Here is a 57,671-nt window from a genome sequence, read left to right as displayed (position 1 = left end):
GTAAGAAGCGAACTCTTGAAGTTTCTTTTCCAGATCTTGTTTCATCTCAACACTAATCTGATTCGCCCGTTTTGAAATGATAGCGACTGTCTCATATACGTTACCCGTTTCTTCACTTAACTTCATCATGTCACGGGTTACCGTATTGGTAGGAGCGTTTGATTTTCTGTAATCCATTTTCGTTTTATTGATTAAATTCGCTTAATATGCATCTGTAATTCGCTTGCTGGCATAGTCGTAGAACTTCGTTACCTGCTTTACGTAGTTACCTTCCGGATACTCGTTCATGTAGTTGTAATACTCGTCAACCACATCCCGGTAACGGCCCTGCAACTTCTCCTCTACGGATACTAGCGCCAACTCGTACTTCGCACGGATGATAAGGAACATGAATTCCTCACGATACTTGGAATACGGGTAATTCTTCAAGGCGTTCTGCGCCGTGATCACGCAAGACTGGAAGTTATTCCCCATATAGGTACCTAGATTGAAATACAAGCGGGTGGCCATCAATTCCTTGTAAGCCAACTTCTCCTGAAGCTCGAACATGATGTTCTGCGCTTCCTCGGCCCGTTCACTTTGCGGATAATACTCCAAATAAAGTTGCAACTGCTCGATCGCCTTATACGTCTGCGACTGGTCTAACCGGGGATCCGGAGAGTCCAGATACAAACCATAACCGGAATAGAAACGGGATAATTCCGTAAACTCCCCTTTCGGATAGGTCGTATAATAGGTCTCGAAGTATTGCGAAGCCGTCTGATAATCTTTCTGACCGTAATAGCTTTGCGCCAACAAGTACAAGGACTCCTCGGCATAAGCTGTTCCTTTAAAGATTGTAACCAGTTCATCCAGCAGAGTAGCGGATTTCGAGTATTGCTTCGCGTTGAAGTATTTCTTCGCGTACGAATATTTCAATTCGTAATCCGTGCTCTTCAGTATCTTATTATACTCTCCACAAGAGGATAATAGTACTGTCATCATCATCAGTAAAAATACAACCTTTTTCATTCACATACTTTTAGCGTGCAAAATTAGTGCTTTTAGGCGAATAAATGAAACCCAAAACGTTAATATTTACAACTTATATAAATCGCTAGCAGCGATCAATTCCAATTTATTCGCTTTCAAAACCTCCGCGCACTTATTGACATCGTCCGGACGGATGATCACGTTAGCAGCGTCGCCTTGAGAAAAAGCGTACATATATTCAATGAAGATCCCGGCCGAGGTAATGATATCCATCGCCTTTGCCAAGGCTCCCGGCTGGTTGGGACAATGCAAGCATACCACGTCGGCCACGCTTACAGCGTATAACTTTTCACGAAGCACGGATATCGCTTTCTCCGTATCGGATACGATTAGGCGAAGGATACCGAAATCGGAATTCTCGGCTACCGTGAAAGCGGACATATTGACCCCTGCCTCCCCTAATATCTTGGCGACTTCCGTAAAACGGCCTTTCTTGTTTTCCAGAAAGATTGATAATTGTTTTATTAACATAGTACTTAATCTTTTAGAGGTTATACTAACTTACGTTTATCGATCACGTGTTTTGCCTTACCCATACTACGTTCGATACTACGCGGCTCCACGATCTTGATGTCCGGTTGCAAACCGATCACGCTCTGCATGCGGGCGGCGATCTTCTTTTTCAAGGCGATCATCTTGTTCATCTCGTCCGAGTAGTATTCTTGGCGAACCTCCACCTGTATCTGGAAGGTATCGGTATTGTTCATACGATCCACCACGATCAGGTAATGCGCCTCGAACTCCGGCAGCTCCAAAATTACGGATTCTACCTGAGACGGGAAAACATTTACGCCACGAATAATCAACATATCGTCACTTCTACCTAAAATACGTCCCATACGAACTGCCGTACGTCCACAGGCGCACTTCTCGTAAGTCAGCGAGGTCAAATCACGTGTACGGTAACGAAGCATCGGCATACCCTCCTTCGTAAGCGTGGTGAAGACCAACTCTCCTACTTGTCCCGGTTCCACCGGTTGTAAGGTATTCGGGTCCACGATCTCCGGGAAGAAATGGTCTTCCCACAGGTGGGTACCGTTCTGGCACTCACACTCGCCACCGACGCCCGGCCCGCAGATTTCCGTCAAGCCATAGATATCGTAAGCTTTGATATTTAGTTTCGTCTCTAATTCCTTACGCATATTCTCCGTCCAAGGCTCGGCACCGAACGCTCCGACACGTAGCTGGAATTCCTCCAAGGGAATACCGGACTGGTGGATAGTCTCCGCCAGATACAAAGCGTAAGAAGGCGTACAAGCCAAACCCTTCGCCCCGAAGTCGTGCATCAACTGGATTTGTTTCTGGGTATTACCGCTACTCATCGGGATCACCGTACCACCGATATTCTCCACTCCGGCATGGGCACCCAAGCCTCCGGTAAACATTCCGTAACCATAGGATACTTGCACGGAATCGTTCTTTGTCAAACCATAGGCGGTCAGGCAACGAGCCACCACCTCGGCCCAAATACCCAAGTCCTTACGGGTATATCCCACGACGATAGGCTTACCTGTCGTACCGGAAGAGGCATGCAGACGGACGATCTCGGACATCGGCACGGCCATCAAGCCGAAAGGATAGTTATCACGCAAGTCTTGTTTTACCGTGAACGGTAATTTCGTTATATCATCTATTGTCTGTATATCGTCGGGAGCAATGCCCATCTCCTGCATTTTCTTGCGATAAAACGGGGAGTTATGGTAAGCATGTTCAACAACTCTTTTCAACCGTAGGCTCTGTAGTTTCCGCATTTCCTCACGGTCCATACATTCAATAGTTTCGTTCCAAATCATGGTATTTGTCTGTTATCTTTTAAAGTTAGTAGTCTAAATCCGCCGCAAAGTAACAACTTTTTTTAAATCGGCACCCTTTTGTTACGAAAAATTAGTCACGAGGCGATCATTTCAACTCCTTCACCTTGATATTGCGGAACGCTACCTCATCCCCATGATCCTGCAAAAGGATGTGTCCTTTCGGAGCCTCGCCGAAAGCACCACCCGCATTATAAGATGGATCAGCGTATTTACTGCCCTTCACCAAATCACGGAACTCCTTGCTGCCACGCTCGTACTCCAATACCTTCACACCATTCAGCCAGTGCTCTACGTGGTTGTTCGGGAATACCTTCACCACGGCCGTATTCCACTCTCCTACGCCGTTGAAATGGATGTTCTCGCTTTTCTTCAGATCATACAAGCTTCCAAGGGTACGACTACCGGGGAAAGTCGTGTAAAGCTTGGCATCCGGGTGCTTAGCGTCATCCAATAGCTGGAACTCCAAGCCGTAAGCGGAGCCTTTTTGCTTCTCTTGCTCGGTCACGAAGTATTTAATACCGCTGTTGGCCCCTTCGGTGATCTTAAAATCCACGCTGAACTCAAAAGCGGAATATTCACCCTCCGTAACGATATCGCCTCCGTTCGTAGACTCGCTACCGTCGGATTTCTGCACGATCAATTCGCCATCTTTCACCATCCATCCGTGATCCGGGAAAGCGTCTTTGTGCGCTCCACGCCAGCCTTTCGTTGTCTTACCATCAAAAAGGAGCGCCCAACCCTCGGCTTTCTCTTGGTCGGTCAATTGATTGATCGCCGGTGTAATTACGGCCATCGGTACTACCTTAGCTGTCTCTTCCGTGCTTTGCGTGTTTTTTCCACCGCAGGCGCAAAGGATCATAGCGCTCATGGCGGTACAAATTACTAGTGTCTTCATGTCTTATTTATTTTAATATATATAATCAAGCTATGTGTGCGTCCACAAAGATAATCGATTTCATAAAAAATAGACGTATCTTCGCGATATAAATATTAAATGATTATTTATATGAAACAACTAAAGACCGCCTTGTTCGATTTTGACGGCGTAGTAGTAGATACGGAACCTATTTACGATTTATTCTGGAACGATGCCGCTAAACGTTATGGCTTAGGTATCGATAATTTCGCTGATATTATAAAGGGTACGACCCTACCGTATATTCTGGAGAAGTATTTTTCCGGATATACGGAGGAGTTCCGCCAAATGGTGACCAAAGAATCTACAGAGTATGAGAAGACGATGCCCTTGCCTCCCATGCCCGGCTCCATCGAGTTCATCCGTATGCTGAAGGAGCACGGCGTACAGATAGGCTTGGTTACCAGCTCGGATAACGCGAAGGTGAAACGGGCTTTCGGGCTTCTACATCTGGACAATCTATTCGATACCCTAGTGACCGCCGACCGCATCACGCAAGGTAAGCCCGATCCGATGTGTTATCTATTGGCGGCGAAAGACTTGAACGTATCTCCCGAGGATTGTATCGTATTCGAGGATTCTTTCAACGGCATACAGTCCGGGAAGGACGCAGGGATGCGTGTCATCGGGTTAAGTACGACGAATCCGGCGGAATCTTTAAGAGATAAAGTATATGAGGTAATCCCCAATTTCGAGAAAGTCACGTTCGAGGATTATTTGAGATGGTAAGCAATCGAGAAAAAGGAAATGATTATTTCCTTCATTCCTTCACCTACCCCTTTACACACACCCACACACATGTATGCGTACATTAATAATTCGCGTATGCGTATACGTGCGTGTGTGTGTAGGAGCCGGTGAAGGAATGAAGGAATAAAGGAAACGCCTGTACTGGCAATGGGCTACACCAGTATCGGCGAGAGCCGGAAGCAATACTGGTGTAACCCCACGGCAGTACTGCCGTGGGGCTGTGACTATATTGGGATCAGAAACTATATCCTACGCGAACGCCCAGCATGGCCTGATCGAAATCCTTGATGATATTATACTTCACCTCCAATCCTATCGAAAGATTGTCGGTAGCATAAACCTCACCGCCTAAACCGATATTGGCTCCCAGACGAGTCTCGTTATGAGAAAGGCCATGGCCCGCATCCCAATTCCAAAAGGACAGACTAAGCCCCGCTAATGGATAAAAACCGAACATCTCACTTAACTTCACTACATAATGAGCATTCAAGTCGATCGCCCAAGTGCTGTGATTGTCATTCTTTACGAAATAAGTAAGAGACGGGCTCAAACGTACCGCATCCGTGATACAATAGCGGTAATCAACTCCTAACGTGGCATTCTTCGAATCGAATCCATAACCGATGTTAAATCCCACGGCAGATTGTCCTTGCTGCGTCTGCGCATAAGCTCCCAGACTAAAGACTGCTAACATCAGCATCATTACAAACTTTTTCATACGCTTTCTTTCGTTTAGTTCAACATTAGATTATTATTGGTATTTATTTTACTTTCAGTCGATCGCCGGCACTCTTCACGATGCTACGGTAATAGTCCTCGTCATATCCGGGAAAATCGGGAGATGCGGGCTGGCCGTACGGATTACGCTTGAACTGTCCGTTCACCTCTTTCTTCACGTTTCCATCGATGTATTTTACCAGTAAATACTCACCCAATTGCTTCCAGCGGGCGGTAGCGGAGTCTGAATTAGTCGTGCTATACCACGTCAAGAACTTGACAGCCTCCGCCGGGTCCTTGGCATACAACTCCTGAGCCGCCTTATCGATAGCCGGTACGGTCTCTTGATAACCATTCTCCAACTCCTGCTGTACCTTACGGATATCCTGAATCATGAAGCTATATTTGTGGTAAGCCATATTAGCCACCCAGTTATGAATCCAGAAAGCGGAAGTCCAAGAGAAGTTCAGCAAATCGCCGTTTCCCACCCGATAGCACTCCGGAACATCCGTTACCGACGCATATACAGGAGTGAAGACCGCCATATCAGCGTCGTCCACGGCAAACCACAAGATACCACCGATAGCGTCCGGCAACCAGTTACGCATTTGTGGAACAATCACGAAGCCCGTTTGTTGCGTCGCTATGGCACGTTCATTCGTATATTCCTGCCCGTCTACCTCGAACGTCATCGGCCGCCAACGGTAAGGAACCTTATACGAGCCGGCACCGGCATCTTTCGTCATATCCAGATCCGTTCCCTCGTAATGGTCGCGCATGCCATTCTGTACATCTTGAACGGAAAGCTTACGATTCGGCTTGACATACAGAGGCATCGGCTCCTTGGAAGGATCACCCTTGATAAAATCCGTATACTGATCCATCGTGGTATCATATTTACGGAAGAAAGACCATACACGAGCCTCGCATCCACGCAAGGCGCTGAAATCATACGGGCAATAAGCCTTGGCGAAACTGAAATCAGCGTCCTTTCCCTTGAAATATCCTTTCTCACGGGCGAAAGAAACCACATCCGGCGAGTATATGCAATTCTCCTTATCGTCAAACGGTATCTGCTGGATACGGGACTGGTTGGCATGCGCCGAGATACAATCGTCCGGGATGCGGATCGCTACCCAAACGGCACCTTTGTTACCCGGTCCCTTACCGATCATCTCCATCACCCAAGCCTCGTTCTTATCGGCGATAGAGAACGTCTCGCCACTGCTGTAATAGCCATATTCCTTTACTAAGTCCGTCATGACCTTGATCGCCTCACGGGCCGACTTGGAACGTTGCAAAGCGATGTAGATCAAGCTACCGTAATCCATGATACCCGTCGTATCCACCAATTCATGGCGTCCGCCGAACGTACTCTCCGTGATAGCCACCTGATGCTCGTTCATGTTACCCACTACGGAATAGGTATTCTCCACTTGGGCGATCTTGCCCAGCGGTTTTCCCGTATCCCATTCCTTCACTTCCAACATGGCGCCCTTCGGCCATGTAGCGGCGGGCCAACGATACATCTCCCCATACAGGGAATGCGAGTCCGCCGCATAACTAATCATTACCGAACCGTCTGTCGAAGCCTTCTTGCCCACCAGCAAACCGGTACAGGCGATAGCCTCCACCCCAGATAACAGGGCGGCGCAAGCGGTTAATAAAATCCAACTCTTCTTCATATAAATAAAGTTTTAAGCAAATAAAAGCATATATACACCGGCGCCGCAACAATAGCCGATCAACGCCAAGATAGAGAACCGTTTCGTATAATACATAAAATCGATCTTCTCCAATCCCATTACCGTAACGCCCGTGGCCGAACCAATGATCAAGATGCTACCCCCCGTCACGGCACAATAAGCCAAGAAGGTCCAGAAACCACCGTCCGATACAAAGAACTGTGCGTAAGGCGATAAGTCGGCCACCTGCTCCACGATCGGGTACATACCCATCGTAGCAGCTACCAAGGCTACGTTATCCACGCAGGAGGACAAGGCACCGATCACGAAGCTGATCAGATACGGCTCATGTACATGCTTATCCAAGAAAGCGGACATGATACCCAACTGCCCGGAGGTCTCCAGCGCTCCCACGGCCATCAAGATACCCAAGAAAAAGAAAATCGTAGCCAAATCGATATTCGGCAACAATTGGGAAATACGGAGTTTCTGGGACTCATGCATGTGCAGCTTGCTATACATCAAATCCGTATAGAACCAAAGGATCACCAATCCCAGCAAGACGCCCAAGAACGGCGGCAAGTTCGTCACCATCTGGAAGACAGGCACCAACGCCAAGGAAAGCACGCCGATCACAAAGATCATCCGACGTGAGCGGTTCGGTATCTCTGGTATGTACTCGTCGCCTTGCTCCTCCTCGCTCAACACACGCAAGGTAGATCCTTTCTTGAACAACCAGAAATGGGCGATCGTCAACGGCACCAACATATTAACCAAAGCGGGGATAAATACGTGAGAGATCTGGTGCATCGCCGAGATATTCTTTCCGACCCAAAGCAAGATGGTCGTCACATCACCAATCGGCGACCATGAGCCACCGGCGTTCGCCGCTATAATCACCATACAGGCATATTTCAAACGATCCGTACGATCCGGTACCAGCTTACGCAACACCGCCATGATCACGATAGCGGCCGCCAAGTTATCCAACAAGGCAGAGAAGAAAAAAGTAGCGAAACTTATATACCACAACAGCTTACGTTTATTCGGCGTACGGATATACCCGGTCACGGCCCTAAAACCACCATGCTTATCCACGATATCCACGATCAACATGGAACACATCACGAAGAAAAGCGTCTCGGAGACGTTTCCTAAATGATAAACAATCGCACGGTTCGATATAAAATTAATAAATTGCTCATGCGGGGGCAAGCTGGCCATCTCCGGATTCTGGGTCAAGAACTCTTGAAAGATCGTACTGGAGCGTTCGACGAAAATATTGTAGGCATCGAACATCAATATCATCCACATAGAGATAGCCATGAACAACGCTATGGCCGCTTTATTTATTTTGATCTTATCCTCCAAGGCAATAGCGAGGATTCCTAAGACAAAAATGACAGGCATTAAAATGAACATATAATCAAGATTTTAATTGTTTATATAGAAGCTGTATCTCCTCCGGCCAAAGCGCCTCGTCCGGGGTCTCTAGGATTAAGGGCATATTGTCGAAACGGGGGTCCGCCATGATCATGCGGAAGGTATCAAGGCCCATCAAGCCTTTACCGATACTCTCGTGCCGGTCCACACGCGATCCCAAATCTTTTTTGGAATCGTTCAGATGCATACCTCTTAAATAAGAAAAGCCGATCACCTCGTCGAAATGACGGAATGTCTCGGCAAACCCCTCCGGTGTCTTTATATCGTAACCGGCGGCAAGCGTGTGCGCCGTATCGAGGCATACTCCTACCCGGCTCTTATCCTCTACCTCATTTATAATATAGGCGATCTGCTCGAAGGTATATCCCAAGTTCGAGCCTTGCCCCGCCGTATTCTCTATCACGGCACATACGCCACTCGTCTGAGCCAACGTGATATTGATCGACTCGGCGATGCGAGACAGGCAGGTATCCACCTCCATCTTCCCCAAATGGCTTCCGGGATGGAAATTCAGCATTTTCAGTCCCAGTTGCTCGCAGCGTGTCATCTCGTCCAGAAAAGCGTCACGGGATTTCTGCAATCCCTCGGCGTCTGGGTTCCCCAGATTGATCAAATAGCTATCGTGCGGCAAGATACATCCCGGATCGTAACCGTACGCTTCACACCGCTCCTTAAATAAATGGATACTGTCCGCCTTCAACGGCTGCGACTTCCATTGCCTCTGATTCCGGGTGAAAAGGGCAAAAGCCTTCGCACCGATCTCATGGGCATTAACGGGGGCATTCTCAACCCCACCGACCGCACTCACGTGAGCCCCAACATACTTCATAATAACCTAACTTTTCTTTTTATTTATACTAATGTTCATCCTCAGTCTTACACCCGCAAAAACCAAACTCCTCCATCGCACGTTCTTGCGGGGTGATGAAATAAACCATCTCGGCACGGGTACACAACTCATTCGCCGAGTTATAGATCTCGGTCTCTATGAAGATGGCGTTCCGTTTCCGGTCTGTCATCCGTCCCCGTATCGTCAGTTGGGGCTCGTCCGTAGAGATACTCTTCATAAACTTGGCGTCGAGGCGTGAGGTCACCCCGGAGGTCTGCAACTTCCTCAAGACCACCCAGCCGGCCAACTCATCCATCAGCGTAGTCTGTATACCTCCGTGCAACGTACGTAGCCATCCTTGGTAAGTACCTTGCGGCTTCCAGAACGCCACGATATCGTCACCATCCTCAAAAAACTCCATATGCAGCCCCAGCGGATTGTTCGGAGCGCAACCGAAACACATATAACCGTCCAGCCCTTCCCACGGATTAATTATCTTTTTCATATCACGAAAACAATATTTATATGTTTTTTGTTGCTCAAAGTTAACAAAAAAGCCGGCTCTTGAAAGGAACCGGCTCTATAAATATCACAAAAAATACTCAACACGACTTATTCCTCGATCTCCGGTTGAAGGAAATCCACGAAGCAAAGGGCGGCCAACGCCGTTCCATAGCGTTTCTCGATCGTAATTCCCTCGGTGATAAAGTTAAGCTCTCCAAGATAATACTTCCCATACGTCTTCTGATGAAGATCGTTAATAACACGGATCAGACGAGACTCAAGCTCCTCGATGCGGTAACGTCCGCTGACCTCACACACAAGGCCACCAACCTTCTCATCAAAGTTCTCATCCTTATACATCCATGCGTAAACCACACCAGCAGACACGAACTCATCCTGATATCCATGGGATACAGCCATGATCGTTTTCATTTCCGAACCAAATGGAGGAAGGTCTAGTTCATCCATGGTTGCCAGATGTGCCGTAGCGGGTATCACCGACGAATACGTCATGATATTAAAATCAGAGATACCGGCGTCATAAAGAGCCATGTGGTAAGAACCAGCGTGTTTCTCCAAGTCTGATTCGCCACTTCCTTTTGTAATAAAAAAGGTGTTTGGAATTAAATTCCCAACTTTCTTTACCATCTACAAATATGTTTTACTTATTAATAAAAGCTTAAGAGCGCACAAAAATAGAAACTTTTGCGATATATAACACATAGTTTTCCCTATAAAACTTTAGCCGCAAACATATTTTCACTAAAAAATCATCACCGAACCCAGAACTTTCATCCCCTCGGCTCTGTTTATATAGTAAATCAACATAAAAAACTAGAAGACAATGCTTACATTATGTTTAAGTTTATTATTAATGATCACAAATAGTCAAATAACAGATAAAAAAGAAGAAGTTATGAAATTCGAGTTAATCCAGTTACCGTACGCAAACGACGGTTTAGAACCAGTTATCAGCAAACAAACAATTGATTTCCATTACGGAAAACATTTATTGAACTATGTAAATACCCTTAATAAGCTGATTGAGGGCACGAAATTCGAGAACGCTCCGCTGGAGCAGATCGTTCGTGAGTCTGACGGAGCCATTTTCAACAATGCCGGCCAAGTATTGAATCACAATCTATATTTTACCCAATTCTCCCCGAACGGAGGTGGCGAACCTACGGGTAAGCTAGCCGAGGCTATCAAGTCTACGTGGGGATCGTTCGAGAACTTCCAGAAAGAGTTCGTGGCCGCCGGTACAGGCTTGTTCGGCTCAGGATGGGTATGGTTGGCTAAAGATAAAGACGGCAAACTTTCAATTACCAAAGAACCCAACGGTAGTAACCCGGTCGTTAAGGGATTGACTCCGATCATGGGATTCGATGTATGGGAGCATTCTTACTATCTGGATTACCAGAACCGCCGTGCGGATCATTTGAACGCATTGTGGAGGATTATCGACTGGGAAACCGTTGGTAAGAGATATTGATTTAATTTGATGTAAGTTACGTGTAGAGAAGAGCCGCCCGAGAGTTTTCCCGGACGGTTTTTTTCGTTCCCTTTTGAAAAAAAATGCCTCCAGCTATTGCATCGTAAGATATTATTACTACCTTTGCACCCGCAAACGAATAACAGATGCCTCTTTAGCTCAGTTGGCCAGAGCACGTGATTTGTAATCTCGGGGTCGTTGGTTCGAATCCGACAAGAGGCTCAAGAAAACATATTGGAATGGGCAGTTACCAGAGTGGCCAAATGGGGCTGACTGTAACTCAGCTGGCTTTCGCCTTCGGTGGTTCGAATCCATCACTGCCCACGAATAAAAAGGACTCTTCTTAGAGTCCTTTTTTGTTTCTATCCATAAAAAAAGTCCTTCCCTATCACTAGGAAAGAACTTTCAAAAAGCAAGGGAGATTCACTCCCTGCCAAATCCCCATCTATTTAAACGATCAAACCGACCTATTTCAAATTTAAGGCGCTTCTCTCGGCAGCTATAGATGCTTTTGCCGGAGTAGACTTGCGGGAACAATAATTGAATTCCACAGACTTATCGCCATCGAATGACTTCCATTTTAATTTCAACTTAACCGTCTTACCATTCGTATCCGGAAGGCTATCCAATTTAAAAGCGACCAGTCCATCCGCATATGCGCCATATACATCGCCATAAGCGTTATGGCGGAACTCTACCTCATAAGGATTCTCCGGGTCCTTGCCTGTCAGTAGGTTTACAAAATGAGCCTTATTGCGGTCTCCCCAGATCGTCCTGAAACGGAGTGTCAGATATCCGTCCTCGGCGATGGTAACCCAATCGTTCACGATCTCCACAGGGTCGGAGCCATAGATCGAATCGTTGCTAGTCACCCCCAAATCCGGAGCGATTGGTTTTGTAAGGATACTGTCGATCCAATTAATATTTACGGCCTTGCTGTAAATTCCGCTAGACTCGTTCGTCTCGTCAAAATTCACCAACGCTCTCACCTCCTTCTGCCCGAAGGGAGAAGAGGTCATATTGACAGGCAACAAGGTCGTGCTATCATCCAATTGAAGAAAATATGAACCATCATCGACCGGCTTAACCGTCACCAACGCATTCGGCAACACTTTACTGTAAGGATAATCATCATCATCGTCCAAGCAAGATTGAAACCCCATAAAACAAGTAGCCGCCATTACACCTACAACTAATTTCCTAAAATTAAAGAATCCGTTCATAATACTTCCTTTCTAAGTTTATCAATTAAACTAATCAACCTTTTAATTCTATAAAATTAGAAATGCGTTTTAGGGCGGAAATGCTGCATATGTGTATGTTAATTAAACCAAACAAGGCATGTCTCCTTACTTCACGGCGAAATTATACTCGAAAGTATACTTATAAGAGCTTGCGGTTCCTCCGTCATTCTCATCGATAGTCATACCCGTTATATAATCTCCCACGGTGGTATAGGTGTATTTGTACTCAGCTTTCACCTCGCTCTGGTTAGGGATCGTATAGGTGTAGGCACGGATCGGAAGATTCCGGTTTTGGATACCATATAACAAGTTCAGAGGTGTTACAGACTCAAAGCCAACCGGCGAGAAAGAACCGATCACTCGCAGAGGGAAGTTCTTAGGAGCCTCCGCCACGCTATACTCGTACCTCATCTCCCGGCTATCCAATGACTGGGCATATAGAACCACGTTGCCGTTCTCCCATGTATATTTCTCGTACTCCGGATAACTTCTCTCCTCGTATCCCGTCCCAAACTCTTTCGGCCAACGGGCATTCCAAGAAGTCAACACCCAATTCGAGCCTGAATAACGATAGGAATATTCATCGCTTACATAGATCTCGTTGCTGGCGTATGGATTCTCTTGAGAGATCTTCTTACTTGTAATTACATTTCCGCTTAACGTATATTCCTCTATAACCTCACCGGAATGAATGCCTGTGACAGAGAATTTACCATCCGAATAAATGAACAATAACTTATCCACTCCCAAATTTATATTTGAGATCTTGCCATCGCTCGTATAATTGATATCAGCGGTAAAAAGCGGGCTTGAAGCTCCGTCTTTATAACAAGAAACTTTCGTTAGCTTATTCAATTCCGGAACAACGGGATCGTCATCGTCTCCGCAGGCCGTCAGGCTAGCGGCCCCTATTAGTAACAAAAATAGATACTTCTTCATCATTCTTTCGTGTTTTAATCTGTTACGGCAAAAATAGGGCTTTTAAATGAATAACCACTAAAGTAACCTATTTTAAGTGTTCCTGTTTGAAAAAATGCTTCTAAAATCGTAGTTTTGCTCCATCAATATCAAAGATAACGATCTATCTTAAAATAGTTTACAATAAGTAATAATGTAAGATAAACAATATCTAAAATTTAATAACATGAAAATGAAACAACTGACAGTAGCGATGATCACCCTCCTACTCACCGCCTCTTGTAGTGAAAAACAACAAGATTACCCTTTCCGGAATCCGGATCTTCCCTTGGAAGAACGTATCGACGACTTACTATCCCGACTGACACCGGAGGAGAAAATCGGCCAAATGATGAACGTAACCCCCGCCATCGAGCGTTTGGGAATCCCGACTTACGACTGGTGGAACGAGGCTCTTCACGGCGTGGCTCGTGCCGGACGTGCGACCGTATTCCCGCAAGCGATCGCCATGGCGGCTACCTTCGATGATAACGCCGTTCACGAGACCTTCACGATGGTCAGCGATGAGGCCCGTGCCAAATACCATCAATACCAAAAGGACAAGGAGTACGACCGTTACAAAGGTCTTACTTTCTGGACCCCGAATATCAATATCTTTCGTGACCCTCGCTGGGGACGGGGTATGGAAACTTATGGAGAGGACCCTTACTTGACCGAGAAGATGGGTGTAGCCGTAACCCGTGGATTGCAAGGTGATGATCCGAATTATTACAAGACACACGCTTGCGCCAAGCATTACGCCGTACACAGCGGTCCGGAATGGAACCGTCATGAGTTTGACGTAGAGGCTACTCCTCGTGATCTGTACGAGACGTATCTTCCAGCTTTCGAGGCATTGGTTAAGGAGGGCGATGTACAAGAGGTAATGTGCGCCTATAACCGTTTTGAGGGCAAACCTTGCTGTAGCAGCGACAAATTATTGATCGATATCTTGCGTAATAGCTGGGGATACGACAATATCATCCTCTCCGACTGCGGTGCTATCGATGATTTCTGGAGAAAAGACAAAAATACGCCTCGCCATGAGACGCACCCGGACGCTGAGAGCGCATCCGCCGACGCCGTATTGAACGGTACCGACCTAGAATGTGGCGGTAGCTACCGTGCGCTAAACAAAGCCTTGGCCGACGGTAAGATCTCGGAGAAAGATCTGGACGTATCCTTACGCCGCCTGCTGAAAGGTCGCTTCGAGCTAGGTATGTTCGATCCGGACGAGCGGGTTCCTTATTCTAAAATACCTTACAGCGTAGTCGAGAGCCCGGAGCATATCGCCAAGGCACTGGATATGGCACGTAAAAGTATCGTTTTGTTGAAGAACAAGAATAATATGCTTCCTCTGGACAAGAATATCAAGAAGATCGCCGTAGTCGGACCGAACGCAGCGGACTCGACCATGCTATGGGCCAACTACAACGGCTTCCCGACCAAGACCGTCACGATCGTGGAAGGTATCCGCAATAAAGTCCCGAACGCAGAGGTTATCTACGAGCTGGGTTGCAACCATACCGCCGATTTTGTCGTGACAGACCTAGGTAGCCACGTATCTTCCACGGCGGGACAAGGCTTCGCCTCCGAATTCTTCAACAATACCGAGTTCGAGGGTACCCCCGCCTACAAGGGATTAGCGAAAGAGCTTCATTATACCACCGGAGGTAACACCCAATTCGCCCCGAACGTAAACTTGACAAACTTCACGGCTCGCTTTACGGGCGAGTTCGAGTCTCCGATAGATGGTCCGGTCGAGTTCAAACTATCCGGAAACGACGCATTCCGCCTGTATATCGATACGGCTAAAGTCGCCGAAGTATGGGAAAACGAATATGGAGCGGAAAAACTCTATACGCTAAACGCTAAGAAAGGTGAGAAATATCCCATAAAGATCGAATATATGCAACGCACGGGTAGCGCTGACCTGAACTTTACGGTAGGCGTACGCACACCCGTAGATTTCCAAGCTACGGCCAGCAAGGTTAAAGACGCTGATGTCATCGTATTCGTAGGTGGTATATCTCCACGTCTGGAAGGTGAGGAAATGCCGGTAGACGCTGAAGGTTTCCGGAAAGGCGACCGCACGAATATCGAGATCCCGGCCGTACAGAAGGAGATGGTCAAAGCCTTGGTAGCCACCGGAAAGCCTGTAGTATACGTAGTATGTACGGGTAGCGCATTGGCATTGAACTGGGAGAACGATCATGTAAACGCTATCTTGAACGCTTGGTATGGCGGACAAGAAGGTGGAACAGCCGTGGCCGACGTTTTATTCGGAGACTATAACCCGGCCGGACGCTTGCCAATCACGTTCTATAAATCCGTAGACCAGCTTCCGGACTTCCAAGATTACAGCATGAAAGGCCGTACCTATCGTTACATGACGCAGACTCCGCTTTATCCGTTCGGTTATGGCTTGAGCTATACAACATTCGATTATAAGAACGCTAAGTTGTCAAAGGATAAGATCGCTTCCAACGAATCGGTTACCCTCTCCTTCGATATCGCCAATACAGGCAAGATGGATGGTGACGAGGTCGCTCAGATCTACATCAAGAACCCGAACGATCCCGCCGGACCGCTAAAAGCGATGAAAGCATTCAAACGTGTGAACGTGAAGGCTGGCAGCGCACAACCGGTTAGCATCCAATTGGAACCGAAAGCTTTCCAATCCTTCAATGACAATACACAGACCATGGAGGTTCGCCCGGGTAAATACCAAATCCTATATGGAGGTTCCTCGGACGATAAGACACTGAAAAAGATTGATTTAGTAATTGAATAAAAACACTATTGTATTCACGGCTGAACACAATAGTATTCATAGAAAAACACAGTAGTATTCACAATCGAATACTACTGTGTTTATGTATGAAGGTAATGATCAGAATTTTTTAATCAAGAAAGACGGATTGATACGCATGTAAACCCCTGCCGTAAAACTCGTGGCGCTTCCCATCGGTTGTTTTACTCCATCCGCATCATTCATATCTCCGGAGAGATGATGAAAAACGTCCACATCTACCCCTATCGAGAAACCCTTCGCTAGTTGCCGGGAATATTCCACCCCCAGATAGATCATTTGCGGACGGTCGAACGTAACCCCCTCATCAATCATCGAGGCCGCCCCGAAAAACGGGCTACCAAACATAGAGATGAAATCCTCGCAGGTCCAATACAACGTTTTCACCCGGAAATCATAGATATCGGCGGAAGCACGGGCATACAAGCCATATCCGCTGTCAAAAGGCCATATCTCTCCCGCTTGCTGATAATAACCGGTAGCATCCAGTTCCACGTTCAAGTTCTTGAAAATACGATGTCCGGTATTCCATACACCTCCGACACCGATCGCACCATTCATCAAGGTTTGCACGGAATTGTTGAAGATCGTGTCGATCTCGCCTCCCCTATGCTGCACCAATCCTTGCACCGGCGTATAGAAATGGAAACGGGAAGCCGGGTCGTTGTACTTTACCCGTGAAGAGATCCCGACGGTAAACGCCTCTTGATGCACATCCTCCCGGAAAATAAAGCTCTGCCAGTTCACCCACACATCCAAGTCGAAAGCCTTCGAGTCATACAACAACTGCAAGCCCGCCTCGGGATCGCAGGTCAAATTCAACTCCGGATTATAAAGAGGCTCTATCAAATTATGGTTGGAAGCGCCGTAAATATTTCCCAGCACGATGTTCACATGATCCGAGAGAGCCATCTGCGCCCGGAAATAGGGCAACACATGTACCCCTTTTTGGTATTGGTCTCCCTTCCAATAAGCGATATCCTGATAAGCCATGCTCGGATATTTATTCGCCCCATGATAGATCAACATATGGACACCCGCCTCCAACTTGATATTCCGCAAGGGATAATAAACCGCTTTGCCTTGTACCCAAAGCCCCGGCAACGAATACCCTTTGGTAAATTTACCCGTATACTCGTTATCCTTGAAGAAGCTAATATTATCCAACTCTACGGACAACTCCCGGGCCTTCTCCGGGTCGATATGATAATCCGTCTTATAGACACGATCCGCGATCTGCGCCTTCAGCGAGGGAGACCAACTCCCCAATCCCATCAAGCAAAGACCCACAATGAAACTCCTAACACCTATATTCTTCATCACTCTTAAAATTTCTCGCGAACATAAACAAAATACACTGAAAAAAGAAAGCGGGGAAACGGAAGTTTTCACCTCGTTTCCCCGCTTTTTCGTCTTATTTTAAAAATCTCTTTCTTCTAAAATTTAACGTCTAGGGATAGCTTCTTTAACAACCATCTGACGACCTTCGTACTCAGCTTGGTTCAACTCCTCGATAGCTTTTTGAGCCTCTGCAGCGTTAGGCATCTCAGCGAAAGCGAAGCCCTTAGAACGTTTTGTGTCACGGTCAACAATGATTTTAACTGAGTCTACAACACCATACTCTTCCAGAATCTGTTGTAAGTCTGATTCTCTTACCCGATAATTCAGGTTTCCAATGTAAATATTCATACGAAAATGATATAAAAAAATAAAAATTAATAATAAAACAAGGATGGTTGGTGAAGTCAATCTCTAAAAGAAAGTATTATCATCGCTGATGAATAAATGCTAAAAGATAAAAGAGCTATACAAACTATCTTTTGTTCATGGCACAAAGGAAAGCATTCTATTTGAATTAGCAACTATAAAACGATAATTATTTTCAAAAAAACATTCAAGCTCTTTATAACGTCTTTGTTGTTCTAGTCAAATAGTCCTAATTTATAGAAATTTTGACCAATTATATCAACGATATAGCCTAAAACTATCTCAGAAATCTCGTAACTTTGCAAAATTATTATTTGAACTAATAAAAGTTATGGATTACGCGATCATTGCCGCCGGCGAAGGCTCCCGCTTGGCGCAAGAAGGTGTTAAGTGGCCAAAGCCTCTGGTTAGACTCAACGGTGTCGCTCTGATAGACCGGTTGATAGACGTTTTTTTGAAAAATAACGCAACCTCTATCAGTATCATCGTAAACGAGGAGATGACCGAGGTACAGGATTACCTGAAGGCCCTGCGACTACCTATACCCTTTTACCTATTGGTAAAATCCACCCCCAGCTCTATGCACAGCTTCTACGAGCTGAGTCATTATCTGGACGGTGATAAGATTTGTTTAACTACTGTAGACACGATCTTCAAGGAAGAAGAGTTCAGCGGCTATATCCAACAGTTCATCCAAGAGGATAAACTGGACGGATTGATGGCCGTCACTGATTTTATTGATGACGAGAAACCCTTATATGTAGAAACAGACAACGAACTTTACATCCGGAATTTCCTAGATCAGGCAGACGGTGATTGCCGTTACATATCGGGAGGTATCTATTGCTTGAGGCGTCCGGCTCTGGGTGTATTGAACAACGCCATCTCGCAGGGAATGTCGAGAATGCGCAATTATCAACGGCAGCTCATCGCCGAGGGGTTGAGGCTAAAGGCCTATCCTTTCAGCAAGATCATCGACGTGGATCACGCCGATGACATTTTGAAAGCCGAATCATTTTTAAAGTCATAAAGAATACTGTCTAACAATGAGTAAATTAACTTTAGCAGGTATCCGCAGAGGAAATCAATTCTCCCCCAATCATATCGGCAACGACGCGGCGATCTTCGCCTTGACAGCCCAGCATTTACGAAAATTGGGATGCGATGTAAACGAATATATCGAATCGGATCTGCTGCTACAAGACCCGAAGGAAAAGGGTATCTTTAATATGGTAAGAGACTGGAAGTCCATCCATAAGCTGCAAGAACTAGAGGATAAAAATTATTTCGTGGTGAACTCGGGTTACGGGATCGAGAATTGTACTCGTGAGAAAATGACCCGCCTCCTATTATCCAACCATATCTCCCATCCGGCAAGCTTAATCTTACGGACAGATGAGGATCCGACAGAAGCCCTTGAGAAAGCCGGTTTCTTTAATTGCTGGATCAAACGGGGAGATTTCCACGCCATTCATAGGGAAGACGTCACCTACGTAAGAAATCCGGAAGAGGCGAGAAGCATACTGAAGGAATACGCCATCCGTGGTATCCCGTCGGCGGTAATCAATGAGCATCTGGTAGGCGACTTGGTGAAATTTTATGGGGTAGCGGGGACTGATTTCTTTTATTGGTTCTATCCATCGAACATGCATCATAGTAAATTTGGTTTAGAAGTTATCAATGGTACAGCGAAGGGGATCCCCTTCGACGAAGCGCAGCTTCGTCTACTTTGCCACAAGGCTGCGGAGGTATTGAACATACATATTTACGGGGGAGATTGCATCGTCTCCGAGGATGGTGTCATGCGGATTATCGATTTCAATGATTGGCCTAGTTTCGCCCCTTGCCGGGAAGAAGCGGCTCCAAACATCGCACGTCGTATCTGGGATCTTATGCGAGAACACATCTAAATCGTTTTAACAAAATCAATCATGAGTGAGACTAAGTCTACTCCCAGTCTGGAGTCAACCTTAAAATCTTTGGACACCGAGGAGTTTATCGATATTCATTTCTATCGTCCTATTGGCTACCAATGGGCTTTGTTCTTTAATAAATTGGGGGTATCGCCCAATAGTATCACGATCGCCAGCATCTTTATCGGCATAACGGCAGGTATCTGTTTCTATTTCCAGAGCCTCGCTATCAACGTGATCGGCATGTTACTGTTAATCTGGGCAAACTCATATGATAGCGCAGACGGACAATTGGCCCGTATGACCGGACAGAAAAGTGCCTTGGGACGTATCTTGGACGGTGCCGCCGGCGATTTCTGGTTTATCGCTATCTACGCGGCAATCTGCTTACGCCTCACGCCGGAATGGGGAATATGGATCTGGCTATTGGCGGCTACGACGGGATTCTTCCATAGCAAGCAAGCGGCCATGGCGGATTATTATCGCAATATTCACTTGTTGTTCTTGAAAGGTAAATCGGGTAGCGAGCTCTCCCACTCTCCCCAATTGAAGGAGAATTATAAGAAGATGAGTTGGAAACATGACTTTATCTATAAATTGTTCGAGACCTTCTACATTAATTATACGGTAGGTCAAGAAGCATGGACACCTAAATTCCAACACATGATGAACATCATCCGTGAGAAATACAACGGACAAGCGCCGGAATGGTTCCGTAAGGCTTTTCGAACAAAGAGTCTGCCGTTGATGAAATATACAAATATGCTATCATTCAATACCCGGGTGATCGCTTTGTTTGTCAGCCTTTTCATCGACATGCCTTGGCTGTATTTCGTATTCGAGCTGACCGTATTAAACTCGATGTTGCTCTATATGATCAAAAAGCATGAGCATATTTGTGAAGATTTCAGCAAACAATTATAACGTTTTTATCCCATTCGATTATGTTCAAATTAGACAAAGTAAAAGGAATCCTCTTTGATTACGGCGGAACGATAGACAGTAACGGCATGCACTGGGCTGAGGTGATCTGGATGGCGTATGAGGCCTTGAAGGTTCCCGTATCCAAAGCGGTCTTCCGTGATGCTTATGTACATGGAGAAAGAACGCTTGGAAAGAATCCGATCGTGAAGCCTCATCATACGTTTCTGGATATGCTGCGCTTGAAAAGCGATTTACAAATCCAATGGCTGAAAGAGAATGGGCATTTATCCGCCGAGGCGGTTACCCCGGAGTTACCGGAACAATTAGCGGATTGGTGTTACGAATACGCCCGGAAGGCAATCGATAGCGCCCGCCCCATTCTGGAGCAATTAGCGGAACGTTACCCATTGGTATTGGTATCGAACTTTTATGGGAACATAGAATCCGTGTTGAAAGATTTCGGTTTGGATCATTTATTCGGCGCTATCGTGGAATCGGCGGTCGTAGGTATCCGTAAGCCGGACCCGGCGATCTTCCGATTAGGAGTGGATAAACTGGGATTTCCCGCCGACGAGATTGTTGTCGTAGGTGATTCCTATGATAAGGATATCGTCCCCGCCACCCGGATCGGATGCCAGACAATCTGGCTAAAAAGTATTGGTTGGAGCGCTTATAAAGGAAATGAGACTGCCGATATCGTATTATCCGACTTCACGGAAATAAAGCAAGTATTCGCTTTATAGAATATACATTTTAGACCAGTATAAGCTCAGAAATGACCTTTTTTGGTACTGATAGCATCCTAACTTTGCATATAAAAAAGTTAGGATGCTATGTTTTTAAAGAAATACATATGGCTTTCTGCCGCTACACTCCTCACGGCTTGCGACTTAATCGACTATCATCCGTATGACGGTCGTCTGGATTCCGATACTTCCCGGGAGATCAACCCGACCAATATCGAGCGTATCGAGAAAGTCTGCGAAGGGAAGGACACGATCCGTTTTATTTTTATGGGCGATACCCAGCGGAGTTATAATGAGACGGAAGATTTCGTCAAGTACGTTAATCAATTAGATAGCATCGATTTCATTATCCATGGAGGAGATTATACGGAGTTCGGCTTAAAGAAGGAATTCGAGTGGAACGATGATATCTTGTCCAAACTAAAAGTGCCTTACGTAGGGTTGATCGGTAATCACGACGTGATCGGTAATGGCGACCAAGTATTTCGTAAAATCTTTGGGAATGAGAACTTCTCGTTTGTCGTGAGCGACGTGAAATTCGTATGCCTCAATACGAACGCTATCGAGTATGATTATTCCCATCCGGTACCCGATTTTAATTTCCTAAAGAATGAGATAGCGGATAGTACCCGTAATAAACGCACGATCGTAGTCATGCACGCCCCTCCCGGGAACGAACAGTTCGACAATAACGTGAAAGACGTGTTCCAACTTTATATCAAGACATTACCATCTTTAATGTTCTGCTTGCATGCACATAATCATTGCGTATCGGCAGCTGATTTGTTTGAGGATGGCATTATCTACTACGGTTGCGCCAATATCGCCAAACGAAGTTATCTTCTTTTTACCTTAACCCCTGACGATTATATGTATGAAGTGGTCAATTTTTAAGCTTCTCCTCTTAACTTGTGTCTTTTCCCTTACACTCCATGCGCAAGAGGATAAATACACGAAACGAGTGCAACGGTACGAGAACGCATGGCAACGGGTCATCCCCCGCTATACAAAAGTACAATTCGCAGGTTCCATGGCGATGCTATCCGTGGGTACCGGTTGGAATTATTACCGGAATCATTGGGAAACGGATATGTTGCTGGGTATCGTCCCCCGCAACGCAAATGATCACGCAAACGTGACTTTCACCTTGAAACAAAACTATTTTCCTTGGAATATCGATCTGGGAGAAAAAGTATCTTTCGAGCCTCTTTGTTGCGGTATCTACGTAAATTTCCTATTTGACCGGGATTTCTGGGCCAAGCAACCGAATAAGTATCCCCCGGGATATTATTGGTTCTCCACCCGCATCCGTAACCATATCTTTATCGGGGAGCGGATCACACTCAAACTGAATCCAAATAGTAGCTGGCATAAATCCATCAGCTTCTTCTATGAGTTAAGCACTTGCGATTTGTATATAATAAACGCTATCGGCAACAGCTACTTGAAGCCAAAAGATTATTTAAGCCTTTCATTCGGGGTGAAACTACAGATCTTATAAAAGCAAGAAACGGAAGACATTCACTGCCCTCCGTTTCCCTAAACTACATAAAACACTTAAAAGAACAAACGTTGTCTATCAGAACGCTAGACCTAAGCGGATACCCCAGTTATTCAAACCATCGATATGATAGCTGAGGACATCACCCTTGTTGGTAGCGTAGTTATAATAAGCGGCCATATGTACGCCGATCTGTTTCTGAGGTGTGAAGTACACGGTCATACCGATCTCGGGAGCTACATAGAATCCCCAGTTACGATCGTAAACCTTCAACACGTTCATGTAGGTAGACATCTCACTATAGCTAGCACCTAACTGAGCGCCAACATACGGTTGGAATTGTCCTTCCGGAGCGAAGTTATAACGGAAAGCCGCACCAAAAGGCAACTGGAAGATAGAATGCTGTTGATCGGAAGTGATTACGGATGTTGAGTTTACCGGAATCGTCTGGCGGTCCACATACTCATTATTTGTATGATAAGAGATGAACGCACCTATAGCGAAATTAGGAATCACATAGTAACCACCCTCAGCGTGAGCACCCCAACCGCTGGTCTTCTTAGAAAAGTCTTGACCGAACGGAGAGTTGATTTGCCAGTCTACATTGAAATACGCGTTTTTCAAAACCTGGGCGCCAGCCAGAGTAGGCATCGCCATACAAACTACGAGTAAAGCGATTAACTTGATTGATTTATTTATCTTTTTCATAGAATCTCAAACTTTTAATCATTCGAATTATTATTTCTTTACGTACGGAGATTGTACAAATGCTTGCTCGATAGCACGAACAGCCAGCTGAGTATCGAATTTATCGGAACCAGACAACAAGCCACTCATGTAAGCAGTCCAAAGAACCGGAAGTTTAGCGTCTGCCTTAGAAGCGGCAGGAGTATCCAAATCCACTAACTCTGTCAACAAGGAACCTACACTATAGCTATACACTACAGGATACGGGTAATACCAATTTCCCCAACCCGGTCCCCAGTAACCCGGACTCCAATATCCCGGATAGTTCCACCACCAGTACGGGTAGTTGTAGCCATCGTTGTAGTCAGCGAAATATTGAGTACTTTGTACGTAAGAAACTTGCAGACCTAAGTCGGCGTTATCTTTGTCTAGCGTGCGTTTGAAACCGCGGCTTTCCATATTATTCACCAACGTAGTGATAATATCGTCTGCTTCATTGGCTGTCCAGAACTGAGGTTTCTCGCTTGTGCCGATAACCAATACACTATCCGGAATGTAGAACGTAGTGAACGATTCGAATTTCGCGTCCTTATCATGATTCGTGAACACCAGAAAATCATTGTCCAATTTCGACATGTCCGGGTCCTTTTGGCAAGAAGCCAGCAGAAGAACTAACAGAAAAAAAGGAAAAATCTTTTTCATCTCATTTTAACGTTTAAAACAGTTTATACTATTATTTGTGCTTATATATAAGTCACTATTAAAACAGCATGAGTTGAAAAAGGTTCTAAAACTATCCTTTTGGGTGTGTTAATTAACATATCCTAACCATACGACGGGCTTATGGTCACTGTAGTCTAAATTAGGAGAATCATAAGTTACACCCTTAAAATCAGGAGAATAAATTATGTAATCAATTCGAAATATACGCTTTAATTGACGAAAGGTGTACCCGAAACCGGAGCCACAGTCACGAAACCCATCCGTTAAATCACCTTTCACGGTACGGTACGTATAAGAGGCCGGTGTATCATTAAAATCACCGCAAAGAATCACGGGCCCCTCCCCGGCATCCAACATCTGACGGATATAATCCGCCTGAGTAGCCCGTTTCACGAAATTCTTCTTCATCTGAAAAGCCATATGGAAGGCGGCCTCGGTTTCCTCCAATTGTTTACCCTCGGCATGGGCTTGGTAAAGACGAGGCTTTACGGCATTCACGCTAGTCGTTTGGAAATGGTTATTAAATACACGAACACTATCCCCTTGGATATCCATGACGGCAAACAAGGATTTATTGCTAGACTCCGGGTATAGGATAGACTCAAAACGAAGGATCGGATATTTACTGAAAATAGCGTTGCCCGCCGCTTTCGTAGCCGAACGGGTAGAGCAATAATACGGTAGGAACGATAAGGTCTTGGCGACAGAATCCATCCGCAGGGCCGATTCAACAGGGCATTCTTGGAGGCAAACGATATCCGGGTCCTCCTTTCTCAGCCAATCCGCTATATTAGGAAGCTGTTTCTTTCCGTCCGTATTGAAATTATTCACGTTATAGGTAATCACCTTAACCGCTTCTTTCCCTATCGGAATCTCTTTAGGGAAGACCCGTATCTGGAACATCGATATCAAAAACTCCCAGTTCAACAATAACGCCGCCAAAGGTACCCAGCACCAATGGCTCCTAAAGACACACCACATCAAGAAAAGACATAGATTGACCGCCAATACCGGTAATAACACCAATCCGGGAAACGAGATCCACTCCTTCCCTTCCGGATTCATACGTCCGGTAGCGAATCCGGCTATGGCTGCCACGGCAAAAGCGATCGTAATCAACACAAATAAAATATATATCAACTTCTTCATCCTTCCTATCCTGCGATTTAAACAAAAAAGGGACTATCCGGAAAAGACAGTCCCCCAATTCATACACTATAACCTGTCCGCTTCCGGCAGGGATAGCTTTAAAAAACTTATCGAAGCGTTCCTTGTTGAGCCTCTTGGATCATCTTCTGATTAGCCAAGATCACGATCTCAACACGACGGTTCAACGAACGACCCTCGGGAGTGTCATTGCTAGCCACAGGATCATGTATACCTTTGCCTTCATAAACCATACGATCCGTACTTACCCCCTGCATCATCAGGTAATCGTAAACGCTCTTCGCACGTTTCTCGGACAAGGTCTGGTTATAATCCACCTTACCGGTGTTATCCGTAAAGCCGATGATTCGGATATCCGTATCCGGATTGGCCTTCAAACTGGTAGCGAAGTTACGCAAGGCACTCTTGGAAGCGTCGCTCAACGTACTCGAGTTCGTGGCAAACAAGATACCGGAGTCAAAAGTAACCTTCAAGGCCTCACCATTGTTCACGCTCTCGATCTTCGTGTCCTCAGGCAGGGTAGCTTCCAGCTCCTTCTTCTGCTTATCCATTTTCTTACCGATTAACGCACCGGCTGTACCACCTACGGCCGCACCAATCACGGCACCCAATGCGGTATTTCCGGCCAAGGCACCAACACCAGCTCCGACAGCGGCACCACCGCCTACACCGATCGCCGTACCCTTCGCCGTGTTATTCCACGTTCCGCAACTCGTAAACACCACTGCCATACATAGCAGTAAAACAGATAATAATTTAATGTTCCTCATCATCTTCTACAATTTCACTTAAACAACTTTATATATATAACAAATATCAATCAAACATGTTGATCGAATCGCAATATTCAAGTTCTCCTTGTACTATAAAAGTGATTTCCTCCGGTTCGAATTTGCCTACGCCGTCTTTCTGGGCGTTCTTAATTACATAATTTACAACCTCTTCCTCATCGATCTCGATCTCATCGTCACCATCATCATCTAGCATGCCATTAGATTCATAGAAGTCGTAGATCAAGTCTACGATATAGTTGATATCGTCATTACTGAACTTTCCTTTCAGTTCTTGGGGAAGATAATTCTGGATAAATTTTACGGAATCATCCTCGTCATAAAGTAGCTCGTCATTGTTCGTGCTCATAATTAATCTTGTTTAATTGGTTTGAATAGCGGCAAATGTACGGAAATATTTTGATTTACACAGGAAAAATAGGCTACCGCATCAATTTTCACAAATAGATATCCTAAAATAGAGGCGTCTTCCTCTCATTAAAAAGGATATATATCATATGTCTTTCTAAAAATGGGCCTAACAGTAATCAGGATTGCTAATGGTAAAAAACACGATTATATCAATAGCAATTCAAGAGTTTATTAAATTAACATCCTTGTCCTCCCCTATTTCATTCCAGAATCGCTAATATAAAGATAAATTAATAAATAAGAATAACATTTCAACATAACACATATGTTATATGAAACAAATCAATTATATTTGTCATATAAAACAAAAAAACACCAGCCATGAATGATAAATATAATTATAAAACTATTTATACTACAGTAAAAGAAGATATTCGAAAAGGAGTATATCCAACAGGTACACTTCTTCCTACAGAACTTACGCTGGCTGATAAATATTCCGTTTCTCGCCCAACAGTCTCTAAAGTATATAACCAACTCCAAAAAGAAGGATATGTAAATAAAAAGAAAGGACTTGGGACTCTAGTCCTTTTCAAAGGAGATACAAAAAAAACATATACATTTGGACTATTGCTTCCTGGTGCCGGAGAATCCGAAATCTTTTCTATAATCAATGATCAAATATTAAAACAATCCGAGCTTATGCAATTTAGCTGCCTTTGGGAAGGGGCAACAGCCAGTAATGCAGACATTCGACGCAATCTTATTGAAACCTGTTGCGACAGTTACATTAAAAAAAATGTTGACGGGATATTTTTCTCCCCCTTGGAACGAGTGCCTGACGCAGATCGCATTAATGAAACTATATGCAATAAAATACAACAAGAAGGAATCCCCCTTATTCTTATCGATCGGGATATTGTACCCATACCACAGAAAAGTCCTTTCGATGTCGTATGTCTTGATAATTACAGCGCAGGTGCCATAATGGCCCAGCACTTAATTCAAGCGGGTTGTAAGCATATTTATTTCTTTCATCGCCCAGATTCAGCCTATTCCGTCCGTATTCGTTTTCTCGCAGTTAAAGATACGATACAGGAACAAGGACTGACATTCAACGTACAAAATGACTTTTGTGGTAATCCTGAAGACTTAGATTTTGTTAAAACAATTCCTGTAATAAAAGGAGAAACCGGTATTATCTGCGCCAACGACTCAACAGCGGCTGTCCTTATGTCGTCATTAGAAGCTATCGGACATAAAATAGCCTCCGACCTTCTAATTTGTGGATTCGATGACATGAAATATTCACGTCACTTGAAATGTTCACTTACATCGTTTATACAACCATGTAAAGAAATAGCCAACACCAGCATCGATTTAATGATAAGAAGAATCAAGTGTAATGATAGATTACCTATGAACGTCTATCTAAATGGCCAAATTATCAAAAGAGATTCTACCCGTTTCATTTAAAAAGATGCAGTTCTTTTTAACAACAAAAGCACATGCACGGTAATATGATAACCGTTATGTGCTTTTTCTACATCCCCCCAATCAATCTACAAGAAAAAAACTATTTATCAAACTCATAAACTCTTATATTGTATTCAAAGATTATATTAATTCAGTTTATCAACAAATTCTCATTAAAAAAATCTGTAAAATTATTGATATAACCATTCCCTACCATACCACAAATACAAGCACCCAAAGCAGCCTCTTCTCGGCAAGCAGAAACCTGCAAATGACACTTGAAACGTTCCTCCAAAATTTGGCATAGCAGAGGATTTCTCTTAATTCCATTTCCCGAACCAACCAATATAGTTTTTCGCTCTCTAATAGAGTTCGGCAATAACTGGTAGAAATCATATAGTTCTTGGCTCATACCTTCTAAAAAACCTCGAATTAAATTTTCAGGATGCCAGTTCAGACAAGATATATTCATTATTTTTCCTCGTTTTTCGGGATGCGATCTCGTACCACCAAACAATGTCTCCACCCGTATATCATCCTCCTGAACTTCTTTATATGGAACTGAAACCATAATCTTATACAAATCTGTATCATCCATTTCTTCACCAGTATAAAGCTTGATCGTCTCTGAAAAAAATTTCTTTAATAATGAGAATGAACAACCACCACATAACGCAGCACCAACCAAAATATATCCTCCACCTGGTAAAGGACGCGTATCCAAAAGTGGGACATTTACGTAATCATCCGAATAAACAGAAATTTGGCTACTAGTTCCAACAGTTATATGGATAGAGTGCCTTATATCACGGATAGATCCAAGGAAACTGGCTTGATTGTCTCCGATAGCAGTGTAAACCGAGATATTTTCATAATGTCCAACTCGGGAAAAAGCTTTACCAATTTCCGGCAAAATAGAGTTATCAATTCCCACATTCCACAGAGCTTCTTTATCAAAAGCCAATTTTTCTTTATCAAAAAAACCGAGACTAGCAGCGTTAGAACAATCAACCAAAGGTTCACATTTACCTGTTAATCGCATTGCGGTATAGTCCATAATAGTACATAATTTCACCGCATTTTGTGGAACCAAACTATTTACTTTATTGTAATAATGCGTGACTAAACCAAAACCTGTTGATAATGGAAATCCGGTCTGCTTAGAAAGATAGGCCGCATAACTCATACCATCTTTATAAAGAAGACTTCCACGCATATCTTGCCATGTATATAACGGACTAACAGCCTCCCCCTCAGCATTAACATACAATATACCATGCATTTGCCCAGATAATCCAATTCCTTTTATATCCGGATATTGGATTCGAAGTTCTTGGATCAGATCTAACACAATATCAACTATAGCATTCGCATCCTGAACCTTCTCCCATACATTACAAGATAGCATATCTGTATTGTTAATTTTTGCTATCGATACGATATCTTTAGAAACAGTATTATAAACTATTCCACATATCGAACTTGTTCCTATATCAATTCCTAAAAAATTCATAATTTATATCAATAGTTTTATACCAAAGAGATTATTCCAATTCTATATTTTTTATTCTAATCATTAGGAATAGTAGATAAATGACACAGACTGTCAAAACAACTACAGCCCCAATCTGCCCTCCAAAAATATCAGACATGAATCCCATAAATACAGGGAAAATAGCTCCACCAAAAATCCCCATGATCATCAAACCTGAAATTTCATTATTCCGTGACGGCATGTATAACAATGCTTTAGAAAAAATAATAGAGAATATATTTGAATTTCCAACTCCAATCAAAGCTACACAAATATAGATACTCATGCTATCCATACTTATATAGAGGCACGAGATACCAATAAATATCATAGCAACACTCACGACAAAAAACTTTAAGGGAGAAAACTTCGCCATAATAAATGTCCCGGATAAACAACCGAAAGTTCGAAACAAGAAATAAAGGCTAGTCGCATATCCTGCCTCAGCCAATGACATTCCTACTTTCTCCTGCAATAGCTTTGGCGCAGTTATATTCACACCAACATCAATACCAACATGCACCAAGATTCCAACGAAAAGCAGAAAAATGGTCGTGTTTCCCAATAGCTTAATACACTCTTTAAAAGATGACGATTCATTTTTCTCTTCCGCTTCCACAATATCCATCATAAACAAATAAACGATAGCTATGATATCTATCGCCGCAAAAATATAAAATAGCAACTTCCAATCACCATAACACAACGCAGCATGTACGGCAATCAACGGAGCGATAAACGAAGCGATAGCCTTTATAAATTGTCCCAATGTTAAATAACTCGGTAGTCGGTCTTTGCACACCATATTAGCCAACAGAGGATTCAAAGAAACCTGCATAAGTGTATTTCCGATTCCCAAACACGAGAAGACAAAAAACATAGCCACATCATTATAAACAAAGATAGGAATCAACAATCCAATAAACGTAATGACCATACTTAACAATACAGTTTTTTTCCGTCCGATCTTGTTCATTAACATCCCAGTCGGAACCGAGAAAACCAGAAACCAGAAAAATACCATTACGGAAAAAGAATTGGCAGCCGTATCAGACAATCCAAAATCTTGTTTTACATAATTAGTCGCAATGCCAACCAAATCTACAAATCCCATCGTAAAAAAAGTTAACATTACCGGGATAATATGACTTATCCTATTTTCACTACCCATAATCACAATTTTAAATTTAAAACAATCACAAAAGCGGAGACACTTTTATATTTCTAAACTTAACAGTTCCTTGTTTTGCATAAAACCATAAATAATTTCCTTTCTTTTCCGGTAACCGATTTACGATACAACGGCGATCGCCTATACAAACATCAATAATGTCATTTTTCATAATTATATCTACTTTAACCGGTTCGTCCAACCCAGGCACAACCTCGATAAAAGCATCCTCACCCAAACGAACCGTACGTTTATTAGGATTTAAACTAAGCTTATAACCATCATTTGCTTTATCTTTCGCTCGTAAAAACAAACCATACTCATCACTATTACTTACCGGCTCAATCTCCAAAGTAACCCGACAATTATAAGGTATATCTTTAATATAAGCACCACCAATAGCTCCCTGGGCATCAAGCAATACTTCCCGGTCTGATACCTTCTTGGCGTTTTCAGCCTCCGTCAAATTCACATGCAAAGGAGATCGAGTAGCCCAAATAGCTTCTGTCGGGAACTTAGTTGCCAAATCGCCATTCGGCAACTGATAGGCTTCACGCAAAATAATACTACCACCAAAACGTTCCGGACCATAATCTTTATTTTCTCTCTTACTCGGAACCCATCCCGCAACAATCCGCCGATTATCTTTGAATTCCGCTGTTTTAGCAACATTAACCCATTGTTCCAGTAATGCCTGTGATTCCGGATATTCCCACGGACCATACGGATTCCGGGATTTCACATAATATGTATCTCCTCCCTGTCCATAAACCAGATAATACCAACCGTTCCATTGAAAATAATCAGGGCATTCGGGAACATCTCGCATTCCGGAAATAAGGGGTTCCTGCACTTGCCAGTTTTTTAAATCTTTCGAAGTCAAATGCACCAAACATCCACGCCCCTCACTGATGACATAATTATCAGTCTCGCTGGAAACAAACAAATGAAATACACCCTCTTTATCAATTATCACTTTCGGATCACGAAAATGCCGCTTACTATATCCGGGAGCAGAAGTATAAAAAGGATTCGGTTTCTGCTTCTTGAAAGTTAAACCATCCTTACTGACAGCATAACTCAACTGCTCATTAATCTGATCATCTTGGGTAATCAAGCGAGTCGCATAAAATGCATAATATTGCTTACCATCAAAAGTAACCGAACCGGTACATATAGACTTTTCCCAGTTCTCGTCTATCCCTATAGCAATCGGATGATGCCTCCAACTCTTTAAATCCGAACTAGTACTCACGCACCATTGGTGACCACCTAAGCCATTCAAGGCCGAATGATGTCCTTCATCAAGCAACCAATACAAATAAAAAACCCCATCCTTATAAAAAGGGATACAATCACCAACAAACAGATTATTTCCCGCTGGTGTAAAATATTGGATATTATCTTTAGGTTGAACTTCCGAATCATATTTTACCGAAAACTGGGCCTGTCCTATCGCACAACCAGCTATCATCAATGCTATTGAAATAAAAATCTTTTTCATGCCATTAAATTTGTATTATTTAATTAATTCGTTTTTTAACTGTATAATCGATGCCTTCAATAAGTTCACAGCTCCTGATTCGGCATACAATTCAAATGTTGTGAATTCATCATCCGGATAACATAGAGAGGTCATGGCCACACGTCCACCCGAGGCAAATAATTCTATCGAATTTTGATCGAATAAAATAAGCCAATCCGATACCGGCGTCTCCGAGCGGTAACCTGCGCCCATTAATTGTTCGAAACCTTCGACTGACGGTTCAATCTCTAATCCACTGCGGTCTATATAATAATAACTCAACTCATTTTGGTAACCGATGGTCAGAACTTTTCCAGATCTCGTTTTTAAGCGGATTCCATAATTATCAGCTTTCCAGATAGCTCTATTATCGCTATTATCAAAATTCAACCGCATAACAAAAGATTCTCCCGGATAAGGGAACTCTTTTCTCAAACCGTTTTCATCCGAAAGTTTCACAGGCCCGACCAAACAAGAATCCGCATAAAAAGCAGATAATCCGGAAGGAATAACAGAGGCCAACATATAATGTCGCCCTTCCTCTACCAAACCTAACCGACGAGGAATTATCATATTTCCACGGCCAACCGAGGTTGGTAATAAATTAGCATATTCCCAGCAACTCATCCAACCTAGAAATATACGATCATCCCCATTAAGCCCGCTAAATGTAGATCCCGCATAATTATCTTTTCCATAATCCAACCACAATTCCTTCGTTTGTGTTATTTGAAATGAAGTCCCATCAAAATCACCTATATAATAACAGGTTGACGGTGTACCATTTCCCAACCCGTTCTCCATATTTACCAATAGTACCCATTTCTTTATCTCTTTACCTTGTACCTTCATCGGGAAGAAATCTGTCCCTTCCCAATTAGCACCTTGGCTTGTCGCATCTTTAAACTCACTTAAAAAATGCCATTCTTTACAATCCGAAGACGCATAGAATAAGACAGAAGAACCCGAGGAAACGGTCATGATCCATCGCCCGTATTCTTCGTACCAAGAGACATGAGGATTTCGGAGATCACATTCAACAGGATTAGGCAGATCTATTTCCCCCTGTTTTATCCAAGTCCGGCCCTTGTCCAAACTATACGCACTGAATAAAGTTTTAGATAAATCTGGATTAGCATAGGTATAGAATGCCAGAAAAGGACGCTCCATCTCGGATCCAAAGCCGGAGGTATTCTCCTTGTCTACAACAACACTTCCGGATTTAAGATACCCCAAACTATCAGGAAACAATGCGATGGAATCTCGCTGCCATCGAAACAAATCCCGGCTTACAGCATGTCCCCAATGTATATTCCCAAATACATTTCCAGAAGGATTATATTGATAGAAAAGATGATACAATTCATCATCATATACCAAACCCGCCGGTTCTCCCGTCCAATTCATAACTGTCGTAAAATGAAACAGAGGGATATGATTTGTCTCTACGTTAACCGCTTTTCGACAACCACTTAATAAGCACACCAATCCTACAATACCAGATAAAATCCTTTTACTCATTGCATATCATTTAATCGATACATATTTGTATGCCTAATCACGATTACAGCTTTTACCACCCGTAATTTTGTTTATATAACCCCTTCACATAACTAATCTGTTTTTGAGGTATGGGAAAGTACTCATCCCTGTTTTTCGTAAATCTAGCGTCTTTCAAATAAGAACGTCTCGTTTTTTCGATCGTAAAATAATTATTCATGTACGTATCGGCAATACCCCAACGAACCAAATCAAAAAACCATTTTCCCTCTGTCGCAAATTCCAGATGGCGTTCCCAACGTAATGCCTTTAACGCAAATTCTTGTGTCCATGCCGGGCAATTCTTTCCAGGGACATAAGGCTGTACATCAAAATTACCAGTCGGAGTTCCATCCGCAAACTTCAAACGCCCTATACTCGTAGCCGCCCTCATTCTAAGCTGGTTTATTAAATCCAAGGCTTCGTTCAAATTCGTATTCAACTGAATCAAAGCTTCCGCACGCCAAAGCATTACCTCGTCCAAACGAAGCACATCCCAGTTCAACCCACTCCCCATAAACGGATTGGTCTTCCGAAAGCAATCGCAGGTCGGCAATACGATCAGTTTCTGACTCATCGTATATCCATACACCTCTGGCGTACGTGCCCAACTATTTTCCATAATGTAATTCGGATCATACTTCCAAGGCATCTCCGGCACACAAGCCGTATGCATCAAACGAGGATCCATTGGGATTCTGGCGAAAGCATCTTTATTATCCAACGTCTCACCTTCATCAAAATGATCGAAATCTGGGACTCCGTCTACCGTCTTGAAATGATTCAACATATGTATGGAGGGTTGAAACGCCCCACAACAACCATAGTCACTATTCATCGGATAAACCAGCCATGAATTAAGACGCCCTATAGTAGACCCGTCATTATTAGCCGAATATTGGATAGCCCAAATAGACTCTGAATTATTCTCATATTCACACAAGAAATTCTCTGCGAAATCAACCACTAAGCTTTTTCCTGAATTATCAATAATATCCTTACACAAACTGGCGACCTCTGTCAGTTTCTCTTTGTTGATATTGATAACATTATGTTTCTCATCCTGCTCATAAGCGGCAAACAACAATGCCTTTGCTAAATAGGCTTTTGCCGCAAACTTAGTAGGACGGCCTACTTCTTCTTGCGTTTCCGGAAGGACTTCGACCGCATAACGGAAATCATCGATCAACTTACCCCAAAGTTCTTGATCCGTAAGTTCATTATTACTTACCTTATCGTACTCATCAGTTAGCGTATTCTCATCGATCCAAGGAAAAAACTTAAAGCACAGCTTCATATACATATAAATATGGGATCTCAAAAAACGCAACTCCCCGATACGCTGTTCCCGCAAGGGATATTCTTCCTTAGTCAAAGCCTGTGCTCTTCGTAAAGCGTCGTGAACACGACCGACACCAACATAATGTACCCACCACAGATTATCCAAGTCATCCGACGTGGTAGGTTGCATATACACAAAGGTTTCCCAAAGATGTCTTTCTGCGTTGTCACTAGTTCCCGCCGCACCTTTATAAGCCTCACCTCCTCGCAAAGAGCCTTCCTCATACGGCATCCCAAACTGTTTGTTGAAGTGGTTCTGCCCACAGAAAGAATATGCGGCAGTTATCATTTGTTCCACTTTGTCGACTGTGTTCAAATCTTCGTCCGAAATAATACCCTGTGGGTTTTCATCCAATATGGAAGAACAAGAAGCGCTTCCCAAAAGTAAAAAAAGACTATAACTTATAATATTTATCGTTTTCATAGATTCCTCGCTTATTTAGAATGTTACATTTAAAGACATTGTCATAGAAAATGGCATCGGATAACCACTTCCCGGAGTTTCCGGATCCAAGCCTGTATACGCATTATCACCCCATGTTTTCATCAAAGTCACAATATTATCCGCTCTTAGTGCAACTCTGGCACGTTGTAATTTCAATTTGTTCGCAAATGATTTCGGGATAGTGTATCCTACTTCCGCATTACGGATTTTCAAGTACGAGCCACTTTCCACATAATAAGTAGACATCCTTCCTTCATCATTATAATTATTGACAGACAGGGCAGGTATTGATGTATTCGTATTAGTTGGAGTCCACGCATCCAATAAACGAGTACCATAATTCTCACCAGCCGTACTTAACGCATAAATATCGGTCCAGCTCTTCCATCCACTTACATTCAGATCCTTGCCAAACACTCCGTTGAAGAACACGCTAAAGTCAAAGTTCTTATATGTCACACCTACAGAGATACCATATTCCAAATCGGGATCCTCACATCCGATCCAAGTACGATCTTGATCGTCTATCTTCCCATCATCGTTCAAATCCTTATAACGAATACGGCCTGGCGCAGCTCCCGTCTGTGTCGGGGCATTATCCACCTCCTCTTGCGTTTGAAACAAACCATCCGCCACATAACCATACAACGAGTTCAAGGAACGACCTATCACGTTATCCTCTTCACCATTTCCCGCAAAATTATTGATTACGTCATCTGGTACTTTTATCACTGTTTGTTTATTATGAGAAAAGACACCGCTAATATTCAACCCAACATCACCAAACTGATTGTTGTAGTTCAACGTTAGCTCAAAACCTTTATTATCTATGTCTGCTCCATTCAACCATCTTTGAGCTCCTTCGCCCAAAGTGGCCACTGTACCAGGTTTCATCAAGATATCTCTCGTATATTTCAAGTAGTAATCAAAAGAACCGCTCAACTTTGAATCCAGCACGGCGAAATCCAAGCCAAAGTTGTGCTGCGATGTCGTTTCCCACTTCAAGTCCGGATTCGCCATTTGCGTACGCCTATAGCCAGAAGGTAAAGTTCCACCCTGTCCGGTGAAATCATAGGCTGTTCCCCAATTCCAGTCATCAATAGCCCCCTTGTCGTATAATGTTTCATAGAACTGATAAGACGAATAAGCGTCAATGCTTGAGTTACCATTCTGTCCCCACCCATAGCGAAGCTTCAATTGGGGAATTACAGGTCTAAGACTTTCAAAAAAGCTCTCATTATTAACCGACCACCCCAATGAAAAAGCAGGAAATGTCGCCCACCTATTATTCGCACCAAACACAGAAGAGGCATCCCGCCGAAGAGTAACAGAAGCTAAGTAGCGATTATCATAATTGTAGTTAATCTTTCCAAACCAAGAAATCATAGTATTACTGTATTGCTCACTAGCATTATCTTTTTCTGATTCTCCGGAACTTAGCCACATATAGTCATCATTTTCCAAAGCATAATCACGACGGCTACCCCAATGTTGTCGATATGTGTGTGTTATCGTCTCTTGACCCACCATAATATCAAAATTATTTTTGTCGATATCGAATACATACTGTAAAACATTGCTATTCGTACAACTCAAATCAAAATAGGATTCTTGCCTCACCTTGTTTCTTGTCTCACTCAAAAATCCAGACTCATAAGTATAATCCATCGTACGCTTCCAAGAACCAATACCATCCACACCAAAAGATGTTCGAAAGCTCAACCCTTTGATAATATTAATATTCGCATATATATTACCAAATAGACGGAGATTGTCATGGTGATTCTGCTTATTGTCTTCTATCAAGCGAACTGGATTTTGTCGATCACTCATACCTCCTATAGGTCCCCCCCAGCCTTCACCATCGACCGTATGAACTGGAACAATAGACATCAGGGATTTACAGGCATCTATATTCCCTGTACCAATATTATCGCTTTCCCGCCATTTGGAGACCGTGAAGTTCTCTCCAACCGTCACATGCTCATTCAGAAAAGTATAGTCTGAATTGATACGTCCATTAAACCTTCTAAAAAAACTTCCATCAATCGTTCCTTTATTATCATAATAATCTACCGCAAACACCGTGCGTCCAGCATCTGTTCCTGTAGATAATGTCAAGTTATATTGCTGAATTTGCCCCGTTCTCAATATTTCTTTCTGCCAGTCAGTATCTGCTGCTCGCATCGTATGAGCATCATCTAACCATTCTTTCCAAGTTACTTTATCCAGAACATAATTGCCATTCGCATCCTCATGATCCTCATATTGATATAAGCCACCTATTCCTACGAGATTTGGATCAGCATTCGGATCATCATTTTTGATGGCCCAATATTGAGCGATACCACGTTGTTCCGTGTTCATTAACTCATAAGGTTTTTTCTTGCTCACAATCGTATAAGACGCATTAAAATCAACTGTTATCCCCTTTCTTCCCTTACGGGTTGTAATGATAATCACACCATTAGCGGCACGAGACCCATAAATAGAGGCAGAGGAAGCATCTTTTAATACTTGTATGGACTCAATATCTAACGATGCCAGTTCAGACATGGAACGTGTTGTCGGTACACCATCAATAATATATAACGGATCATTATTATTCAGCGTACCTTCACCACGTATCCGGATCGTAGCATTCGCATTAGGAGCGCCATCCGTCATGACAGACATACCCGCAACTTTCCCTTGGGCTGCTTTCATTGCGCTACCATACGAACCTGTTTTCAACTGATCTACCTTAACAATAGATACAGACCCCGTTAAGTCCGCCTTTCTCTGAGAAGTATAACCTGTTACTACAACCTCGTCCAGATTCAAGGCATCTTCTTCTAATACAATATTTTTCCCCTCTACCTCATTCGCAGGATATTCCGCACTTTTATATCCTATATAACTAAAAACCAAAATACTGTTATCCTTGACATTTATAGAGAAATTACCATCCATATCCGTTATAGTCCCATTGTTTGTATTACGTTTATCCACAATTGTAGCTCCTAAAACAGGCTCTCCTTTTTTATCCAACACACGTCCTTTAACAGGCCGCTCTTGTTGTTGAGGCATTTGCCATGCTACATCCGGCATAGCTGCATATGCATCAAGCACTCGCATACCACCCAAGCAAGCAATCAATGCACACCGGTACAATGTTTTTTTAGTATTCATACAATCCATAGATTTGAAAGATTAATTAAACATTAGATTCAAGTTGAACTTATATATAATAACCAAACTTAGATATCCCACTATATAGCACCACAAAATTATCATATATTTTACAATAAACAAACAAATAAGCTATATATTTAATCGCAAATTAAAATTTATATATTACATATATGACAATATATGAATTTTTAAAAGCAGAATTTTATAAATTTTATCTACAAACAAGGAAATAGAATGTAATTTTATTTACATATAACATATACAACCATAAGACTTAAGAGGTAAAATATAAAGAAATAGCAATACCACATTACATACTCAACAATATTATTACATATATGATAATATAAACAATTTGAACATCAAAATACTTCTATACAAAAAATCCCGCATAAAACACTCATCAAGAACATCTATACGGGATAAGAAGTTAGTAATAATAGTTCTTAATCACTCAATGGCGCAAGACTAATGTCTTGTACGGATATCCCTTCCATACAAAATCGCAAATTACCGACAGTAAGTTCCGGACGATACGAGATCATCGTTCTTTGAGCGGCAATTTCCGTATCAATCAACGATCCTCCGAATTTATCAGAACCATCAACAAGTATACGAACCATAAACGGCTTGCTCGTATCTATACCATTTTCAATGGCATAATTACTCGCCGTCTGCGGGGCACCACCTTCCCTCAGCGTTTTTTCACTCGAAGCATAGGTAGCGGTCAAATTTGTTCCGTACTGGGCACGTGCCTTGTCTAGCTGCAATTGCCATTCACAAGCAGATTCCTCTCCCTTTTCTGGCAAGAACAAAACCTTCAAATTACCTTGTCTCGGCTGATCTGGATATACTTTAAAAGTCAACATAAACGACTTGCTTGAAACGGGAAAATCACCTGTCCCGGTAAGTTTAGCTGAAAGCTTTTTCGGAGTTCCCGTCGCCGGAATTATCTCATCCATCCATTTCGTTCCGATACGTCCATCTGGATATTGTATTAACTCGTGGATCACCAATGGCCCTCCCCAGTTCTGCATTTTCAGCCACCCCGCCATCAAAAAACGCCCTCCAGGTATTTCCGTAATCGCGGGAACAGACAGCCCGTTATAGAAATCCGTTCCTTCAACCACGACGTCTTTATAGGCAAACTCCGGATCCTTAGCCAATTTAGACCAAAGACGGGTAAAACCACCAATGATATAATCATATTCGCCCCAACGGAAAAAGAAGGTACAATCACCGCCTAGCGGGAAATCAGCATCCAAGCATTTCCATCCACCATTCACGGAATCAGCCTTCCAAGTTCCACGAGCACCATAGTTAGCCAACATTTTCAAATTACCATCAGGATCAGTATAGATACTCGGATTCTCACAAGGATGGTATAATATATGTGTCTTTTTGAAGTTGGTAACACCATCCTCGCTTATCGAATAAGTAGAGCCAGCCGGTACAAGTCCCTGGATCGTATCATAATTAAACGAGCCCGTATAACCATTCTTCTCCAGATAAGTCCATTGCATCGGAAGCGTAGTTTCTTCCTTAGGATAGATACGAGTAGTATGCAGCCCATAACTAATACAGAGTTTGCCATTAAAAAGAAAAGGCGTACCGGTTCCGAATGTCTCCCATTGGTATTCCAGAGGAGTCGCTGGCTTATGTTCTACCCAAGTTTGAAAATCCGTGGTAGACAAATGCTCGAAATAATGTCCACCTCTTCCAAATTTACTTGCGTGGCCACGGCGATCAAACAAATAAAACACATGATAACGTCCATCATGGAAGAATGTAACCACATCTCCCACCCAAGCATTATGGTAAGGAGGTGTCCAATATTGGATATTAGAGGCGATTTGCGGTGTTGGCGCCGCTATCTGTTCCGGTTGGATAGCTGGCTCATACAAATTAGCCTCGCTCACATAATCGGGGTTTAAGCTCCACAATTTCATCCGACTCGCCAACGGATAACCTAGGGCGAAATCATTATCATACAAGCGCCCATCTATGTAAATAGTCCACTGGACCCCGGAGAATTGAAGGATAATATCATGTTTTCCCTCCGGTCTATCTAATATCGCTAAAGGTATACCAACCGTCATATCCTGGAATTTTTTCGGATCCCAAGGAGACTGCAAGGAAAGACTCGCTTCTAATACGGGAACCGAACCATCCAACATTTTATAAGCCGGATAATTTTGTATTTTTCGATCATCCGGATCATGCTTACGAAGATAAACTTTAAGTACCTGAGGTATCTCAAGCAAAGTTTGCTCTCGGGCGACCGATTTTATATCAGCGGTAAACCGGATCGTAAAACCCTTTGACTGATCATCCGACAACAAGAGCCCTGCCTCCGGCACTGTTCCGGACAAGCTGCTTTTGGCTGTCCTTGAAGTATTAAAACTCCAAAAAGGACTTTGTAATTCAACTTTTACTTGCTTAGAAACAGCTTTTTTCTCTTGACAGGCCATCATACCCATTAAAGTAAAGATTAACAAAAACAAGGATATAAACCTCTTGTTCATCACCAACGCAAATCCGCAGTTAAAAATAGAACCCTGATTCATGATTTTAAATATTATTATTCAATTAGTTAACTTGCAATTTCATTCCACAGTATCCCTAAAGTTAGAATATCAAGAGAACAACTCCCCATATTTTCAAATTAGCATGTAGTCGCAAATATACTGATATTTATTTATATGAAAACAATTTTATAGCATAAATCAAAAATTTATTTACCATAATAATAACATAAGAGGTAAATAATAACTATATAATGTAATCAATAACCTATCTTTTTCCCTCTCTGCATATACATAAACAAGTTAACCAAGTTGAGCTTCCATCTACTTGGTTATCTTTATGAGGAAAGGCGGAATGCCCCTTCTTAGGATCACCCCGCCTTCACATCACAGCTGCCTTATACCAAACAGACAGCTTCCTTTAATTCTTAAATACCAAACTATCGTCTTTCCTATCGATCACGATCGGACGGTTACGGTCTACCGTTCCACCCAACAAAGCCTTTGACAACTCGTTCAAGACATACTTCTGAATGACACGTTTTACCGGACGGGCACCGAATTGAGGATCGAAGCCCTTGTCGGCGATAAAGTCCACGGCCTCGTTCGTGAAGTCCAAGGCGACACCGTTCGTAGCCAACATCTTCTTCACGCTGTTCAACTGCAAGGATACGATCTTGCGAATCTCCTCCTCGTTCAGCGGAGTAAACATGATGATATCATCGATACGGTTCAAGAACTCCGGACGGATCGTCTTCTTCAACAGTTCCAGTACTTGGATCTTCGTCTCGTCTACCACCTTGTCATGCGTGGCGGGTGTCATCTTCTCGAAGTTCTCACGAATCAAGGAAGAACCTAGGTTACTTGTCATGATAATGATCGTGTTCTTGAAGTTGACAACACGGCCTTTGTTATCCGTCAGCCGTCCATCATCCAAGACTTGCAACAAGATGTTGAATACATCCGGATGCGCCTTTTCGATCTCATCGAACAAGACAACTGAGTAAGGTTTCCGGCGAATCGCCTCCGTCAACTGTCCACCCTCATCGTAACCCACATATCCCGGAGGCGCACCGATCAAACGAGTCGCACTGAATTTCTCTTGATACTCACTCATATCGATACGGGTCATCATATTCTCGTCATCGAACAGATACTCGGCCAACACCTTGGCCAACTCCGTCTTACCCACACCGGTAGTACCGAGGAAGATGAAAGAACCGATCGGTCGTTTCGGATCCTGCAAGCCGGCACGACTACGACGAACCGCATCGGCGATAGCGTTGATCGCCTCTTCCTGACCAATCACACGGGTATGAAGCTCGGACTCCAGACGTAATAACTTATCTTTCTCGCTCTGCATCATCTTGCTGACCGGAATTCCAGTCCAACGGGATACCACATCGGCGATATCGTCGCTATCCACTTCCTCCTTGATCATAGCCGCGGCACCTTGCATCGTCTTCAACTTAGCCTGTACCTCCCTGATCTCCTCTTCCTTTTGCTTGATCTTACCGTAACGGATCTCAGCGACCTTGCCGTAATCACCCTCACGCTCCGCCTTATCAGCCTCAAACTTTAGGTTCTCGATATCGATCTTATTTTGCTGGATCTTATTGATCTGCTCCTTCTCGCTCTGCCACTGAGCCTTTTGCTTGGTCTCCTCCTCCTTCAAGTCGGCGATCTCCTTGTTGAGTTGCTCCAACTTCGAGGTATCGTTCTCACGCTTGATCGCCTCACGCTCGATTTCCAACTGTTTGATACGGCGGGAAACCTCATCCAACGACTCCGGTACGGAATCGATCTGCAAACGCAGACGGGCAGCGGCCTCATCCATCAAATCGATCGCCTTATCCGGCAAGAAACGATCCGTGATATAACGGGTAGACAACTGTACGGCAGAGATAATCGCATCATCTTTGATACGTACTTTATGGTGATTCTCATATTTCTCCTTCAAACCACGAAGGATGGAGATCGTATCCAACTCACTCGGCTCGTCTACGATAACGGTCTGGAACCGACGCTCAAGCGCCTTATCCTTCTCAAAATACTTCTGATACTCATCCAACGTCGTGGCACCGATCGAACGTAGCTCACCACGAGCCAAGGCCGGTTTCAAGATGTTAGCGGCATCCATGGCGCCTTCGCCTTTACCGGCTCCTACCAAGGTATGGATCTCATCGATAAAGAGGATGATCTCGCCCTCGGATTTCGTAACCTCGTTCACCACCGCTTTCAAACGTTCCTCGAACTCGCCTTTATATTTAGCTCCGGCGATCAACGCGCCCATATCCAACGAGAAGATCTGTTTAGACTTCAAGTTCTCGGGAACGTCACCCCGAACGATACGATGGGCCAACCCCTCAGCGATAGCAGTCTTACCTACACCCGGCTCACCGATCAAGATCGGATTGTTCTTCGTACGGCGGCTCAATATCTGCAAGACACGGCGGATCTCCTCGTCACGTCCGATCACGGGGTCTAGCTTACCGCTACGGGCACGCTCGTTCAAATTGATGGCGTATTTTCCTAAGGCATCGTAAGTCTCCTCGGCGGATTGGCTTGTCACCTTATTTCCTTTACGCAATTCCTCGATCGCTTGACGTAACTCTTTCTCTGTCACGCCGGCGTCTTTCAATATCTGTGAAGCGGTGCTCTTTTCCGTAAACAACGCCAAGATGATTGGCTCCAACGATACATATTGATCCCCCATTTTAGAGGAATAATCGATCGCCTTCTGTAAGACAGCGTTCGACTCGCTAGAGAGATAGGGTTCGCCTCCCGAAACCTTAGGATAAGATTCGATTTGGCGATCCAGTACCATATTCAGGTTTTGAGCGTTTACCCCTAATTTTTGAAAGATAAAATTAGTAACACTCTCACCCGTCATAATGACAGCTTTCAACAAGTGAACAGGTTCGATAACCTGTTGGTTATTTTTAGTAACCAACTGTACGGCTTGTTGAACAGCCTCCTGCGCCTTGATTGTAAAATTGTTTAAATTCATGTATTTAAGCTCCTTTCTTATATTCTTTTCTAATTTTATTTTACACTTATATCCTTACAAAAGAAATACCAAAACGAAAATATGACATTTTGTCTTAATATTATAAAACAGAATAGAGAACTCCCCGTCAAACCGTCCATTTCGGATGTCATTCGGACGTATCTTTTCAGAAAGAACAAAAGAGAGAGAAAAAAGTTTTGATAGTAAACACACAGTATCTAGGTAAAAACAGTCAATGTTCTCAAAAAAACACGTACGAGTTTTTCCGGAAACACGTACATGTTTTTTGAAATTCACGTACGTGTTTTTTTCGAGTGGTTATATCCTATAAATCCAACAATTTACGGATAGTCATTATTATACTTCCACGTATTCTCCCGTTTCCTGTTTCTCTTCTTGTCACGGGCACTTTTCCAGAAAATAGTCTCTAGTAAATCCTCTGCGTCGAAATAGACTCTTATGGTAGCGAGTACCCCTCCCCTTCGCTGGCCATCCTTCACGACATCCGAGTATATATTAGTCAGTTTTACGTTGGCAGCCATAGGAACCTTACCTACCTTAAACTCTTTCCAATCCTGATTCTTAGGGAGCCTAATCGTGTGCGCTTGCTTCTGTATGGCCAATGAACGGGAAGGTGACTTAAAATTCAGCAACATGAATAGGACTGGGGTAATCGAATCATAATTAGTCAACCTACGTAAAGTATCTAACTGTACATATTCCGAGAAGTCTTTCGTAATCGGCAACTCACTTGGCGAGGATAACATATGGGTTCCCGGTTGATCGGGTCGTAGAAAAGTTCCGCTTTCTATCGCCTTCTGAAACTCTGGATTCAAACGTATCTCCTCCTTGCCGGATAAAAATTCTTGCAGGCGCAAAGAATCCTGTTCCGTCCACTGCGCATGGGCCATCATAGGTAGGATGGATACTATCAAAAGGAATATAGGTCGCATCTTCACGTCTCTCATCTTCATAATCCTCATTACATTTTTATCACCAAGACTCATTCCTCTATCGAAACCCCCATTCGAGTCGAGATACTTTAAGATTTATTGGGATACTTATACCCTATTTGAATCTTAATATGGATTACCTTTATGCGATCAATCCAAATCCAATATAGATATGTTGATATTATTATCTCCGGCTAAGACAATGACCGGGACATCCAAGATAAAAGCGCCGCAAGGCACGACTCCACGTTTCCAGCAAGAGGCGAACGAGATCGCCCTGCATATGACCCAATTTCCCATTGACGAATTAAGTCGTATCCTCAAGCTCAGCCCGAAACTGGCGGCGGAATGTTACCGCAGATACCAAGATTTTCATGCGGAAGACAAACAGCCCTTGCAAGCGATACTCGCCTATACCGGTGTCGTATTCAAGAATATCAGCCCGAAAGACTTCACGGAGGAGGATTTTCTTTTCTCGCAAGAACATATGCGTTTCGTATCGGGATGCTACGGGTTACTTCGCCCATTAGACCTTATCAAGCCTTACCGGATGGAGTTCGACGTAAAAATCCCGGAACTAGGCGACGGGAATATGTACGCCTTCTGGAAGGACAGGCAAACAAATACATTAATCCATGACGTCCGACAGGGAGACAGAATCCTACTGAATCTAGCCAGCTTGGATATCCAACCCTCTTTCCAGTGGAAGGAGGTGGAGCGATCCGTCCGGATCATCACGCCCGAGTTCAAGATCTGGAAGAACGGCAAAGCGGAGACGATCGTGATCTATGCCAAGATGTGCAGGGGACAAATGAGCCGCTATCTCATAAAGAACCGGATTTCTGACCCGGAGGCATTAAAAGCATTCACATGGGAAGGCTTTTCCTATAAAGAATCCATGTCCGAGGGGGATAATTGGGTATTTCTACAAGAATAATTCTAGGCTTATCCAATAAAATCAGATGATCTACGTTTTATAAAAACAATTCGTAAAAATCATAAAAAGGTTTATCCTTCTTTAATTTAGCGGTGATATGAAAAGAACCTTTACATATTTATTACTACTTGTTCTATTGGTTTGCGGAAAGCAAGCCTATAACCTGTTAATCTCGAATGAATCGATCCGCAGCAACCCTACCGGAGCCTTGTCTGACATCGCGGATGAGGTAATCGCCATTCCATTACAGGACTCAGGGACGCATTCGATCAGGGAGGCCAAGTATATCCGTCAAGAGGGAGATAACCTATTCCTTATCAGCAATGAGACGCTTTACCGTTTCAATCGCAAGGGAGAATTTATCTGTCGCATCACCCATCCGGATGACATATGGGTAGCGGGGTATGTAGTGAACCCGGCCAACCAGCAGCTGATCGTACTTGGAAACACGGACGATATTTTCTATTACTCATTCAATGGTGATCTCCTTACCCGCAAGAAACTGAAATGCGACCTTCCGGAGAATAGGCATATGCTATCCATATCCATGCACAATAACCGGATATTTACCACCGAGGAATGTGTTCATGGGGATACAGCAGGGCAAACCGCTACGATTGAGAAACAGATCGTTGAATACGATTCCTCTTTCCATAAATTACAATCTCATACGATCCGTCCGGTCGATCTGGAACGTTCCGCATGCCCGATCGGTTGTCTCGCCCCGGAAGTAGCCGTGGAGCTCGAAAGCGGAACGGTTTATGCCTACGCCCCCTCCTATCAACCCGGGAACTTATTACGGGACACTTTATATATTAAGCAAAAGCGGCAAAGCCAAGCCTTGGAGAACCTTGCCGGAAAGAATACACTCCCTTTGCTACCGATCCGCATGGGCAGCCGTTTCTGGGTATCTACATACTATAACGCAGAGGATGAGTCCAGAAATTACACCTTCTGTTATGATACGGAGAAGGAAGAATGCTGGCAGGTAAAAGAAGGATTAAAAGATAATTTTTATCAAACCGGTAATGTGCGACGAATGGACCCTATCGATCCCTATTGCCATTCCTATTGTTTCAGCAAATCCGGAGAGGATCTGCGAAATACTTTCCCCGCACAGGCCCAAGGGGAAAGCCTCGTGTTATTTATAGTGAAATTGAAAGGGTAAATCCAGTTAATATTTCAATAGAGAGCAGACTGATGGGTACAAAATAATATGTATCTTCGTACCATTCTAAAAAAGCATTAAGTACATGAAAAAACTTTTAACCTGCATTGCCATGGGCTTTGCGACTACCAGCTACGCTGTAACCCCTTTGTGGATGCGTGATGTACAAATTTCTCCTGATGGAACAGAGATAGCGTTTTGTTACAAAGGAGATATCTATAAAGTACCGGCCAAAGGAGGAACAGCGACACAACTTACCACCCAAGCATCGTATGAATGCACGCCAATCTGGTCTCCGGACGGAAAACAAATCGCTTTCGCCAGCGATCGTAACGGCAATTTCGATTTATTCGTAATGCCCTCCAACGGTGGAACGGCACAGTGCCTCACCACTCATTCCGCCTCCGAGATTCCATCGGCCTTTACTCCCGACGGCAAATACGTACTCTTCTCCGCATCCATACAAGATCCGGCACAGAGCGCCTTATTCCCGACCTCGGCCATGACGGAACTCTATAAAGTGCCGGTTGGTGGCGGACGCACGGAGCAAGTATTGGGAACACCCGCCGAGATGGTTTGCTTCGATAAATCCGGAAAGACATTCTTATACCAAGATCGTAAGGGCTTCGAGGATGAATGGCGTAAACATCATACCTCATCCGTTACCCGGGATATATGGATGTACGATACGCAAACAGGAAAACATACCAATTTGACTGACCATGCGGGAGAAGACCGGAACGCCGTATTTACCCCGGATGGACAGACGGTTTACTTTCTGAGCGAACGCAACGGAGGGTCTTTCAATGTATATTCATTCCCTCTCAACACCCCACAATCTATAACGGCGGTTACTAAGTTCAAGACACATCCCGTACGTTTCCTCTCTACAGGTAGCGACCAGACATTGTGCTACACATACGATGGCGAGATCTATACACAACGTCCGGGAAGCAATCCGCAGAAAGTACGGATCGACTTGATACGTGACGATCAAGAGCAAATCGCCGATCTGAATTCCAGCAAAGGAGCAACCTCCGCTACCGTATCCCCCGATGGCAAGCAGATCGCCTTCACCCTAAGAGGTGAGGTATTCGTCACCTCGGCCGATTACAACACGACCAAGCAAATCACCCATACCCCGGCCGCCGAAACAGGCATATGCTTCTCGCCGGATAACCGTACCTTGGCTTATGCCAGCGAGCGTGGTGGTAATTGGCAACTTTACTTGGCTAAGATCGCACGTAAGGAAGAAGCCAATTTCCCGAACGCAACGATTATCGAAGAGGAAGTTCTCTTACCTTCTAAGACCGTAGAGCGTAATTATCCTCAATTCTCACCGGATGGTAAGGAACTCGCTTTCATAGAAGATCGTATGCGGTTGATGGTAGTCAACCTTGAGACGAAGAAAGTACGCCAAGTCACGGATGGCTCCACATGGTATAGCACAGCCGGTGGTTTCGATTACTCATGGTCGCCGGACGGTAAATGGTTCACGCTCCGGTTTATCGGAAACAAGCACGATCCTTATTCGGATATCGGCTTGGTTAGCGCACAAGGCGGAGAGATCACCAACCTGACCAATAGCGGTTACACCAGCACCTCCCCGCAATGGGTACTGGATGGAAACGCCATCTTATTCACCACCGAGCGTTACGGAATGCGTGCGCATGCCTCATGGGGCTCCTTGAATGATGCCATGCTGGTATTCATGAATCAAGACGCTTATGATAAATTCCGCTTGAGCAAAGAGGATTATGAGCTGCAAAAGGAACTGGAAAAGGAGCAGAAAGAGGTAACCGGAGACAAAGCCGACGACAAGAAAAAAGAAGATAAAGCCGATGAGAAGAAAGACGAAAAGCCCAAGGATATCGTAGTGGAACTGAAAGGAATCCAAGATCGTATCCTACGCCTTACTCCTAATTCTTCTGAAATGGGTAGTGCCGTCATCTCGAAGAATGGCGAGACCTTATATTATTTCTCGGCTTTCGAAGACAAATACGACCTGTGGAAAATGGACTTGCGCAAGAAAGAGACCAAGTTACTCCACAAGATGAATACCGGATGGGCGAACATGGAAATGGATAAGGAAGGTAAGAACCTGTTCTTGCTGGGGAGCAACTCCATGCAAAAGATGGATATGGGATCGGAGAAACTAACGCCGATCAATTATCAAGCAAACTTGAAAATGGACTTGGCCGCCGAACGTGAGTATATGTTCGACCATGTCTATAAACAAGAACAAAAACGATTCTACAACGTGAACATGCACGGCGTAAATTGGGAAGCTATGACCGCCGCCTACCGTAAGTTCCTGCCACATATCAATAACAACTATGACTTCGCGGAGTTGCTAAGCGAATATCTGGGAGAACTCAACGTCTCTCACACCGGAGGACGCTTCCGTCCGCGAACAAGCGGCAATGTTACCGCCAACCTAGGCCTACTTTTCGATTGGAACCATAGCGGCAAAGGTCTATTGATCGCCGAGGTAGTGGAAAAAGGCCCGTTCGATCACGCACGTTCCAAAGTGAAAGCCGGTACCATCATGGAGAAAATAGACGGACAGGAAATAACCCCGGATATGGATTACTCCAAGCTATTAAACAATAAGGCCAAAAAGAAGACCTTAGTTTCCCTCTACGATCCACAAACCAAGGAACGCTGGGAAGAGGTAGTCTTGCCTATCAGTAACGGTGAGTTAAATAACTTGCTTTATACCCGCTGGGTGAAACAACGTGCCGCCGACGTGGATAAATGGTCGAACGGACGATTGGGATACGTCCATATCCAATCCATGGGAGATCCTAGTTTCCGCTCTGTCTACTCCGATATCCTAGGTAAATATAACGACCGGGAGGGAATCGTCATTGACACCCGCTTTAATGGTGGTGGGCGCTTGCACGAGGATATCGAGATCTTGTTCAGCGGAGAGAAATACCTCACCCAAGTGACACGTGGCCGAGAGGCTTGCGATATGCCTAGCCGCCGCTGGAATAAACCTTCCATCATGTTGCAATGCGAGGCTAATTATAGTAACGCACATGGAACCCCGTGGGTTTATAAGCACCAACAGATCGGACGTCTGGTAGGTATGCCCGTACCGGGAACAATGACTACCGTCTCTTGGGAAACCCTGCAAGATCCGACGCTGATATTCGGCACACCTATTACCGGTTATCGCCTGTCGAACGGTAGTTACTTAGAGAACACACAGCTGGAACCGGATGTTAAAGTCGCTAATTCTCCGGAAACTGTTGTCAAAGGGGAAGATACGCAATTGAGAACAGCGGTACAAGAATTACTGAAAGAGATCGATAAAAAGTAGTTTAAAACGAGACTACTCTCATCGCTTGTCGGGAGTAGTCTCGTTTTATTATGTAACCTTCTATTAAAAAACAGGCGATATTCACTCTGCCTAAGTCGTGATATGCTTATAGGGAGAATGACTAAAATCCAAGAAACACATCTCATAGCAAATGGTCAGCCACACCACAATGCAAGGCCAAGCTTTTATCACATACGGACGGATCAGTCCATTCCGGACAATAGATGGAACCAGCTCTGTAGTGGATAAGCCAACAATCACCAAGGTAGCTATCCAAAGCCAATAAGTATATTTCTTATGGGGCGATACACTGCATATATACCAGATAGCGACTCCTATCATCGCTATGATATATCCACTCGCCTCGCTTCCCGTACTGAATAATACGACAAATAATAAAACATTAGCCAACAACATAAAGCGAAAAGCCGGATATTTATATTGAGAGATCCTTAAATATGGAATGCAGAATAAAATCAAGCCCGGTATGATAAGCCACATATCGCTATACTCCGCATTCCCGGATATCTTTCGAACCACTCCTAATAATGATATATTTTGTGGATCAGCGAACATATTCAACATATTTTTCACCTTCAATCGCTCAAACCAATCTATATACTGAGAGATCACATACTCAAACCCCGGTGTATAAAGCACCGGGATCACAAAGCAAACCAATCCCCAGAAAAGACAAGAGGCTAATAACCTCACTTTCTGCCTTGAGAAGAAAAAGAACGCCAATCCCACGATCGGATAGATCTTGATAAATGTTCCGAGCATAATAATGCCTGCCGCCCAGAAATCCTTTTTCTCCAGTATCAAGACAAACGATAATAAGATAAAGGCCGCTACTGATATATTGAATTGCTGTACTCCTTGAGCCGTCATCAACTCACAATACGAATACCAATAAATAATGATTTTTTGGGTACTCGACAATGGCATCGGCTAATCGCATAAAACAATAGGGCGGTATTACCCGCTATCCATAAGATTATACCCAACCATTCCGGTAACAGGGCGAAAGGAGCTATGATAAGACTAAATAAGATTCCATAATGATTTGAATCATAATATTCCGGATAATGATCCCCATATAAGGTTAACCCCTCGATAGCATGCCAATAGACTCCTTCAAATATCTTATAATTATTATATTTTCCAATCAACAACTTGACAATAGCAAAAATAACACCGGTTAGCATCCATACCCCGAATACAGTCCGGGGCTCTCTCCATACCGGATGGGTGGCTAAAGTCTTTAATCTCATATCCAATTTCTTCCTTTCAATCAGTCCACAAAGATAAAAAACCTAATAAAACGAGCCTAATAAAAAAGAAAAGACTGTCTGGGTATATAACCCGGACAGCCTTTTCCTTTATGATACAGACTCTATTCTGAGTATTCCCTATTAATTAGCGAATGATTTCAAAGGAACACTTACTCCCATGTAAAGATTCATGGCGTTACCGCTTACCGGTAAGCATTGTGGAGTTACCTTTGTCAACATATAATCCGATCCAATAAAGAAATTGATCCAAGACGGTGAGAAATTCAAGGCGATACCATACGTCTTGAACTTACTATGGATAAATGAGTAGCTCAGCGTAGCCTCAAACCATTTCACCGGACGGTAATTACCGGACAATGTCAGTTCCGTATAGGCTTTCGGGGAATAAAGACGAGTGCTTGACAATAAGCCGATACCTAACTTGTTTTCCAGCAAACGGTACTCGCCACCGATATTGATTGTCGAACGAAGACGGGTAGTGCTTCCGGACTCACCCTCTTTCTTGAAATGAAGCAAGTTCTCGAAATCTTCCTTGATAGCGTCAAACTGATCGCCCATGCTCGGTATATCACCGTTATTCTCGCCGATAGCCAGATCAAAGCCGTTAAAGTCGAAAGTTCCATCCAACTTACCTACCGTGCTCCCTCCTTTGCTCCAACTGATAAAACCTAAATCAAGGACAGCGGCGGACAACATGATATTCTCGGTCAATTGGTACGTAGCACCCAAGTCCACTCCCATACCGAAACCGCTAAGACCCGGAGAATCGAAATCAAAGCTATTATAATAATCACGGCCTTGCTCGTCTACTTCCATTTCCGGGACCAAGCCTTTCATATTCGTCTGCAAGGTACCGGTAGAGGTAACTTTCCAGCTAGTCTCTCCCATCTCAGCATGCATCTGATCGATCGTAGCGTCCATAGAACCTACGCCCCATAACAATTTAACCTTACCTCCGACTGTCAACTTATCCGTGATAGGACGAGAATATCCTACACCTGTCTCCAAATAAGCCTCGGCGTACGCCCTGATATTACGAATATCATAGGTACTCTGAGATCCATTACCCTTTTTCATGAACTCGAACAATGTCTTCGGAGCACGAATATTCGCCAAGCCCTTGATAGAAACATCAACCGTCCAGAATCCCTTGCCGGCGTACCAGCCACCGGATAGAACCTGCGTGCCAAAATCCATATTTACCTGATTCTCATCCTTCAAGCCATTCAGGAAAGACTCGGTATTCACGGAGTTATCCATGAACGTAACGGTCTCACCATTCTTCGGATAAATAAAATTATCCACAGCTATTCCGTTCGTACCATACGAAGCGCCAACCGCACCTAATACCGGAATGGAGACATAGCCTCTCTCGGGACGATACGCCGGATTCATCGTCGTGCGTGCCGTAGAAGATTGCATGAAGTAAGAAGTTCGTATTTGCTGGGCGGATACCGACATTCCCACAGTGGTCAATAAACATAAAGCACACAGACCTCTCTTATACATATTATATATAGTATTCATCTTTCTTTTTCGTAATTTAAATGGTTAGTACTGGGATCAAATGGAGATACCACCTTCTTTCTTAAGTTTCAAGTTGAAGGTCGTTTTCTGGCCTTTCTTCAAAGCCTCGCCTTGATCTCTACCCGTTAAATGTAAATTTAGGTCTATATGACGTGCATCCTTCATTTTCGGCATATCCTCCTTCGTGATCTCGAAGATAACCTCTCCAGATTGTCCTTTTACCTCTTGTGCCGGGAATTGGATATCTACCGGTACATTGTTCTCATCCATGATCACCATCTCGATAGACATATCGAACGGCATCTCGTTCGTAACCTCTCCATAGATCCTCGCGCTTCCGTCCGAGAAAATATAGTCTACGAAATCCTCATCAAAAGCGTCCTCGATCCGCTCGACGGATACGGCGCTAAATTCCGGTGCCGGAGTCAACGGAAGCTCTACCGCATAACGTAACTCACTCAAGGCATCCGCAGGAGCGTTCGCCCATTGTTTGCTATCAGCGGACAAAGACAAATGTATTTTTTGAGGAACAATCTGTACGATTCCCGGTAACTTCTCGTTCTTGACAAACTTAAAAGCATCCGTCTTCGGATCAAGAGGGCCGATCCAAATATTAGGAGACACCGTTGACAAGGTAAAATCAGAGGAAGTAGCCTCCTTTTTACTTGTGTTCTCAGCCTCGATAGACAAGCTACAATCCAAAGAGGCATTCTTTACATTCGACTTTAACGTAATGCGGGGGTTCGTTAACGCCAAAACGAAATCGCCATCGAACAAGCCATCGATATCCCCAGTCGTTATATCTTCCGAGGCGATCTCCACTTTATCAGAGGCGGCCCGTAAGCTTTTCCCCTTAATCTTCATCTCTCCATCATAGATCATGACGTAAGCCCCGTCGACTTCCCGAATGGAAGGGACTTTCTCTACATTCACAACGTCATCCGACGTTACATAACCCATACCGAGGGGAGCTACCCAAGACTCACCCATTACCGCATCGTCCGTATTGACATCGCTTAAATCATACTTACTATCCACACATGCTGCTAAACAGCAAGATGATAGCAATAGCATCACCAAATGTTTGTTTTTCATATAAAGTTATTTTTATCAAAATTATGACCCTAACAGTGCACAAAAATAAACAAAATAAATGAAAGTTTAGCCATAAAAAAAAAGTGGCATCGTATTATTAACGCCACTCTTAGCTTATACTATCTTTGACAATCAAAATATTCTTCCGCAAATACGAATCTTCATGACCGGATAAACCGTTAGCTTGTCCATGATCTTCGTAAAGGTATCATCCTCGTCTATCTCATTCAACAAGTCCTTTACATCCCCTGAATCCGTATACACCTCCGGTTTGCCATGGAATTGCACACCCAGCTCAAACATCACGCCAACCCGTTTCTTAGGAACCGCACGACCGAATCCAAGACCTAGATAAGGACGAAAACCGGACACTTTCAATCCACCGGATACATTACCGTTATTATCCACCGGAATCGTATAATCACCGATAACTATGCCCGCACTTTCTCCTTGGGCGATCAGGTCTTTCAGCTTATCACTATGTCCTTCTATCTTCACCAAGGAAGAACCACCGAAATAGGCGCCGGCCGCAACGAAGAACGAAGAAGCGTGAGGAAACGGGTAAACATTCACCAACAACTGTCCAGAAGTACGTTTCAAGCTACCTTTGACATCCATGGAGTATGTATCATTATACACACCCGCTCGCGGATCGTTAACATCTACATCCACGTCCGTATTAATGCTGAAACCCGGCATAAAGGTAAGACCACCTCTCAACGCCAGATAAGGCGTAATAGGAGTAGCGACTTCCACATCTACACCCGTCAAACCAACACCCACTCCTGCCGAAACAGAATTGAAAATCCCTAACTCCTTTTGAGCTGAGATAAAATTACACGTCGCAAACATGCTCACGAACGCACAAAGAAGAAATAGTCTTTTCATTTTCACCATATAAGTTAAATTGTTATTCACCCTAGACTCACAAAAATAAATAAAAAACATGAAACATTCGTTGTAAAAAAGAAAAAGCGACATCGAATTTGCCTCGATGTCGCTTTTTTACGGATAAAGTATACTATTTTACGTATAAGCGTACGTTATTCCTCCTCAGAATCGTCTTCCTTCATATTATGGAATACGTTTTGAACGTCTTCGTCTTCCTCTAATTTCTCGATAATCTTCTCGATAGACTCACGCTGTTCCGGAGTAACCTCCTTCAAATCGTTCGGGATACGTACGAACTCACTACTCAAGATCTCAAAACCATTCTCCTCCAAATATTTCTGGATCGCCGAATTCTGCGCGAACTCACCATAAAGAACAACCTCGTCCTCGTCTTCCTCAACCTCATCTACACCGAAGTCGATCAACTCCAACTCTAGGTCTTCTAAAGAAAGATCCTCTTTTTTGGCGATATGGAATACGCATTTATGGTCGAACAAGAACTCCAAGCTACCGGATGTTCCCAGAGAACCACCGTTCTTATTGAAATAACTACGAACGTTGGCTACCGTACGAGTCGTATTATCCGTAGCGGTCTCAACGAAGATAGCGATACCGAAAGGACCATATCCCTCATAGTTCATCTCCTTATAATCCGTGAAATCTTTGGATACAGCACGTTTAATGGCACGCTCCACGTTCTCCTTCGGCATATTCTCCTTTTTGGCGTTCTGCATCAACACACGTAAACGAGGATTATTCTCGGGCTCCGGCCCACCTTGTTTTGCCGCAATCGTGATTTCCTTACCTAACTTCGTGAATACACGGGCCATATTGCCCCAACGCTTAAACTTTCTCGCTTTACGAAACTCAAACGCTCTTCCCATATGTTTATCAGTTTATCTTTATTTTATGTAATTAAATTCTTATCTCAATTGAGCACCTAGCTTTTGTTCCAGATTCGTCTGGATCTTCTTCATGATAGCGTCGATCTGCTTATCGTTCAAAGTCTTGCTCTCATCTTGCATGAAGAAGCTTACGGCATACGACTTCTTGCCCGCCGGAAGATTCTTGCCCTCGTAAACGTCAAACAGAGATACTTCCTTCAATAGCTTGCGATCGCTATCCTTAGCGATTTTCTCGACCTCGCTAAACTGTACGCTCTTATCAAGCAACAACGCCAAGTCACGTTTAACGGCCGGGAACTTGGAAATCTCGGAGAAGGTTACTTTCGCCTTCTTGATCTCCTTCATCAATTGGGTCCACGACAACTCAGCGTAATAAACCTCCATATCGATATCCAACATCTTACGAAGTTTCTTGCTTACGATACCCATCGTACCCAATTGACGTCCGGAACCGGTCGTGATGCTTAGGCCCGAAGAATAGATATCATTCGTCAAGTTACCGAAAATAACCCGTTTCATATCCACGCCCAAGCGGACCAAGATATTCTCTACGTAAGCCTTCAACTCATAAACGGAAGATTTCTCGTCCGGATGCGCCCAGTTGTTCTCCACTCGGTTGCCGGCTACCCAGATGCCTAGACGGTAATCCTCACTGAACTGCGCCAAGGTCTCATCTTCCTTCTTATTATCAATATTATAATCATAGCAATTACCGAACTCATAGAAACGGATATTGCCTTTCTTACGTTTCATGTTATACTCGATGCTCTCCAAGCCGCCGAACAACAAGGTCTGACGCATGCAGTTTAAATCAGCGCTTAACGGGTTCATCAACATGACACAATGTGCTTCCGGATAAACAGACAGATCCGTATAATAAGCGGAGCGTGTCAAGGAGTTGTTCATGATCTCGTTGAAACCACAACCGCAAAGTTGCTCCGAGATCAAGTTCTGCAATTTCCAGCTACGATCCGTAGGAGTCTGGTAACTTAAATTGGACTTCACGTTATCGCTGAACTCCACGTTATTATATCCGTAGATACGAAGAATATCCTCGATCACGTCTACATCACGCTGCACATCGATACGATATACGGGAACATGCAAAGTCAAGCCCTCGGCAGTCT

At 43.8% G+C, this 57,671-nt stretch carries 47 protein-coding genes, 2 tRNA genes and 1 pseudogene (2 of these 50 cut by a window edge); 15 read left to right on the top strand and 35 right to left on the bottom strand.

All coding sequences use genetic code 11. From position 1 onward, the window contains the following. The 5 genes from CI959_RS17040 to CI959_RS17020 form a co-directional block, all read right to left on the bottom strand. Window positions 1-177, bottom strand: the 5' portion of a protein-coding gene (locus CI959_RS17040) for a DNA-directed RNA polymerase subunit omega (RefSeq protein WP_005856752.1). 156 nt of this gene lie to the left of the window's left edge; 177 of the gene's 333 nt are visible here — the first part of the coding sequence; the start codon lies at window positions 175-177; its stop codon lies beyond the left edge, outside the window. 24 nt (window positions 178-201) lie between these two features. Next, window positions 202-1,011, bottom strand: coding sequence for an outer membrane protein assembly factor BamD (locus tag CI959_RS17035; protein WP_005856750.1), 810 nt, complete (start codon window positions 1,009-1,011; stop codon window positions 202-204). A gap of 66 nt (window positions 1,012-1,077) precedes the next feature. Further along, window positions 1,078-1,503, bottom strand: coding sequence for a hypothetical protein (locus tag CI959_RS17030; protein ID WP_005856748.1), 426 nt, complete (start codon window positions 1,501-1,503; stop codon window positions 1,078-1,080). Window positions 1,504-1,523: 20 nt separating this feature from the next. After that, window positions 1,524-2,825 (bottom strand): phenylacetate--CoA ligase family protein, encoded by a 1,302-nt coding sequence (locus tag CI959_RS17025; RefSeq protein ID WP_005856746.1) that lies wholly within the window; start codon window positions 2,823-2,825, stop codon window positions 1,524-1,526. 106 nt (window positions 2,826-2,931) lie between these two features. After that, on the bottom strand, window positions 2,932-3,741 hold the full coding sequence (locus CI959_RS17020) for a DUF1080 domain-containing protein (RefSeq protein WP_005856744.1): 810 nt from the start codon (window positions 3,739-3,741) through the stop codon (window positions 2,932-2,934). A 111-nt stretch (window positions 3,742-3,852) separates the two neighbouring features. Between CI959_RS17020 and CI959_RS17015 the strand changes: the two genes are divergently transcribed. Beyond that, window positions 3,853-4,491, top strand: coding sequence for an HAD family phosphatase (locus CI959_RS17015; RefSeq protein WP_005856741.1), 639 nt, complete (start codon window positions 3,853-3,855; stop codon window positions 4,489-4,491). A 256-nt stretch (window positions 4,492-4,747) separates the two neighbouring features. Here CI959_RS17015 and CI959_RS17010 read toward each other — a convergent pair whose 3' ends face one another. The 6 genes from CI959_RS17010 to CI959_RS16985 all read right to left on the bottom strand — a co-directional run bounded on the left by CI959_RS17010 (window position 4,748) and on the right by CI959_RS16985 (window position 10,338). Then, window positions 4,748-5,230 (bottom strand): porin family protein, encoded by a 483-nt coding sequence (locus CI959_RS17010; RefSeq protein WP_008772096.1) that lies wholly within the window; start codon window positions 5,228-5,230, stop codon window positions 4,748-4,750. A gap of 43 nt (window positions 5,231-5,273) precedes the next feature. Then, window positions 5,274-6,914: a dipeptidase gene (locus tag CI959_RS17005; protein ID WP_005856738.1), complete on the bottom strand. Its 1,641-nt coding sequence runs from the start codon at window positions 6,912-6,914 to the stop codon at window positions 5,274-5,276. Between the two features lie 12 nt (window positions 6,915-6,926). Continuing rightward, window positions 6,927-8,336 (bottom strand): sodium:proton antiporter NhaD, encoded by a 1,410-nt coding sequence (gene nhaD / locus CI959_RS17000; protein WP_005856736.1) that lies wholly within the window; start codon window positions 8,334-8,336, stop codon window positions 6,927-6,929. A 4-nt stretch (window positions 8,337-8,340) separates the two neighbouring features. Then, window positions 8,341-9,186: a deoxyribonuclease IV gene (gene nfo, locus CI959_RS16995; RefSeq protein WP_005856734.1), complete on the bottom strand. Its 846-nt coding sequence runs from the start codon at window positions 9,184-9,186 to the stop codon at window positions 8,341-8,343. Between the two features lie 28 nt (window positions 9,187-9,214). After that, window positions 9,215-9,691, bottom strand: a complete 477-nt coding sequence (locus tag CI959_RS16990; RefSeq protein ID WP_005856732.1) for a PaaI family thioesterase — start codon at window positions 9,689-9,691, stop codon at window positions 9,215-9,217. Between the two features lie 107 nt (window positions 9,692-9,798). Then, window positions 9,799-10,338 (bottom strand): pyruvoyl-dependent arginine decarboxylase, encoded by a 540-nt coding sequence (locus CI959_RS16985; RefSeq protein ID WP_005856730.1) that lies wholly within the window; start codon window positions 10,336-10,338, stop codon window positions 9,799-9,801. Window positions 10,339-10,534: 196 nt separating this feature from the next. On the opposite strand from CI959_RS16985, the gene CI959_RS16980 reads away from it, so the two are divergent. The 3 genes from CI959_RS16980 to CI959_RS16970 all read left to right on the top strand — a co-directional run bounded on the left by CI959_RS16980 (window position 10,535) and on the right by CI959_RS16970 (window position 11,506). Next, on the top strand, window positions 10,535-11,182 hold the full coding sequence (locus CI959_RS16980) for a superoxide dismutase (protein WP_005856728.1): 648 nt from the start codon (window positions 10,535-10,537) through the stop codon (window positions 11,180-11,182). 148 nt (window positions 11,183-11,330) lie between these two features. Beyond that, a tRNA-Thr gene (locus CI959_RS16975) sits at window positions 11,331-11,404 on the top strand. 19 nt (window positions 11,405-11,423) lie between these two features. Then, window positions 11,424-11,506 (top strand) — tRNA-Tyr (locus CI959_RS16970). Window positions 11,507-11,649: 143 nt separating this feature from the next. Here CI959_RS16970 and CI959_RS16965 read toward each other — a convergent pair. Together CI959_RS16965 and CI959_RS16960 are read right to left on the bottom strand one after the other, a co-directional pair. Beyond that, on the bottom strand, window positions 11,650-12,405 hold the full coding sequence (locus CI959_RS16965) for a NigD-like protein (protein WP_005856726.1): 756 nt from the start codon (window positions 12,403-12,405) through the stop codon (window positions 11,650-11,652). 126 nt (window positions 12,406-12,531) lie between these two features. Further along, window positions 12,532-13,365: a DUF5032 domain-containing protein gene (locus tag CI959_RS16960; RefSeq protein WP_005856724.1), complete on the bottom strand. Its 834-nt coding sequence runs from the start codon at window positions 13,363-13,365 to the stop codon at window positions 12,532-12,534. A gap of 205 nt (window positions 13,366-13,570) precedes the next feature. Between CI959_RS16960 and xyl3A the strand changes: the two genes are divergently transcribed. After that, window positions 13,571-16,177, top strand: a complete 2,607-nt coding sequence (gene xyl3A / locus CI959_RS16955) for a xylan 1,4-beta-xylosidase (RefSeq protein ID WP_005856722.1) — start codon at window positions 13,571-13,573, stop codon at window positions 16,175-16,177. A gap of 99 nt (window positions 16,178-16,276) precedes the next feature. Here xyl3A and CI959_RS16950 read toward each other — a convergent pair whose 3' ends face one another. Next, window positions 16,277-17,515 carry a hypothetical protein gene (locus tag CI959_RS16950; protein WP_057317114.1) on the bottom strand — a complete coding sequence of 413 codons (1,239 nt, stop codon included), beginning with the start codon at window positions 17,513-17,515 and terminating at the stop codon, window positions 16,277-16,279. 123 nt (window positions 17,516-17,638) lie between these two features. Further along, the gene (locus CI959_RS16945; protein WP_005856718.1) at window positions 17,639-17,884 is read right to left on the bottom strand and encodes an RNA-binding protein; all 246 of its coding nucleotides are present in this window, start codon (window positions 17,882-17,884) and stop codon (window positions 17,639-17,641) included. A gap of 349 nt (window positions 17,885-18,233) precedes the next feature. Between CI959_RS16945 and CI959_RS16940 the strand changes: the two genes are divergently transcribed. The 6 genes from CI959_RS16940 to CI959_RS16915 all read left to right on the top strand — a co-directional run bounded on the left by CI959_RS16940 (window position 18,234) and on the right by CI959_RS16915 (window position 22,986). Further along, a complete protein-coding gene (locus CI959_RS16940; protein WP_005856716.1) occupies window positions 18,234-18,932 on the top strand; it encodes an NDP-sugar synthase in 699 nt (232 codons plus the stop codon). 16 nt (window positions 18,933-18,948) lie between these two features. Then, window positions 18,949-19,812, top strand: coding sequence for a hypothetical protein (locus CI959_RS16935; RefSeq protein WP_005856714.1), 864 nt, complete (start codon window positions 18,949-18,951; stop codon window positions 19,810-19,812). 21 nt (window positions 19,813-19,833) lie between these two features. Further along, window positions 19,834-20,739 carry a CDP-alcohol phosphatidyltransferase family protein gene (locus CI959_RS16930; protein WP_005856712.1) on the top strand — a complete coding sequence of 302 codons (906 nt, stop codon included), beginning with the start codon at window positions 19,834-19,836 and terminating at the stop codon, window positions 20,737-20,739. Between the two features lie 20 nt (window positions 20,740-20,759). Then, window positions 20,760-21,482 carry an HAD family hydrolase gene (locus CI959_RS16925; protein ID WP_005856710.1) on the top strand — a complete coding sequence of 241 codons (723 nt, stop codon included), beginning with the start codon at window positions 20,760-20,762 and terminating at the stop codon, window positions 21,480-21,482. A 90-nt stretch (window positions 21,483-21,572) separates the two neighbouring features. Next, a complete protein-coding gene (locus tag CI959_RS16920) occupies window positions 21,573-22,379 on the top strand; it encodes a metallophosphoesterase (RefSeq protein WP_005856708.1) in 807 nt (268 codons plus the stop codon). Beyond that, window positions 22,360-22,986, top strand: coding sequence for a hypothetical protein (locus tag CI959_RS16915; protein WP_005856706.1), 627 nt, complete (start codon window positions 22,360-22,362; stop codon window positions 22,984-22,986). Before CI959_RS16920 ends, CI959_RS16915 begins: the two co-directional genes overlap by 20 nt. Before the next feature lie 78 nt (window positions 22,987-23,064). On the opposite strand, the gene CI959_RS16910 is transcribed toward CI959_RS16915, so the two are convergent. From CI959_RS16910 to CI959_RS16890, 5 genes are all read right to left on the bottom strand, one after another. Then, a complete protein-coding gene (locus CI959_RS16910) occupies window positions 23,065-23,694 on the bottom strand; it encodes an outer membrane beta-barrel protein (RefSeq protein ID WP_005856704.1) in 630 nt (209 codons plus the stop codon). Between the two features lie 30 nt (window positions 23,695-23,724). Beyond that, window positions 23,725-24,375 (bottom strand): DUF4136 domain-containing protein, encoded by a 651-nt coding sequence (locus tag CI959_RS16905; RefSeq protein WP_005856702.1) that lies wholly within the window; start codon window positions 24,373-24,375, stop codon window positions 23,725-23,727. Window positions 24,376-24,483: 108 nt separating this feature from the next. Beyond that, complete coding sequence (locus CI959_RS16900) at window positions 24,484-25,545, bottom strand: endonuclease/exonuclease/phosphatase family protein (RefSeq protein WP_005856700.1); 1,062 nt, start codon at window positions 25,543-25,545, stop codon at window positions 24,484-24,486. A 107-nt stretch (window positions 25,546-25,652) separates the two neighbouring features. After that, window positions 25,653-26,333, bottom strand: coding sequence for an OmpA family protein (locus CI959_RS16895; protein WP_005856698.1), 681 nt, complete (start codon window positions 26,331-26,333; stop codon window positions 25,653-25,655). A gap of 46 nt (window positions 26,334-26,379) precedes the next feature. Next, complete coding sequence (locus CI959_RS16890) at window positions 26,380-26,703, bottom strand: hypothetical protein (protein ID WP_005856696.1); 324 nt, start codon at window positions 26,701-26,703, stop codon at window positions 26,380-26,382. 383 nt (window positions 26,704-27,086) lie between these two features. On the opposite strand from CI959_RS16890, the gene CI959_RS16885 reads away from it, so the two are divergent. Beyond that, on the top strand, window positions 27,087-28,181 hold the full coding sequence (locus tag CI959_RS16885) for a GntR family transcriptional regulator (RefSeq protein ID WP_057317116.1): 1,095 nt from the start codon (window positions 27,087-27,089) through the stop codon (window positions 28,179-28,181). 151 nt (window positions 28,182-28,332) lie between these two features. Here CI959_RS16885 and CI959_RS16880 read toward each other — a convergent pair whose 3' ends face one another. From CI959_RS16880 to CI959_RS16835, 9 genes are all read right to left on the bottom strand, one after another. After that, window positions 28,333-29,694 (bottom strand): sedoheptulokinase, encoded by a 1,362-nt coding sequence (locus CI959_RS16880; protein WP_057317117.1) that lies wholly within the window; start codon window positions 29,692-29,694, stop codon window positions 28,333-28,335. Window positions 29,695-29,725: 31 nt separating this feature from the next. Next, window positions 29,726-30,886 carry a sugar MFS transporter gene (locus CI959_RS16875; RefSeq protein ID WP_057317118.1) on the bottom strand — a complete coding sequence of 387 codons (1,161 nt, stop codon included), beginning with the start codon at window positions 30,884-30,886 and terminating at the stop codon, window positions 29,726-29,728. 25 nt (window positions 30,887-30,911) lie between these two features. Then, window positions 30,912-32,390 carry a family 43 glycosylhydrolase gene (locus tag CI959_RS16870; RefSeq protein WP_095231501.1) on the bottom strand — a complete coding sequence of 493 codons (1,479 nt, stop codon included), beginning with the start codon at window positions 32,388-32,390 and terminating at the stop codon, window positions 30,912-30,914. 15 nt (window positions 32,391-32,405) lie between these two features. Continuing rightward, the gene (locus CI959_RS16865) at window positions 32,406-33,932 is read right to left on the bottom strand and encodes a glycoside hydrolase family 32 protein (protein WP_081033146.1); all 1,527 of its coding nucleotides are present in this window, start codon (window positions 33,930-33,932) and stop codon (window positions 32,406-32,408) included. Between the two features lie 52 nt (window positions 33,933-33,984). After that, window positions 33,985-35,715 (bottom strand): RagB/SusD family nutrient uptake outer membrane protein, encoded by a 1,731-nt coding sequence (locus CI959_RS16860; protein ID WP_057317121.1) that lies wholly within the window; start codon window positions 35,713-35,715, stop codon window positions 33,985-33,987. A gap of 15 nt (window positions 35,716-35,730) precedes the next feature. Then, window positions 35,731-38,907 carry a TonB-dependent receptor gene (locus CI959_RS16855; protein ID WP_157395954.1) on the bottom strand — a complete coding sequence of 1,059 codons (3,177 nt, stop codon included), beginning with the start codon at window positions 38,905-38,907 and terminating at the stop codon, window positions 35,731-35,733. Window positions 38,908-39,356: 449 nt separating this feature from the next. Next, on the bottom strand, window positions 39,357-41,477 hold the full coding sequence (locus CI959_RS16850) for a hypothetical protein (protein WP_227154186.1): 2,121 nt from the start codon (window positions 41,475-41,477) through the stop codon (window positions 39,357-39,359). Between the two features lie 379 nt (window positions 41,478-41,856). Beyond that, the gene (gene clpB / locus CI959_RS16845; protein ID WP_057317123.1) at window positions 41,857-44,445 is read right to left on the bottom strand and encodes an ATP-dependent chaperone ClpB; all 2,589 of its coding nucleotides are present in this window, start codon (window positions 44,443-44,445) and stop codon (window positions 41,857-41,859) included. A gap of 341 nt (window positions 44,446-44,786) precedes the next feature. Next, window positions 44,787-45,419: a DUF4858 domain-containing protein gene (locus tag CI959_RS16835; protein WP_057317355.1), complete on the bottom strand. Its 633-nt coding sequence runs from the start codon at window positions 45,417-45,419 to the stop codon at window positions 44,787-44,789. A 151-nt stretch (window positions 45,420-45,570) separates the two neighbouring features. Here CI959_RS16835 and yaaA point away from each other — a divergent pair, with 151 nt between their 5' ends. From yaaA to CI959_RS16820, 3 genes are all read left to right on the top strand, one after another. Beyond that, a complete protein-coding gene (yaaA, locus tag CI959_RS16830; protein WP_011966361.1) occupies window positions 45,571-46,335 on the top strand; it encodes a peroxide stress protein YaaA in 765 nt (254 codons plus the stop codon). Between the two features lie 97 nt (window positions 46,336-46,432). Beyond that, the gene (locus CI959_RS16825) at window positions 46,433-47,503 is read left to right on the top strand and encodes a 6-bladed beta-propeller (protein ID WP_011966362.1); all 1,071 of its coding nucleotides are present in this window, start codon (window positions 46,433-46,435) and stop codon (window positions 47,501-47,503) included. 85 nt (window positions 47,504-47,588) lie between these two features. Further along, window positions 47,589-50,831, top strand: a complete 3,243-nt coding sequence (locus CI959_RS16820; RefSeq protein ID WP_009017502.1) for a S41 family peptidase — start codon at window positions 47,589-47,591, stop codon at window positions 50,829-50,831. 90 nt (window positions 50,832-50,921) lie between these two features. Here the strand turns inward: CI959_RS16820 and CI959_RS16815 are convergent. The 6 genes and pseudogenes from CI959_RS16815 to pheT all read right to left on the bottom strand — a co-directional run. Next, a pseudogene (locus CI959_RS16815) lies at window positions 50,922-52,105 on the bottom strand (glycosyltransferase family 87 protein). Between the two features lie 141 nt (window positions 52,106-52,246). Beyond that, window positions 52,247-53,653, bottom strand: coding sequence for a DUF5723 family protein (locus tag CI959_RS16810; RefSeq protein ID WP_005856679.1), 1,407 nt, complete (start codon window positions 53,651-53,653; stop codon window positions 52,247-52,249). Between the two features lie 36 nt (window positions 53,654-53,689). Continuing rightward, window positions 53,690-54,748, bottom strand: coding sequence for a DUF4621 domain-containing protein (locus CI959_RS16805; RefSeq protein ID WP_057317294.1), 1,059 nt, complete (start codon window positions 54,746-54,748; stop codon window positions 53,690-53,692). A 132-nt stretch (window positions 54,749-54,880) separates the two neighbouring features. Then, window positions 54,881-55,645: a hypothetical protein gene (locus CI959_RS16800; protein WP_005856675.1), complete on the bottom strand. Its 765-nt coding sequence runs from the start codon at window positions 55,643-55,645 to the stop codon at window positions 54,881-54,883. A 146-nt stretch (window positions 55,646-55,791) separates the two neighbouring features. Continuing rightward, window positions 55,792-56,523 carry a YebC/PmpR family DNA-binding transcriptional regulator gene (locus tag CI959_RS16795; RefSeq protein ID WP_005856672.1) on the bottom strand — a complete coding sequence of 244 codons (732 nt, stop codon included), beginning with the start codon at window positions 56,521-56,523 and terminating at the stop codon, window positions 55,792-55,794. Between the two features lie 39 nt (window positions 56,524-56,562). Next, a protein-coding gene (gene pheT, locus CI959_RS16790) for a phenylalanine--tRNA ligase subunit beta (protein WP_057317295.1) crosses the window boundary here: on the bottom strand, window positions 56,563-57,671 show its end. It continues 1,354 nt past the right edge of the window; 1,109 of the gene's 2,463 nt are visible here — the last part of the coding sequence; its start codon lies off the right edge, out of view — the gene reads right to left on this strand; the stop codon is at window positions 56,563-56,565.

This window comes from Parabacteroides sp. AT13 (genome assembly GCF_002272965.1).
Classification (GTDB): Bacteria; Bacteroidota; Bacteroidia; order Bacteroidales; family Tannerellaceae; genus Parabacteroides; species Parabacteroides distasonis.
This window is presented reverse-complemented; position numbering and strand designations above follow the sequence as displayed.

What these genes read in the sequence shown, in the direction of transcription:
- CI959_RS16960 (WP_005856724.1), bottom strand. Translation starts at nt 13,365, where the DNA reads ATGAAGAAGTATCTATTTTTGTTACTAATAGGGGCCGCTAGCCTGACG.
- CI959_RS16935 (WP_005856714.1), top strand. Translation starts at nt 18,949, where the DNA reads ATGAGTAAATTAACTTTAGCAGGTATCCGCAGAGGAAATCAATTCTCC.
- CI959_RS16885 (WP_057317116.1), top strand. Translation starts at nt 27,087, where the DNA reads ATGAATGATAAATATAATTATAAAACTATTTATACTACAGTAAAAGAA.
- CI959_RS16855 (WP_157395954.1), bottom strand. Translation starts at nt 38,907, where the DNA reads ATGAATACTAAAAAAACATTGTACCGGTGTGCATTGATTGCTTGCTTG.
- nhaD (WP_005856736.1), bottom strand. Translation starts at nt 8,336, where the DNA reads ATGTTCATTTTAATGCCTGTCATTTTTGTCTTAGGAATCCTCGCTATT.
- CI959_RS16860 (WP_057317121.1), bottom strand. Translation starts at nt 35,715, where the DNA reads ATGAAAACGATAAATATTATAAGTTATAGTCTTTTTTTACTTTTGGGA.
- CI959_RS16950 (WP_057317114.1), bottom strand. Translation starts at nt 17,515, where the DNA reads ATGAAGAATATAGGTGTTAGGAGTTTCATTGTGGGTCTTTGCTTGATG.
- CI959_RS16820 (WP_009017502.1), top strand. Translation starts at nt 47,589, where the DNA reads ATGAAAAAACTTTTAACCTGCATTGCCATGGGCTTTGCGACTACCAGC.
- CI959_RS16905 (WP_005856702.1), bottom strand. Translation starts at nt 24,375, where the DNA reads ATGAAAAAGATTTTTCCTTTTTTTCTGTTAGTTCTTCTGCTGGCTTCT.
- CI959_RS17025 (WP_005856746.1), bottom strand. Translation starts at nt 2,825, where the DNA reads ATGATTTGGAACGAAACTATTGAATGTATGGACCGTGAGGAAATGCGG.
- CI959_RS16865 (WP_081033146.1), bottom strand. Translation starts at nt 33,932, where the DNA reads ATGAGTAAAAGGATTTTATCTGGTATTGTAGGATTGGTGTGCTTATTA.
- CI959_RS16875 (WP_057317118.1), bottom strand. Translation starts at nt 30,886, where the DNA reads ATGGGTAGTGAAAATAGGATAAGTCATATTATCCCGGTAATGTTAACT.
- CI959_RS16895 (WP_005856698.1), bottom strand. Translation starts at nt 26,333, where the DNA reads ATGAGGAACATTAAATTATTATCTGTTTTACTGCTATGTATGGCAGTG.
- CI959_RS16990 (WP_005856732.1), bottom strand. Translation starts at nt 9,691, where the DNA reads ATGAAAAAGATAATTAATCCGTGGGAAGGGCTGGACGGTTATATGTGT.
- CI959_RS16810 (WP_005856679.1), bottom strand. Translation starts at nt 53,653, where the DNA reads ATGAATACTATATATAATATGTATAAGAGAGGTCTGTGTGCTTTATGT.
- CI959_RS17035 (WP_005856750.1), bottom strand. Translation starts at nt 1,011, where the DNA reads ATGAAAAAGGTTGTATTTTTACTGATGATGATGACAGTACTATTATCC.
- CI959_RS17020 (WP_005856744.1), bottom strand. Translation starts at nt 3,741, where the DNA reads ATGAAGACACTAGTAATTTGTACCGCCATGAGCGCTATGATCCTTTGC.
- CI959_RS16900 (WP_005856700.1), bottom strand. Translation starts at nt 25,545, where the DNA reads ATGAAGAAGTTGATATATATTTTATTTGTGTTGATTACGATCGCTTTT.
- CI959_RS17015 (WP_005856741.1), top strand. Translation starts at nt 3,853, where the DNA reads ATGAAACAACTAAAGACCGCCTTGTTCGATTTTGACGGCGTAGTAGTA.
- yaaA (WP_011966361.1), top strand. Translation starts at nt 45,571, where the DNA reads ATGTTGATATTATTATCTCCGGCTAAGACAATGACCGGGACATCCAAG.
- CI959_RS16925 (WP_005856710.1), top strand. Translation starts at nt 20,760, where the DNA reads ATGTTCAAATTAGACAAAGTAAAAGGAATCCTCTTTGATTACGGCGGA.
- xyl3A (WP_005856722.1), top strand. Translation starts at nt 13,571, where the DNA reads ATGAAAATGAAACAACTGACAGTAGCGATGATCACCCTCCTACTCACC.
- nfo (WP_005856734.1), bottom strand. Translation starts at nt 9,186, where the DNA reads ATGAAGTATGTTGGGGCTCACGTGAGTGCGGTCGGTGGGGTTGAGAAT.
- CI959_RS16835 (WP_057317355.1), bottom strand. Translation starts at nt 45,419, where the DNA reads ATGAAGATGAGAGACGTGAAGATGCGACCTATATTCCTTTTGATAGTA.
- CI959_RS16965 (WP_005856726.1), bottom strand. Translation starts at nt 12,405, where the DNA reads ATGAACGGATTCTTTAATTTTAGGAAATTAGTTGTAGGTGTAATGGCG.
- CI959_RS16880 (WP_057317117.1), bottom strand. Translation starts at nt 29,694, where the DNA reads ATGAATTTTTTAGGAATTGATATAGGAACAAGTTCGATATGTGGAATA.
- CI959_RS16985 (WP_005856730.1), bottom strand. Translation starts at nt 10,338, where the DNA reads ATGGTAAAGAAAGTTGGGAATTTAATTCCAAACACCTTTTTTATTACA.
- CI959_RS16870 (WP_095231501.1), bottom strand. Translation starts at nt 32,390, where the DNA reads ATGAAAAAGATTTTTATTTCAATAGCATTGATGATAGCTGGTTGTGCG.
- CI959_RS16940 (WP_005856716.1), top strand. Translation starts at nt 18,234, where the DNA reads ATGGATTACGCGATCATTGCCGCCGGCGAAGGCTCCCGCTTGGCGCAA.
- CI959_RS16910 (WP_005856704.1), bottom strand. Translation starts at nt 23,694, where the DNA reads ATGAAAAAGATAAATAAATCAATCAAGTTAATCGCTTTACTCGTAGTT.
- CI959_RS16980 (WP_005856728.1), top strand. Translation starts at nt 10,535, where the DNA reads ATGCTTACATTATGTTTAAGTTTATTATTAATGATCACAAATAGTCAA.
- CI959_RS16915 (WP_005856706.1), top strand. Translation starts at nt 22,360, where the DNA reads ATGAAGTGGTCAATTTTTAAGCTTCTCCTCTTAACTTGTGTCTTTTCC.
- CI959_RS16945 (WP_005856718.1), bottom strand. Translation starts at nt 17,884, where the DNA reads ATGAATATTTACATTGGAAACCTGAATTATCGGGTAAGAGAATCAGAC.
- CI959_RS17005 (WP_005856738.1), bottom strand. Translation starts at nt 6,914, where the DNA reads ATGAAGAAGAGTTGGATTTTATTAACCGCTTGCGCCGCCCTGTTATCT.
- CI959_RS16930 (WP_005856712.1), top strand. Translation starts at nt 19,834, where the DNA reads ATGAGTGAGACTAAGTCTACTCCCAGTCTGGAGTCAACCTTAAAATCT.
- CI959_RS16890 (WP_005856696.1), bottom strand. Translation starts at nt 26,703, where the DNA reads ATGAGCACGAACAATGACGAGCTACTTTATGACGAGGATGATTCCGTA.
- CI959_RS16850 (WP_227154186.1), bottom strand. Translation starts at nt 41,477, where the DNA reads ATGAATCAGGGTTCTATTTTTAACTGCGGATTTGCGTTGGTGATGAAC.
- CI959_RS17030 (WP_005856748.1), bottom strand. Translation starts at nt 1,503, where the DNA reads ATGTTAATAAAACAATTATCAATCTTTCTGGAAAACAAGAAAGGCCGT.
- CI959_RS16805 (WP_057317294.1), bottom strand. Translation starts at nt 54,748, where the DNA reads ATGAAAAACAAACATTTGGTGATGCTATTGCTATCATCTTGCTGTTTA.
- CI959_RS17010 (WP_008772096.1), bottom strand. Translation starts at nt 5,230, where the DNA reads ATGAAAAAGTTTGTAATGATGCTGATGTTAGCAGTCTTTAGTCTGGGA.
- clpB (WP_057317123.1), bottom strand. Translation starts at nt 44,445, where the DNA reads ATGAATTTAAACAATTTTACAATCAAGGCGCAGGAGGCTGTTCAACAA.
- CI959_RS16800 (WP_005856675.1), bottom strand. Translation starts at nt 55,645, where the DNA reads ATGGTGAAAATGAAAAGACTATTTCTTCTTTGTGCGTTCGTGAGCATG.
- CI959_RS16795 (WP_005856672.1), bottom strand. Translation starts at nt 56,523, where the DNA reads ATGGGAAGAGCGTTTGAGTTTCGTAAAGCGAGAAAGTTTAAGCGTTGG.
- CI959_RS16920 (WP_005856708.1), top strand. Translation starts at nt 21,573, where the DNA reads ATGTTTTTAAAGAAATACATATGGCTTTCTGCCGCTACACTCCTCACG.
- CI959_RS16825 (WP_011966362.1), top strand. Translation starts at nt 46,433, where the DNA reads ATGAAAAGAACCTTTACATATTTATTACTACTTGTTCTATTGGTTTGC.